The sequence below is a fragment of the Nocardia sp. 852002-20019_SCH5090214 genome, assembly GCF_001665865.1.
Taxonomy (GTDB): domain Bacteria; phylum Actinomycetota; class Actinomycetes; order Mycobacteriales; family Mycobacteriaceae; genus Nocardia; species Nocardia nova.
The window spans coordinates 1-42732 of record NZ_LZMK01000196.1 but is presented as its reverse complement, the minus strand read 5'-3'; the positions used below and the strand labels follow the sequence as shown (position 1 = coordinate 42732).

Genomic DNA, 42732 nt, shown 5'->3' with positions numbered 1-42732 from the left:
GGTTGGCTGGGCGGGTTGCACCCGCAACGGCTGCGCAGTGCGCGGGCGGTGTTGCCTGCTGCTGCGCGGGCGCCGGAGCCGGGGCGGGCGCGGACTGCGCGGCGGCGGGCGAACCGCTGCCGATCACGCCGAGCTGACCGCCGACCGACACCACGTCGTCCTCGTTCGCGCTGATCTCGAGCAGCGTGCCTGCCACCGGCGACGGGATTTCGGTGTCGACCTTGTCGGTGGAGACCTCGAGCAGCGGCTCGTCGACCTCGACCTGGTCACCGACCTGCTTGAGCCAGCGGGTGACGGTGCCCTCGGTGACGGATTCACCGAGTTCCGGCATCTTCACCGGGGTCCCGTCGGCGGCGCCGCCGGACTGTGCGGCGGGCGCGGGCTGCTGGGCGGGCGCCTCCTGCGCGGGGGCCTGCTGGGCGGGCGCTTCCTGCGCGGGCGCGGATTCCGCGGGTGCCCGCTGCGCAGGTGCTTCCTGGGCCGGGGCGGGCGCCGGCGCGGATTCCTCACCGGCATCGCCGATCACGCCCAGTTCGCCGCCGACCTCGACGACGTCGTCTTCCTGGGCCACGATCTTGGTGAGTACACCCGCTGCGGGGGACGGGATTTCGGTGTCGACCTTGTCGGTGGACACTTCGAGCAGGGGCTCGTCGACCTCGACCGTGTCTCCTTCCTGCTTCAGCCACCTGGTCACAGTGCCCTCGGTGACGCTCTCACCAAGAGCTGGCATCTGGACGGAGAAGGCCATGTCCGTTGACTCCTCTAACTGCTCGACGGGTTCACAACAGTTCGTCTCTCGGCGGGGGCGCGCCGCGGTCGCGGCGAGCACCCGACTGCCACCGAACATTCCTGTGGCACCGGAGATCCGTGCGGTTCTTGTTCCGGTTCTCCATCCTTGCACTCGCCGTTGCGATACGTACCACAGGGCGGGCGGTCGGCGGGCCCATGGCGACATCACAGCATCCGTGCCGCTGCGGAGAGCTGCCTCGATGACGATCGTCGGGCTCGGCGTGTCTGATTCGACACCCCGCGCGAAACCGCCGGGTCGGGACACGGTGTCCGCGGCGGACCTGGGCATCCGCCCGAAATGCCCGACAGCTGGCACTATCGATGGATCGGGAGCGCACGCACCCGACAGGCGAACAGGAGGTAGGCGGCCGTGGGGTTGCTCGATCGTTTCCGCGGCGGCCGCGCGGGTAGAGGCGCCGACGCCTCCGATATCCGGTATCTGGCCGACTGGGTGCGCACCCACGTGGGCGTCGAGGCGTATATCGAACCCAAGACGACAGTGACCGATGTCACAGCGATACTTATCGCCGCCGATGGGGAATGGACGCGCCGGGTCGTGGGCGAGCGCGGCGCACGCCAATTGTCGACCCGCCTGGGGATTCCCGTCTACGACGTGGGCCGCACCGGTTACCCGCAGCGCATGCGCGACTACGACGCCCGCAAACGCATCGAGCGCAAGCGCGCGCTGGAGGCCGATCTGCGGGATCTGTCCGCGGAGTAAGCGTCCGCGGCTCGATACCCGCGGCGATGGTCACGCACCGACCGAGACCCCGGACGGCCACGTCCGAGCGTGCCGCCGGGTTCTCGAATGCCGTTGTGCCGCTTATTCGCCCGCGATATCGGTCAATACGGCGACCAGCGTGCGCACGGGAACGCCGGTGCCGCCCTTGCCGATGTAGCCGAACGGCCCGCCGGTGTTGTAGGCCGGACCCGCCACATCCAGATGCGCCCACTGCACACCCTCGGGCACGAATTCCTTCAGATAGGTTCCGGCGACCAGCATGCCGCCCCAGCGGTGCGGGGACACGTTGGCCATATCGGCGACCTTCGAATTCAGGTCGGCGCGCAATTCGCTGGGCAGCGGCATCGGCCAGCCGTTCTCGCCGACCTCCTGCGACAGCCGCGCGACCCGGTCGCGGAACTCCTCGGTGCCCATCACGCCGGGGGTGCGGGTGCCGAGTGCGACCATCTGCGCGCCGGTCAGCGTCGCGACGTCGATCAGGTAGTCCGGGTTGTCCTCGCCCGCTCGCACGATCGCGTCGGCCAGGATCAGCCGGCCCTCGGCGTCGGTGTTGATGACCTCGATCGTGGTGCCGCCGTACTGGGTGAGCACATCACCGGGACGCTGCGCGGTTGCCGAGGGCATGTTCTCGGCCATCGGCACCGTCGCGGTGACCGTGATCGGGAGCCCCAGCCGCGCCGCCACCAGGGTGGTCGCGATGACCGCCGCGGCGCCACCCATATCGGAGGTCATATTCTCCATATTGGCCGCCGGCTTGATCGAGATGCCGCCGGTGTCGAAGGTGATGCCCTTACCGATCAGGGCGACCTTCGTGTCCCCGCCGGAGTAGGTGATGCGGATCAGCCGCGGCGGGCGCGAGGAGCCCTTGCCGACGCCGACGATCCCGCCGTAACCGGCCGCCTCCAACTGCTTCTCGTCGAGGATCTCCACCTCGAGTCCGGCCGCCCGTGCCAATTCGGCTGCGCGCTCGGCGAATTCGGCCGGAAAGAGCGCGTTCGGGGGAGTGTTGACGAAATCGCGGGCGGTCGCGACCGCCTCGGCGACGGCCTGGGCGCGGAACAGTTCCTCCTCGCCGGAATCGGCTGTGGGAACCAGGAATTCGACCCGCTGCAGCGGTTGTTCGGCCGGCTTGGGCGCGGACTTGTCGGACTTGAACGTGGTGAAGGTGTAGGCGCCGAGGTAGAAGCCCTCGGCGGCGGCGCCCAGATCCAGTCCGGACAGGGTGGTGACGGCCGTGGCGGTGCCGGCGAGCGAGCGGGCGGCCACACCGGCGGATTTGCGGATCTGCTCGGCATCCAGCGCGTCCTGTCCGCCGAGTCCGACCGCGAGCACACTGGTCGCGCCGAGCCCGTCGGGTGCCGGGATCCGGGTCAGCTCCTCGGCCTTGCCCTTCGCGCCGACGGCCAGCAGCGAGGCCAGCAACTGCTCCCGGGTGCCGGCATCGAGCACCCCGTCGAAAACGTCGGCCGCGGCGATCACGGGCCCGTCGTCGGTGGACAGAAGTCCGACCACGAGGACATCGGTGTCGGGGCCGATGTTCTCGGTACGTGCCAGTTCCGGGCCGAGTGAACGATCTGCAACAGCTGTCATGCGCCCAGGTTACTGGGTGGGCTCGGAGCGCCTTGGGGGGAGCGACGCGGTCGGAGACGGTGGTGCGCGTGACCACGGAGGCCGCCACCGAGCACGACGGGAGCCCGCCGGACGGAATTCGCTGGTGCCGGTTCGCGGTGGCATGCCATTGTGGTGATGAACTATGAACGATCGGGAACTGGTGCGCTTGTCGAAGCGCCTGTCGAAATGGCTGCGGCACGATCCGGAGGGAATCGGCCTGGAACCGGACGCGGCCGGCTGGGTGCCGGTGGAGGTCCTGCTGCGGCAGGCGAACGCTGCCGGAACGACGATCACTCGTGCCGACCTGGACGCGGTGGTCGCCCGAAACAACAAGCAGCGCTACGAATTCGACGAGAAGGGCACATCGATCCGCGCCCGGCAAGGACATTCCATTCCGGTCGAGCTCGGCTACACCGCGGTCGAACCGCCGCCGATCCTCTTCCACGGCACGGCCGAGCATCTGGTCGATGTGATCATGGCCGAGGGGCTGCGTCCGATGCGCCGGCATGCGGTCCACCTGTCGGCGGATCTGGAAACCGCACGCGCGGTGGGCGGTAGGCACGGGCGCCCGGTGGTCTTCGACGTCGCGGCCGAGCGGATGCATCGCGACGGGCAGTCGTTCTACCGCACCGGCAACGGAGTCTGGTTGGTGAATGCGGTTTTGCCGGCGTATCTCTCGCCGTGAACCTCCGCAGGCTGAGTAGGAAATCGCCGGGGACTGCCTCGAGTCTCACGCGCTCCTGCACAGGTGTGAGTTCGGCTCACTCCTCGTCGTTCTGCGCCGACAGCGGTACGCCGGTGTGGAAGAACCGGATCAGCCGCCCGATCCGCACGCAGTGTGCGGCGCAGCGCTCGAAATGGTGTGCCAGCAGGGCCGTTTCGACCGCCATCGCATTGCCGTGCTGCCAGCCGTCGTCGGCGACCGCCCGCAGCAGTTGCTGCTGAAGCTGCTCGATCGCCGGATCCGGCGGGATCAGCGTGGTGTCCGGTTCCACCTGCTGGGCCGAGATCACCGCGATGGCTGCCGCGGTGAGGTCGACCAGCGCCGCGGCCATCGCCGAGAGTTGATGCGTGATGTCCTCGGGCGCCACGGGTTCCGGGAACTTCCGCACCACACCGTCGGCCACCCGGCTGAGCCCGCCCGCGATGCCGGACAGATCCTCCGCGATCTGGATGGCGGTCACCACGTTGCGCAGATCCCGCGCGACCGGCGCCTCCAGGGCGAGCAGAATCACCGACCGGTCCTCGCATTTGGCGTGCTCGGCCTGGATTCTCTCCTCCAGCGCGAACACCTCGTAGGCAGCGGTCAGATCGGCGTTCTCGATCGCCACCGCGGCGCGTTCGGCCGCCTCGTGTGCCAACCGAGCCATATGAGCGAGCTCTTCGGTGAGCGCCGCGAGTTCGGAGGAGAATTTCGTTCGCACTCTGGTATCTTCGCCGCCCACCGCGCCGAACGTGCAATATCGCAGGAAAAGTCGTCGAATATCCGCCTCGCGGGCCGGTGTCGCGCAGTGCCGCAGCGCGTGTCGATCATTAAGGTGTAGCGCACCGTGCCGACGGTTGTGCGAATGGAGGCTCTCGGGCTGGTGGAGTTACGAAGCGAGACATTATCCGGACAGCGCACGGAATCGGTCGAGGTCGTGGGTCCGGTCGACGCTGCGCAGCCGGCGAACGCGGCGACGGGCGACGAGGACGGTTTCGATTGGCTGGGCCGTACCCGGGCCGGCCGGGTGCTGCGGCTGGAACGGCCGCAACGGATCTGGGAGGGCGAGCGCACGCCGGGCCGCTCGCGCCCGTACGTGGTGGCGACCTTCAACTTGAAGGGCGGGGTGGGCAAGACCACCACCACCGCCGCGCTGGCCGAAATTCTGTCCGCCGAATTCGACAAGCGAGTCCTGCTGATCGATCTGGATCCGCAGGCCAATCTCACCGCGATGATGGTCGGCGAAAACCGCTCGGTGGAACTGGATTCCGCCGGCCAGACCCTGGCCGCGATCTTCGCCGCCGCGCTGGCCGGGCGGCCCGCGCCCGATGTGCGCCCGCTGATCCAGCACGAGGTGTCGCCCATGCACGCCGTCACCACCGTCGATCTGCTGCCCGCCTCGCCGAAACTGATTGCGCTGCAGGACGAGATGCCCGCACTGCGCCACGGCGAGCCCACCACGGTGCTGGCCCGGGCGCTGTCGGGGGTGCTCGAGGACTACGACTACGTCCTCGTCGACTGCCCGCCGAATCTCGGCCCGATCACCCAGAACGGTCTGCGGCTGTCCGACGGGTACATGATCCCCACCATCCCGGACATCATGTCCACCTATGGAATTCCGCCGGTGCAGGCGCATCTGCGCCACCTCGCCGCGCGCTGGGGCGACCCGCTGGAGGAGCTCGGGGTCGTGGTCACCAAGTACCGGCGTTCCTCGGCGGTCCACCGCACCACCCTGGAGATCCTGCAGGCCAATCGCACGCTGCCGCGGCTGTTCCCGACCCGCATCCCCGACTCCAATCAGATCGCCGCCGCGGCCGCGTTCACCGACTTCGGCAGTCTGCGCAGGAAATACGGGACGGGCGGGCAGTTCCTGGCCCTGCGCGAACTGACCGCGGATTTTCTGGCGACGACGCGAATAACCCTCGCGTGGGGACGGTGAGCAGCGCAGGCAACGAGCTGGAACCCGCGAGTTCACGTCAATCACACATTGACAATCCTCTCTTTGTCAACTGTTGGTTGACGATCGCGACCGGCTGGTCCTAGCGTGGGCGCATGTCCTCCACCGAACCGCCCGCACCGGCGATCACGCCCGACCAGCGCCGGTCGACCGGCGAATCCTTCGGCATCGATCCGGCCCGCTACGACCGCACCCGCCCGCCCTATCCGCAAGCCATGATCGACCGTATCGTCGCCGCGAGCCCAGGCCGGAGCTACCTGAACGCCGGCTGCGGAACCGGCATCGAAGCGCGGCAGTTCCGGGCCGCGGGATGCACCGTGCTGGGTGTCGAACCCGATGCCCGGATGGCCGACTTCGCGCGCCGTGACGGTCTGGACGTGGAGGTGGCCCGGTTCGAGGAGTGGGATCCGGCCGGGCGCGTCTTCGACGCCGTGGTGTCCGGGACCGCGTGGCATTGGATCGATCCGATCGAGGGTGCGCGCACGGCGGCGCAGGCATTGCGTCCCGCCGGTCTGCTGGCGTTGTTCTGGCACGTCTTCGAGTTGCCGCCCGCCGTGGCCGAGGCCTTCGCCGAGGTCTACCGCCGGCTGCTCCCGGATTCGCCGTTCCGTCCGCCGGCCCACCCCGACCGGGCAGTGGATCCCTACGAGCCGATACTCGTCAACTCCGCCAACGGGATTCGCGATGCCGGCGGATTCGGCGAGGTGCAGCGATGGCGCTTCGATTGGGAGCGTCGCTACACCCGCGACGAGTGGCTGGACCAGATGCCCACCCAGGGCACGCTGACGCGAGCTCCGGCGGAGGTGGTGGATCAGGTGCTCGCCGGCGTCGGCGCGGCCATCGACGCGATGGGCGGCGGCTTCACGATGCCGTACGCCACCATGGTCCTCACCGCCGCCCGACTGTGAGCTGACTCACATCTCCGGTTCGGTGGAACCGTCGCGTCTCGGGAGCGTCCAAACCCATGACGGACAACACCTTTCGAGACAAGGAATCGGCATGATTCGCACTACTGCCGCACTTCTCGCCGCCGCCGCGATCGCGGGCTTCGGCCTGACGGCCGCGCAGGCGGCGGCTCCGCTCGCACCGGTACAGCATCAGGCCGTCGAACCGTCGGCCGCGCAGAACGGCTGCCCGCCGCCGCCGATCGGCCCGGACGGTCGCCCGCTGCCGCCGCCGCGGGGTGTGGACGGCAAGCCGCTGCCCCCGCCCACCGGCGCCGACGGTCAGCCGTGCCCGCCGCCGACCGGCCCCGACGGCCGTCCCTTGCCCCCGCCGCCCGGCGCCTGACGCGAACGGTCTCGGCGCGCGGTCGCGGCTAGCGGACGAGAGTGTAACGGGCGCAGGCGAATTCGCCGTTCTGGGCCAGTTCGGTGAGCTTCAGCTCGACTCGGCGGGGCAGCAGCGGCTGTCCCGCCCCGAGCGTGATCGGCGCGATCGATACACACACCTCGTCCAGCAAACCGTGGTCGGCGAACTGCCCCGCCAGCTCGCCGCCGCCGACGATCCAGATGCTCTTGCCCGCCGCGGCCTCGGTCATCTCCTTGTGCACGACGGTGACCGGCTGCTGGGTGTACCGCACGTCGGCCCCGTCGGTGCGCGGGTCGAAGTCGCGGTGGGTGAGGACCCACGCGGGCATCGCGTACGGCCATTCCATATCGGGATGATTGTCGAGGATCCACCGATAGGTGTTGGCGCCCATGGCGATGGCGCCGATATCGGCGATGAACGTGTCATAACCCATCGGTCCCTTGTTGTCGACCTGCCGGGTCACCAGCCAGTCCAGCCGATGGTCCGGTGTGGCGATGAATCCGTCCAGGGTGGTGGCGGTGTAGTAGACGGTGCGGGGCATGGTCATCCTCTCTTGCGCAACCACATGATCGGGTCGCCGTTGTCGTGTTCTGTCGTCTGATCAGGAAATTCGCTGTCGATCCATTGGCGCACCAGCAGTCGCCGGTAGGCCGAATAGGTGAGAACGTGGGCGATCACGGAGCCGAGGACGAAACTCTCCGGCGGCTCGCACAGGGCGTCGATCAGGGTGTCGTCCCAGCCGCCGCGGCGGTCGATGTCGCGGACGGTATCCAGCCATCGCGGCACCACCTGCTCGAATCGCCGCGTCAGCTCGGGGAGGTCGTCGCAGCCGCGGTCGGGTTGATCGGTGCCTTCGATCGAGGCCAGCCACACCTGTTTGGTCCACACCAGGGTCGCGAGGACGGTCGCGATGGATGCGTCCGGTCCGTCCCACGACAGCACCGCCGCCGTCGAACGCTGCCGCCGGTACCGATCGTCGTCCAGGCTCTTCGCCCTGTCGAGGAGTTCGCGCGTGTCCTCCACGTCGTGGTGCAGCAGCAGCGACGTCGGATCCATATCGTGTCTGCCTTTCGGTTCGCCCTCCACCCACAGCGACATCGGCGGGTGGAAATGGATCCCGTTCACCGCGGGAAGCCAACGGGTGCGGGATGCGGCCGGCGTAGCGCTGGGCGGATGTCCGTAGGCGCGGCTGTAGGCCCGGCTGAACCCCTCGACCGAGTCGTATCCGGCGGCGAAGGCCACGTCCGTCACCGCCGCCCCACCACTCAACTGCCAGGCGGCGCGTTCCAGCAGCACCCGCCGCCGCATCGCCACCGGCGACTCGCCGGTGCCGCGCGAGAATTGCCGGGAGAAGTGATAGGGCGAGACGAAGGCTCCCTGCGCCATCGCGCTGAGCGTGGTGTTGTTCTCGTCGAGAACGGAATCGAGCAGTTCCCGTAATCGGTCACGTCCGGTCGTCACACCGTTCAGTGTGGTCGGCGGGGGTTATCTCGCGCTTGACCGATCTTGCGCATGTCCGCGCGAACCGGCTCCGTGCGGTGCGTTCACACCCGGTAGTGCCGCCGGGGGCCGTATCCGGGCGGGCCGTATCCGCGGCGGTGGTGGATGAACAGGAAGAACAGCGCCGGGAAGACGAAGAACGGAATCATATGTGTGGTGGCGACGATCACCACCCCGACCACCACGGCGGCCAGCAGCAGGACCGGGAACATCGGTCGTGGCCGCCGCTGCTCGCGCTGCGGACGGGCCGGCGGGGCTGGTTGCGGACGCGGCAGGTCGGCGAACAGGACGATCAGGTCGGCGGCCGTTTTCGCGGCATAGGCGCGGCTCACGCGCTCGTCGTATTCGTCGAGCTCGAGGCGCCCGGCCGCGAAATGGTCGCCGAGCGCGGCCGCGGCCTGTTCACGTTCGGCCGTGCCGACGCGAACGCTCGGCGACCCGAACACCGCGGGGTCGAAATCGGTCATGGCAACCGCCTCACCGGGAGAACGAAATCACGATGCACCCAGCGTAGGACGGTTCGGGGAATCGTGCCTGCGCCCGCGGGCGTATCCACGGCTACGCCCCGCGACGGACCCGGCGCGTACCACCCGGCGCATGCGGTGCGTGTCAGCCTGGAGTGATCCCCGGAGGAGCGAGGAAAATACCCGGAAGCCTTGCGGTGAAACACTATTCACCGCGTCGGCGCAGGTCGCGAAAGTGTCGGATTTCGCACAGCTACGAGCGGCGGCGACCTCCGGTTTCGCTCGGTAGCGTGGCTGGAAACCCGAGAGACAGCAAGCCCGAGATACAGCCATCGCAAGGAGTTGGAAGCCTTGGAGGAGGTACTTCGACCGCTGGTGGTATTCGCCGCGACGCTCGCGGCCACCATCGCGCTCGGCGCGGTGGTCGACCGCCTGTTGAATCACGCCGCGCAGAAGCATCCCGCTAACCGACTGCCCGGTCTACTGCGTCGCGTCCACTTGCCGTTGCAGGTGTTTCTGGCGACGATCGCCCTGCATTTCACCTATCCGCTGGCAGAGATCCACCTGCGCCACGACGCCGTCGTGCTCAACATCCTCGCCGCGGTGGCGATCCTGTCCGCCGCCTGGGTGGTGATGCGCGCCGTCGACGCGGTCGCCGAGAACACGCTGGACAAGTACGCGCACCGCACCCTCGACATCGCCAAGGTGCGGCGGCTGCATACGCAGCTGACCCTGGTCCGGCGCATCATCACCACGGTGCTGGCGATTACCACCGCCGCGGTCGCGATCCTGCTGTTGTTCCCGAATCTGCGGACCCTCGGGACCTCGCTGCTGGCCTCGGCAGGCATCATCGGCGTGATCGCCGGTGTCGCCGCGCAGTCGACGCTGGGCAATCTCGTGGCGGGCCTGCAGATCGCGTTCGGTGATTCGGTGAAGATCGGCGACACCGTCGTGGTCGAGGGGGAGTGGGGCACGGTGGAGGAGATCACGCTGTCGTTCCTCACGGTCCGCATCTGGGACGACCGCCGCCTCACCATGCCGGTCTCGTACTTCAATTCGAAACCGTACGAGAACTGGTCCAAGGGCGGCCCGCAGATCACCGGCACCGTCTTCCTCTATCTGGACACCAGCACGCCGGTCGCCGAACTACGCGAACATCTGCGCGACTATCTGCGCACCCGTGACGATTGGGACGGCCGCAACTGGAATCTGCTGGTCACCGACAGCACCCCCTTCGGCATCCAGGTGCGCGCCTCCATGTCGGCCCGCAACGCCGACGACGTGTGGACGCTGCGCTGCGCGGTGCGCGAGGAACTGCTGGCCTGGCTGCGCACCGAGCATCCGAGCGCGCTGCCGAAGGTGCCGACCAGCGTGGTCGAACGCGACCATGCGATGGCCGAGTAGCCGTCTATAGAGTCGTGGGGTGCGCGAATTCCGCTTCGGAGTCAATTTCCTCAGCCCCGGGACCGCCGACGAGTGGGCCGCCAAATGCCGACGGGCCGAATCCCTCGGCTACGACGTGCTGCTGGTCCCCGATCACCTGGAACTTCCGGCGCCCTTCCCGTCGGTGCTCGCCGCCGCGCAGGCCGCCGAACGCCCGCGAGTGGGCACCTTCGTCCTGAACGCCGCGTTCTGGAACCCGGTCCTGCTGGCCCGCGACGTGGTGAGCACCGCCCAGCTCACCGGCGGCCGGCTCGAACTCGGTCTCGGAACCGGTTACGTGCGAGACGAGTTCGAGGAAGCCGGGATCGAATTCGGCACCCCCCGAACCCGGGTCGACCACCTCGAGAAGACCCTGACCGAACTCCATCGGCTGCTGCCCGAACCGCGGCCCACCATCCTGCTGGGCGGCAGCGGTAACCGCATGCTGCGGCTGGCCGCCCGCCACGCCGACATCATCGCCTTCACCGGCGGCGAACCCGTCCCCGGCGCCACCGACGGCTCGATGCGCCTGTCCAGTGCCGAGACGGTCGACGAACGCGTCGCCGCGGCACGGCGTTTCGTCACCGAGTACGACCGCGATCCGGAATTCAACATCCTCGTCCAGCAGGTCGTCGAAACGACCGACCGCAAGGCCGCCGCCACCGAGATCGCCGCGCAGATGGATCATTTGAGCGTCGACGAGGTCCTGGACGCGCCGACCCTGCTGATCGGCACGCCCGCCGAGATGGCCGATCAGATGCGCGAACGCCGGGAACGGTACGGCTTTTCCTATGTCACCGTGCTGGAGCCGGCGATGGAGGGGTTCGCGAAGGTGATGCGGGAAGTGCGTGGCTGAGCCGCTAGTGCACGACCGACAGGTGCGGGCCGATCTGCGCCTCGCCGAGGACTTCCGCGAGAAGCCATGAGTTCCACCGCAATTCGTCGGTGAGTTCGGTACGCCCGAACCCCGCGTTGTGCGCGCGCACCACGGCCTCCGCGAGCAGGCCGGGGCCCTCGCCGGGATATTCGGCGACCGGCTCGCGGTCGTGGTGCAGGGTCCGGGTCGCTTCGATGCTGCGCATCCGAGGCGTCCGGTCCCGCACGATCCGCCTGATCACCTCGGTCGGCACACCCCACTGGCGCGCGAGCGCCGCCGGGCTGGGGAAGTGAATCGGCGACGGACACAGCCGGTCCATCTCCTCGGCGGGAACGAGCAGTTCGGCGGCGAACCGGTCGGCCTCCAGCGCCTGAGTTCGATCTCCGGGCAGGGGGCAGGGGTGCAGCAGCAGATGACCGAGTGCGCGCGCACAGGCGAACCGGTAGCCGTACACGCATTGCGTATGCCGTGCGGCCACCACGATCAGCGAGCGGCCCCAGGTGTGCGTGGCGTAGGTGCCGACCCGGGCCATGGCCGCGCTCGTCGCCGGCGCCAGAGCCACCACGATGCCGCGCGACTCGAGGGTCGCGCCGAGATGCGCCAGCGGACCCGGAGCGATTCCCCAGTGGTCGCGAAGCAGGCGCGCGGTGTCGGCGGGTGATAGTCCCTGCTCGAGGGCGGGCAGGTCGAGCGCCGGAAACCGCATCCGGCAGCCCAGCGTGTACGCCAACTCCCAGATGTACTCCGCGAACACCACCGCCTTCGCGCGATCCGACGCCGACGCGGAACCGGGATCGTCGAAATGCACGTCCGCGGCGTCGATCCGGCACATCGGGCGCCCGGTGGCGAAGTACTCGACGGGGACCTTCAAGACCCGGGCCAGGTCGGCCGGGACGTCCGGATCGGGCTGCACGGCGCCGATCTCGTACTGTTCGACGACCGCGGCGGACAGACCTGCCGCGTCCGCGAGTTCGGCGACGGACAGTTCGGCCCAGCGACGCGCCTGGGTCAGCCGGATCGGCTCGAATGCCGACGCGACGAATCCGCCCGGCTCGGCGCTGCGGTCGGTGAGGAGTTTCAGCCCGCGTCGGTCCTGTCGACCGTCACTGTCCACCCGAATTGTTTACCGCATCGACGGGGGCTGCGGGGGATCCGACCCGAGGAAAAATTCGGTTTCCGGCGAAGCGGACAAACTCGGCCGCGGCGAATTGTCCGGCTTCTCAGGGCATTCCGCCGGGCGTGACCGGCAGCAGTTCCGGGCGTTTCGCCGGTCGGCCCGCACCGGTCGACACGCCGCGCAGCCGCCGCCAGACCCACGGACGCAATGTCGCTGCGACCCAGGCGAGTTCGCCGCCCGCGCCGGCCGCGCGGAACCGCTCGGAGCCGTCCGGCGGATGGGCCCAGCTGTGGTCGGCGCCGTCGAGGCCGAGTGCCTCCGCGGCGGCCAGTGCGAACCGTTCGTGGCCCAGTTCGGAGCCGTGCAGCCGGTCCGGGCTCCACATGCGCAGATCGACCATCGAGGCAGCCCCGAACAGATCCACCAGGCGCAGTCCGTATCGGCTCGCGCACAGGCGAATTCGATCGTTGATCAGGTCGACGCGGGGTCCGATGTAGCGGGCGGCCAGTGGCACGATCCGGCGCACGTCCGGGAAGGTCGTCGTCACAACCGTTGCGCCGCAGGCGGTCAGCTTCGCGTACAGCTCCTCCATCAGGTCCAGTGCGGCCACGAGATCGGTGCCGGGCGCCGTGACGTCGTTCATGCCCGCGCAGATGCCGACCAGATCCGGTTCCATCGCCAGAGCGGCGTCGAGCTGTTCGTCGCGGATCTCGGCGAGGCGGCGACCACGCACCGCCAGATTCGCGTACCGGATCTCCGGATTGTCCTGAACCAGGCGCTCGGCCAGCCGATCGGCCCAGCCGCGCAAGCCGCTGCCGTCGTCACCGTCCCACAGCCCCTCGGTCTGGCTGTCGCCCAACGCGACGAAGCGCTCGTAGCGGTTCGGCGATGCCGCCGGACCGTCCGGACGCGGCGAGGACAACGTCGTCATGGCAGACCTCCGAGACGTGAAGAGGGTGATGCGGGAAGCGGCGTGACGGGCCCGGGGCCGCCATCGCCACCGGCTGGACAGGCTACATCGGTGCGGTCCGGTCGAATCAGGGCGTCCGAAGCGTAGTGATCCGTGCCACCGGAACCGATCGGCCGGTCCGGATCCGGTCCCGATGGGCGGAACGGTGCCACCACCTCTGCGTGGTCCGCGCTATTACTCGATGCGAGTGGACCGGACCGCCGACGTCGCGGCGATGTCCGGCCGCCTGCCCATCGGAAGGATTTCGCCGTGACCGAATTGGCCGAACTGCACCGACGTCTCGCCCGCGTCGAGGACGAACGCGCGATCGAGCGGTTGATCGCCTCGTACGGCCCGCTGGTCGACGCGGGCAACGTCGCCGCCGCCGACCTGTGGTCCGCCGACGGCACCTACGACGTCGAGGACTGGCAGATGCGCGGTCGCGCCGATGTCGCCGCCATGGTCGCCTCCGAGGCTCATCAGGGCCTGATCGAGCGTGGCTGCCTGCATTTCCACGGCCCGGCGGTGGCCACCGTCGACGGTGACGACGCGGTCGCGGTCTGCGAATCGATCCTCGTGGTCCAGCACAACGGCCGCAATGTCGTGGCCCGCACCGGCGCCAACCACTTCACCCTGCGCCGGATCGACGGCCGCTGGCAGATCACCGCCCGCACCACCCGCACGGTCGACGGCGATCCCGCGGCCCGCGATCTGCTGACCGCCGGAATCGAAGGGGTGGCGCGATGAGCGGCCAACTCGCCGGCAAGGTCGCCCTGGTGACGGGTGCCGCCGCCGGCATCGGAGCGGGAATCGCCCGCCGCTTCGCCGACGAAGGCGCACGGGTGGTGATCACCGACCTCGACGAGATATCGGGTCGCGCGGTTGCCGACGAGATCGGCGGCCGGTTCGTCGCGGCCGACATCCGCGACCGCGCCGACGTCGAAAACGCGGTAGGGGCAGCGATTTCCGACTACGGATCCATCGACATCCTGGTCAACAACGCCTGGGGCGGCGGAACGATCGGCCGCGTCGAGAACAAGTCCGACGGACAACTCGCCCACGGCATCGCCCTCGGCTACTACGGGCCGTTCTGGGCGATGCGCGCCGCGTTTCCGTATATGCAGAGCCGTGGGTGGGGGCGAGTCGTCAACATGTGCAGCCTCAACGGCGTCAACGCTCATATGGGTTCGCTCGAATACAACGCCGCGAAAGAGGCATTGCGCGCCCTGACCCGCACCGCCGCCCGCGAATGGGCTCCCACCGGCGTCACGGTGAACGCGGTCTGCCCGGCCGCCAAGAGTCGCAGCTTCCAGCGCGTCCTGGGGGAACATCCCGAGATGGAAGCGATGGCGGATGCGGCGAACCCGATGGGACGCATCGGAGATCCGTACGACGACATCGCGCCCGTGGTGGTCTTCCTCGCCTCCGACGGATCGCGTTATCTCACCGGGAACACCTTGTTCGTCGACGGCGGCAGTCACATCAACGGCGTCGCGTGGGCGCCGGATCTCGATGCCGCCGAACGAGATCAGCCGGTGTGACCGCTCCCGCCGACATTCGCCGCACCATATCCTCTGCGCTCCCTTGTGCAATGTAATACCTTGATAGACAGAGGTTTTGGTAGCCAGGGGTGTGGCGGCTCCACCGAAGGACCCGCCCGGCTACGCCGGCAAGGGGGTCCGAGATGCCCGATATTCATTTCGAGCGGCGGCGTCAGCGCGTGGCGCAACAGCTCGGCGAACTGACCGTCCTCACGCCGGCCTGGCGGCGATTCCTGTCGGTGCCGCTGATGCGCAACGGCTGGCATGTGCTCGTGGAACGCGAGAACAGCCGTTCGGATCGCTTCGACGCCTACGCCGTCGGCCCGGGCGGTGTCTTCGCTCTGGTCCGCACCGACGTGGTGCCGGCCGCCGCGGAACTACGCCGGATCCGCTGGCGTGCGGAGGAGACGTTCGCGAATCTCACCGCCGGCCGCACCCGGTACGTGCCGCATATGATCGAGGTATTGCTGCTGATGGACGAGGCGGCCGACACGCCGGCCGAGGCCCGCTACGTCGCGGTCGACCCGACGACCATCGCCGCACGGCTGTTCGCCGAAGCGAGCCTGTCCAGCCGCAGTGCCCGGCAGATCGCGATGACTGTGGCCGAACGCAACACCTGGTTCGCGCTGCTGTCCGCCGACAGCGGCGCCGGGCCCGAAACCGCGCCCGCCGAAGGGCTTTTCGACGCGACGACGCTGCGGGAAGAAGAACGAGCACGGGCGTTGAAGCGACCGTTCAGCGAATGGATGACATTCCTCGATCCGGCCCAACTCGACCTCGTCTACCGCAACTACAACGGGCCCGCGAGATTCAGCGGTCCCGCCGGATCCGGAAAGACCGTCGTCGCCCTGCACCGCATGGCGCGGTTGTCCAAGGAAGGCGCCGGGCGGCAGCTCTTCACCAGTTTCGTGCGAACGCTGCCGACCTATCACGAATCGGGATTCCGGCGCCTCGCCCCGCACGCGGGTGAGCGGGTGGAATTCACCGGGCTCCACTCCTGGACCACTCATTTCCTCCGCAGTCGCGATATCGGCTGCCGCCTGGGTAGCGGCGACAACGCCTTCTATCACGCCTGGCGCAACGCCCGCCGCCACCTCGAACCCATAGAACCGAATCCGAGCTATTGGAAGGACGAACTGCATCGGGTCATCAAGGGCCAGGGCATCGACCGCGACCTGTACCTGAAAATCGACCGGGTGGGCCGAAACCGCTTGCGTCTGGACAAGACGCAACGCGAGCTCGTCTGGACGCACCTCTACCTGCCGTATCAGGCGGCGCTGCAGGACCTCGCGACGGTGGATTTCAACGATGTGATCGATCTGGCGATCGACGAACTGCGCGCGGCGCCGCTGGACGCGCCCTACGACCTGGTGGTGGTCGACGAGGTTCAGGACTTCACCCTGATGGAACTCAAACTCGTCCACCAGATCGCCGGCGGCACCTCGACCTCACCGCTGCTGCTGGTCGGCGACGGTCAGCAACAGGTCTATCCCGGCGGCTGGCGCCTCTCCGATGCCGGCATCCCGATCGTCGGCCGCGGCGCGGTGCTGCGCACCAACTACCGCAATCGCGCCGCCGTGCACGACTACGCCAAGCGGGTCGACGCGACGAATACGGTCGACGACCTGGACGGCGCCCCCGGATTCGTCCTGCGTGACAGCGAGGTCGTGTTGGCGGGTGGTACGGCCCGCGCGGAGACCTTCTCGCGGTCGCGGGCCGAGGAGACGGTGGTCGCCGCCCTGGCCGCTTCCGGATATCCACACTCCGACATCGCCGTGATCACCGACACCAACCGCCAGGCCGAGAGAATCCGAGCAGCACTGCGCCGCAAGAAGATCCCGTCCGTCTCCCTCGAACACTACGACGGCACCCAGCACGACGCGGTGAAGGTGGGAACCGTCCATCGCGCCAAGGGGATGGACTTCGCCGCGGTGTTCCACCTCACCGACGCGCCGACGACGCCCGTCGACCGGTTGCGCGGCAGCGAGCGCGACCGGGCGGAGCTGGCGGCACGACAGACCATGGTGGCGCTGACCCGCGCACGGGACCACATCTGGATCGGGCTGATGCGGGATTGAGGCCCACGAGTCGGTCTTTCTCAGCTGAATCGGTTACCTTCGGCATCCATGACCGACGCATCACCGGGTTCGGCCGAACCGCGCGCCCTGCCGGAATCGACGTCCACCGCACCCGCCCGAGATCGCCGGCCACGACGCCTGGGCAAGGTTCGCCAGGTGGTCGTCTCGGTGCTGCTGGCGGCGATGACCGCCATGGTTCCGCTGGCCTTCGCGCCCGCCATGCCCGCCTCGGCGGCGGTGGCGAAGCCGGGCGTGGAGAATCTGCCGGCTCGGGCCGCCGTGGCCGATCTGGTCGGCGACCACCCGTGGTCGGTGGCCCTGCCCACTGATTTCGCGGCCGAGGCGGGCTATCGGCCGGTGGTCGAGGACGGGATCCTGGTCGATCCCGACGGTGACTGCTCGTCGCCGATCCAGCTTCCCGCCGAGTTCACCGAGGCGTGCAAGGCGCACGACCTGGGCTACGACATGCTGCGCTACGCCGAACAGCGGCAGCAACCGCTGCAGCCGTGGGCACGCCAGGCCATCGACGCCACCCTGCAGCGCCGCATGCACGCCGCCTGCGATACGCGCACCGACGCCGCCGCCCGCGCCCGCTGCGACGTCCTGGCCACGGTCGCCACCACGGGGGTCGACCTGAATTCCCGGCGGCAGAATTACGCGACGCCGGATCCGGAGTTCCTGTTCGGCACGCAGCTGTCGGGCGAACGGCTCAGCGATCAGCTGCTCCATGTCGGTGGTCCCGCCGCAGTGGGAGCGGTTTCGGCGGCGATCGTCGGCATCGTGGCGTGGCGGCGCCTGCGGCCGGCTCGGCTCCCGGCCACCGCTGCCGTCGCGGAAGCCGGTGCCGCCGGGTAACCGCCGTGACGATGCAGAGCACAACCCCGCGCGCGAACGCGACGATGAAGCCCCGCCGGCACCGGTCTCTCCACGTGCGTCCGCGCATCGATACGGTCGTCGCCGTCACCTTCGCCGTCGTGATGTCGCTGCTGCCGGCCGTGCTGCCACGTACCTCCGTATCCCAGGCCATCCTGACCGGCGTGCCGGTGGCGCTCGCCATCGGAGTGTCCGGCCTGCTGCGCTGGACGCTGAGCCGTTGGCGAATCGACATCGACGAACGCTTCGGCCGCCACCGCGTACCGATCCTGCTGATCTGCGGCTTCGTGGTGACGGCGGTCGTCGTGCGCGCCGCCGCGTGGCAGAACGGCCTGCACGCGGCCATGGGGGAGGCCCCGGTCGGCGCCGCGTACTGGCTGCGCTGCGCCTTCGGTTCGGCTGTGGTCGCAGTCTTCCTGGTGGCGCTGGGACGCGGAATGCGGTGGGGGATGAGGAAACTCCTGCGCGTCTGAATTACAGCGCGGCCGCGACCTTCCATGCCGAGTGGATCGCGCCCTCGATGTAATCGACGGAACCGGCATCACCCACGACATGCACTTCGGGAACCACCCCGGCCAGCGCATCGGCCAGGGGTGCTTGCGCCGAGACCCCGGAGGCCACCACGACCATGTCCGCCGGCGCGGTCGATATCTGCTCGCCGACGCGAAACTCGACGTGCTGCTCGGTGATTCGCAGTACGGTCGCGTGCCGGTGAATGGTGACGCCCGCCTCGCCCGCATGCCGAACGGCCGTCCACCGCCGCGGCATCGCCATCGGCACACCGAGCTGTCGGCCTTCCTCGAGGAGCGTCACGGCGCGCCCGCGTTCGGCCAGGAACTCCGAAAGTTCCAGTCCGACAAGCGAACCCCCGATCACCACCACATTCTTGCCCATCGGCAGGAAGTGGCGCGTCACCGACCGGATCGCGGCGGGACTCTTCGTCACCCCGGAAATCTTGCCCAGCTTCGCGACGGTACGCAGCAACGGTGGCACCCGCGAAACATCGCCCACACCGGTCATCAAGGCGCGCAACGTGTCACCGGTGTGCACGTGCGGCAGATCGCTGCCGGGAACTGCCGGGCGATCCCGCACCGCCCCGGTGGCCACCACGACCACGTCGGGATTCAGCGCCGTGATCGACGGCACGGTCGCCTCGGTCTTCAGACGGATGTCGATGCCGAGTCGCTGGACCTGAACCTTCAGCCAGTTCAGCAGCCGTTCGTTGTCGGGCGTGGTGAGGCTGGAGAACCAGAGGGTGCCGCCGAGGCGATCGGCCTTGTCCAGCACCGTGACTCGGTGGCCGCGTTCGGCGGCGAGGCGGGCGGTCTCGAGCCCGCCGGGACCGGCTCCGACCACGACGACATGTTTCGCGGTCGTGCTGCGAACCAGCGGAAGGAGTTTCTCGTTGCCGAGTGCGGGGTTCACCGCACACAACGGGGTGTCGTCCCAGAAGTTCTCCTGCACGCACACATAGCAATTGATGCACGGCCGGACGTTCTGCGGTGTCCCGGCGCGCAGCTTGTTCACCAGGTCCGGATCGGCGAGCAATTGCCGCCCCATCGCCGCGAAATCCGCCTTCCCCTCGGCGATGACCTTGTCGCCGATCTCCGGCAGCACCCGGCCGACCGCGATCACCGGAATGGAGACGGCCTTCTTCACCTCGCCCGCCAGTTCCGTATAGGCGCCCACGTGGTCCGGTAGCGGCCCATCGGTGAAATTGGAGAACGGGTTACGTCCCCAGCCCGTGACATGAATCGCGTCGGCACCGGCCGCCTCGAACAGCGCCGAAGCCTGCTTCGCCTCCTCGGTGGTCAGCGCGTCGTCCTCACCGAATTCACGGCCCGCGATCCGCACCAGAATCGCCAGCGAATCGCCGACCTCGGCCTTGACCGCGCGAATCACCTCGACCGCCAGGCGCGCCCGGTTCGCCAGCGAGCCACCGTATTCATCGGTCCGCTTGTTGTCCGCCCGGCTCAGGAAGCCGCCGAGTATGTACCCGTGTGCGCAATGAATTTCGACCGCGTCACCGCCGGCCGCCCGCACCCGTCGCGCGGCCTCCGCGAAACAACGCACCACCCAATCGATATCGTCCTGCGTGGCCTCGCGATAGGTGGCCTGCTTACCGCCCGTGACGGCGGCCAGCTTCTGCAGTTCTTCCGGAGTGTTGTCGGCCAGCGCCGACAGATCCGCGGAGCCGCTCGGCGCCGACGGAACCAGCAGCGGGCGCCCCTGCACGGTATCGATCCGGGCGATCTTGCCGTGGTGGGTCATCTGCACACACAACTTGCTGCCCGCGGCGTGGACGGCGTCCGCGAGCGCCCGGAGCCCGGGAATGAACCGGTCCTCGGACAGCCCGGGTTCCTTGGTGCTCGCACAGCCCACCGGGTAGGCGACCGCACAGCACCCGGTGATGATCAGCCCCGTCCCACCGGCCGCCCGAGCGACGAAATGATCGATATCGCCCTGCTCGATCTCCCCGTCTTCGCAGAGGTTCATATCCATCGCGGGCAGAACGACGCGGTTGGGGACGGTCATCGGCCCGATGGTTCCGGGAGCGAGCAGATGCGGAAAGGTCTGGTTGCGCGGCACGGGTCGAAGCTAGAACTCCCGGCAGCGGGCCAGGGCAAACCTCCCGATCACCGAGACATCGACCGCACCAGCGCGGCGGCCTCGTCCGCGAGAACCTCCGGAGTCCGATCGGTGTGAAGCACGGCTCCGCGTTCGTCGGCGTCCAGCGGCTCGAGCGTGCGCAATTGCGAATCGACAAGGGACACAGGCATGTAATGGCCCCGGCGGCGAGACATTCGAGCCACCAATTCGTCGCGATCGGCGATCAAATGCAAGAAGATCACCTCGGTCGCGGCGGCCCGCACGATATCGCGATACCGCCGCCGCAGCGCCGAGCACGCGATCACACCGCCGGTCTGCTCGGCCATCCGCTCGCGCAACCACCCCCCGACCGCGGCGAGCCAGGGCGCGCGATCCTCATCCGTCAGCGGAATCCCGGCGGACATCTTCGCGATATTGGCGGCCGAGTGGAGATCGTCCGCATCCGCGAACGGAATACCGAGCCGGTCGGCCAGGAGACGACCGACCGTCGATTTCCCGGTGCCGGAAACTCCCATCACGACCACACCGAGCGGGCGCATGCGGGCGTTCACCCTGGCACGGTAACCGACACCGTCGCCACGCCCGCAACCGATCACGGGCGGATATTCGTCAGGTCCTCCAGCAGGCCGGGGTGCGTCGGCTCCCAGCCGAGCACCTCACGGGTGTGCGTGCTGGACGAGGGCTGGTCGGCCGCGAAGATCGGGCCGAGCGGGCCGTAGGTATCCGCGGGAACGGACTCGACGGGCAGGTTCAGCTGCCGCCCGATGACCTCCGCGATGTCTCGCACTCGGTCGCCCTCGTCGGCGACGGCGTGCCAGGCGGTACCGGGTTCCGCCCGTTCCAGGGCGAGGCGGAACAGGAGTGCCGCGTCGAGTGCGTGGACGGCCGGCCAGCGCTGGGTGCCGTCGCCCGGGTAGCCGGAGACCCCGGTCCGGCGGGCGATGTTGGTCAGCAGGCCGGCGAATCCGCCGGTGCCCTGGTTGTGCACCGTGCGCGGCATCCGCACGGCCGTGCTCCGGACCCCGCGCGCGGCTAAATCCAGAACGGCCGTGACCGCCCGCCCGCGGCCACCCACGGGCCCGTCGGTCGATACGGGATCGGTCTCGGTGGATGCCCGGCCCGCCACGCTGGGCGTCCCGGAGACCGTGACGAAGGGGCGGTCGCTGCCGACGAGTTCCTCGCCCATCGTCGCCAGGGCCGCACTTTCCTCGGCGACGGTGGCGGCGAGGGCATCGGCGCTGCTGAAGTCGTTGCCGAACGCCAGGTGGATCACTCCGTCGGCCTGAGCGGCACCGGCCCGCAGGACGTCGAGGTCGGCGAGGCCGCCGCGCAGTGCTTCGGCGCCGGCGGCCTCGGCGGCGGCAGCGGACGCGTCGGAGCGGGCGAGTGCGAGCACGGTGTGGCCGTTGCCGAGCAGTTCGGCGACCACCGCGGAACCGATCAGTCCGGTGCCGCCGGTGACGAAGACGCGCATGGATAACTCCTCCAGTGATGGGACCTTTGTCCCGTCACGCTACCACGGTGACGGGACTCTTGTCCCATCACTTATGATGAACCCATGGGTCGATGGGAACCGGGCGCACGAGAACGCCTTGTCGTCGCCGCGGTCGACCTGTTCACCGAGCAGGGATACGACGCGACGACGGTCGCGCAGATCGCCGAACGCGCCGGTGTCACGAAAAGCACCTTCTTCCGGCACTTCCCGGACAAGCGTGAACTGCTCGTGGCCGGCCAGGAGACGCTGAGCCGGCTACTGGCCGAGGGCATCGCCGAAGCGCCCGAACGTGCCACACCCCTCGAGGCGGTCGCCGCCGGCCTCGAACGCGCCTCGGCGGCAATGGGTCCCATGAACCGCGAGCTCGCACCCCGTCTGAAGGCGGCCGTCGCCGCCAGCGCCGAACTACAGGAGCGCGACGCCCTCAAGAGCGTCGGGCTGGCCGCCGCGATGACCGAGGCGCTCATCGCGCGCGGTGTACCGGATCCGACCGCGGCCCTCGCCAGTGAGCTGGGAGTTCTCGCCTTCAAACGCGGGTTCGCCGAATGGACCGACGGGGAGCGGGACGCCTCGGACGAACTGGCGCGGCATGTTCTCTCGGCGTTGGACGAATTGCGGGCGGCGAGCGCAGCGCTGGGCTGAGTCCGCCCGAGCGACACCCCGGTCCGATCAACCCTGCCGGGCGAAGGGTTCCGCGGTCGGCTCGGGCGCGATGGCATCGGAATCCGCTCGAACCCGCGGACTTCGGAGATGGGCCCGGTAGAACTCCATGTGCGCGAGAGCCGCTGTCTCCCAATCATATCGGTGTGCGAGTGCCCTGCCACGGTCGATGCGCGCCGTGTCGCGCCGCAGGTTCTGTGCCATCGTCGCCGCCATTCCGGTCGGATCGGTGGCGTAGGAGATCGCGTCGCCGAAGACCTCCCGAAGCACCGGAAGCTCGCGAGCGACCACCGGAACCCCTGCGGCCAAGGCCTCCATGGCCGCCAGTCCGAACCCCTCCTTGGTGGAGAAGAACGGAACCAGCGCGGCTCCGGCGACGAGTGCGGGCAGCGCGTCGTGGGCGACCGTGCCGAGGATGACGGGCCGGATGCCCAGTTCGGTTGCGCGCGCGTCGAATCGAGCCCGGTACTCGCGGTAGTCGAAGAGGGTTTCACCGCCCGCGAAGACGAGGCGCAGCTGGGCGTGGTCGCGGCGGAGCAGCGCGAAAGCCTCCAGCAGATCGATACTGCCCTTGCGAGGTTCGATGCCACCCAGCGCCAGAATGTAGGGACCGAGGCATCGCTGCCAGCTGCGACGGGCGGTCGATGCGGTGACCGAATCGCTTGCGGCGGAGTCGAATCGGTCGTACTCGACGCCGTTGGGGATCACGACGGGGCGCAGATTCCAGCCGGCGTGAACCTCCGCGGCGACCGCGGCGGAGACGCAGATATGCGCATAGGGGTCGGTGATGGCACGGTCGTGGCAGCGGGCCAGTTCGGGTGTGGTGAAGGTATCGAGGTGATGGATGGTGCGAACGCATCGGCCGACTGCGTTGGCGCTGATGCAGTCCTGGGCATGGACGATGTCGTAGTCCACGGGAGTGAACGCGGCGCGTAAAACACTGATGGAACGCAGAATTCGCGTCCCGACCGCTTCGCCGTCGATGGCTTCGAAGGGCACCACACGTACCGTCACAGTTGGATCCACCGGGCGGAAGAATCCCGCGTCGCCGCCCCGGCCCAACGTCCACACCGTGACCTCCGCACCGAGACGCGCGAGCGCCTCGGCGAGATTCAGTGTGTGGACCACCCCGCCTCGCGGCTTGGTCGAGTAGGTGAGCAGTGCGATGCGCATCAGTAACCGCCTTTACCGGTCATCAGATTGTGGTAGGCGTCGACGCGGCGTTCCGCGAGATGCCGCAGCACCCGGCGCGCCCGCTCCACCTCCGCGTCGACGTCGATATCGGCCACCGCGAGGCCGCCCTTGGACCAGGTCTTGGCCAGGATGTCGCCACCCGGGCCCACCACCTTGGCCTGGCCGAGGAACCGCAGCGATCCGGTGATGCCGGTCTGATTGGAGGACGCGAGCACGACCTGATTCTCGGCCGCGCGAGCCTGGTCGTAGAGATCGAACAGACGCGATTGGCGGTCGTTGGGCATCCGGGAGGCGCGGTCGGTGACACTGGCCGGCCACGCGGACAGCGCCGCGATCGTGCGCGCACCGTCGAGGGCCAGGGTGCGCGCGGATTCGGGGAAGGTCTTGTCGTAGTCGATCAGCATGCCGAGGCGGCCGACCGGGGTGTCGAAGGCGCAGAAGCGATCCCCGGCGGAATAGGCCAGGTGTTCACCGGCGGGCTGGTGGACCTTGCGATGGCGGCCGAGTACGCCGTCGCCGGTCAGACAGACCGCCGCGTTGTAGCGCGTGCCGTCACAGTGTTCGGCATAGCCGACGCAGATGGTCATGGCCCCGGCCAGCCGGCACAGCAGGCGGATCTCCGGACCCTCGGGATCGATGGCCTCCGGCCCGGTGGCGGGATCCGGGTTGCGGAGGTCGCCGATATAGCCGCCGAGCGTCGCGTCGGGCAGCACGAGCAGGTCGACGCCGTCGGCGGCGAGCCGGTCGACGATGCCGGTGATCTTGTCGAGGGCGCGGGCGATGCCGGTGCCGAAATGAGCGGCGACGGCGGCGATCCGGGTGACGGCCATGAGAATCCGGTTCAGGCGGCGGCGGTCGCGCGGGCGGTGACAGTGATCCGATCCGCGAGATATTCGGCATCGCGGGCGACGGCGGCGAACCGGCCCGATCCCCACGTGTGCAGCCAGGGCAGGCCGAGGAAGTACAGGCCCTCGACGGAGGTGACACCGCGATTGTGGCAGGGATGGCCCTCGCCGTCGAATACCCCGACGCGCAGCCACCGGTAGTCGGTCCGGAAACCGACCGACCACACCACCGACGTGATTCCGCTTGCGGTCAGGTCGATTTCGGTCACTTCGTGCTCGGGACGCCACACCGGCCGGTAGCGCGGTTCGGTGGGCGCGTCGATACCCGCACGATCGATGTAGTCGTCGATGGAATCCTTGATGCTCTCGGCAACGGCATCCGCGGCGTCGAGCGAGGATTCCAGCGACGGGTCGAAACGCGCTGTGCCGCTAGAGATATCGGTCATCCGCCCGTAGAGCTGCATCCCCTCGAGGGCGAAGCGGCGCAGGTCGATATCGCGCCCGCCGTCGCGGCCGGTCACGTAGTGGTTGGTGTTCTCGCGCTTGCCCAGCCCGCCGGGCTGATCTTCGATGGGAATGTCGTAGTGGCCCATATCCTGCAGCCATGCCACACAGTCGCGTCCACGGTAGAAGCGGGCCACTCTAGGCGCGCTGCCCACCGCCAGATGGACTTCGCGACCGGCCAGGTGCAGGTCCTCCGCGATCTGGGCACCGGACTGTCCGGTGCCGACGACGAGAACGGCTCCCTCGGGAAGATCTGCGGCACTGTGGTATTCGGCGGAGTGCACCTGCCGGATCGAGCCGGGCAGCCGTTCGGCGAAGCGCGGCACGGTCGGGATGTGATATCCGCCGACGGCGACCACGACCTGATCGGAATGCACCGGCCCACCGGTCGTTTCGATATCGAACCCGCCGCCCGCGGCCACGGTCACCGCGGTGACGGCCACCTCTTCGCGCACCGGCGGATCGAAGGTGTCGGCGTAACCGCGCACCCAGGCATAGACCTCGTCACGGGTCATGAAACCGTGCGGCTGCGGGCCGGTGTAACCGTATCCGGGCAGCACGCACTGCCAATTGGGAGTGACGAGCGTGAAATTGTCCCAGCGGTTGTCGCGCCATTCGTGCGCGATGGTGTCGCGTTCGAGCACGAGATGATCGATCCCGCGCCCGGTCAGATACCAGCTGATGGACAGCCCAGCCTGCCCGGCGCCGATCACCACCACCTCGTGGTGTTCGATCGAAAAGGGTTGCGGAGTCACGGTTTTCCTCCGGGAGTCGCGGCGGGTGCGGACGGCGGGGTCATCTCAGGCATGTGCGGCCGCCAATTCCTCCGGCAGCGACGGCTGTCCGACGACGCCGTGGCGCGCGACCACGCTGTCGTAGACTTCCGGCCGCCGGTCCCGCAGGTTGTACATGCCGCCGCCGCGGGCCAGCCCGAGTACCCGGCCGACATCGACCGTGGCGGTCGCCAGTCCCGGCGCGGTGCCGGTGGTGGCGAGTATGTCGCCGCCCGGCCCGACGATCTTGGCGCTGCACACGAACCGCAGCGAGCCGAAGGTGCCGGCCTGGTTGGAAGCGATCCACACCACCTGGTTCTCGACGGCCCGGGCGCGGTCGAAGATGTCGAAGCGCTGGGTCCAGCGGTCGTCCTCGAGGCGTTCGGCGGTGGCGGTGCGGGCGGTCGGCCACGCCGAGAGCGAGGTGATTATCTCCGCGCCGTCCAACGCCAGGGCGCGCGCGGCCTCGGGGAAGGCCTTGTCGTAGCAGATCTGCATCCCCATCCGCCCGATCGGCGTGTCGAAGGCGTGATACTCCGAACCGGCGGCGTAACAGAGGTTTTCGCCCAGCGGCTGATGCACTTTGCGGTAGGAGCCGAGGATGCCGTCGCCGGACAGCGTCACCGCGGCGTTGTAGCGCAGCTCGCCGTCGGCCTCGCAGAAGCCGAGGGTGACGACGAGATCCCCCGCCATGGCGGCGATCCGCGCCAACTCGGGCCCGTCCAGGGCGAGGGCGGGCGGCAGGCTGCGCAACCGGCGTTGCCGGGCCTCGTCGTTCTCGGCGCCGCCGCCCAGACTGGGCAGATAGCCGCCGAGACATGCCTCGGGCAGGACCAGCAGCCGGCTACCGCGAGCACGAGCCTGCCCGATCAGTGCCGAGATGGTGTCGTAGCAGGCCTCCATATCGCGGCCGAATTCGGCGGCGGCCACGGAGATGGTCAATTCGGTCATGAGATACCCAATCCGGTCACGGTGCCGGGCACCGCTGTGGTGGTGGTTCCGTCCGGCCAGCGCAAACGCACGCCGGGTTCGGAGGTGAGGACGCCGCATACCGCGGAGGTGGCGGGTCCGGTGGGGCCGGTCGCGGATCCGGGGCGGTCGGCGGTGAGCATGGCGAAGCCGGGGAAGCAGGTGATCCATTCGGCCGGCGCGGTATTCGCCGGACGCGGCATCCGGGCCACGTCGAGCACCGCGCCGACACCCGATGCTTCGGCCAGCATGCCCGCCGTACCGGCGATCCCGGCCATGCTGACATCCTTCGCGGCCGCCGGCGCGGTGTCGGCGACGAACCGGCCCAGCGCCCGCAGCTCGTCTCCGGTGCGGTAGGAAGACGAATCCCATTGCTGCCCCGTATATCCGGCGCGCCAGCGGCCACCGAGATCCGCGGTGAGCCGAAGTTCGTGGCCTGCCCGGCCCCCGCCACCGGGAACGGGCCGGGCGGTGCGACCCAATGCGGTCACTGCCAGTGCGGCCGGGCCGATCTGGGTATGCCCGCCCAATACGGGCACACCCCAAGTGTCGGCGGCCCGCGCCAGGCCGCGCAGGATGCGGGTGAGCAGCGAACGGGTGGGTGCCGCGACCGCGTCGAGCAACCCCACGGGTTCGGCGCCCATCGCGGACAGATCGTTGAGATTCACCAGGGCCGCGCACCAGCCCGCCCATTCCGGATCGCGTTCGACCATCGAGGCGATGATGGCGTCACATGCGGCGACGAGATCGCTGCCCGGCACCGGCGCACCGTCATCGCCGCGAAAGTGTCTGCCGCCCAGGGTAGATGGATCATTCCCGAGGGTGGTCAGCAGCGGGCCCAGCATCGCCTTGGTCGAGCGCGTGAGCCGGTCGATGCGGTCGATGGGCCAGCGCACGCGAACGTGCGGTGCGCCGCCGAACGTGGTGTCTCCCAGCGGAATCCAGCCGAGGTGGGTGAACAGCGCGGCGTATCGGTGCTGCACCGTCGCCTCGAAGCGCAGCACGTTGTTGCTCTCCGCGTAGGCGCAGGCCGCGCGTACGAGGGCATTGCCCACCCCGCGCGTGCGGCGGCCACAGTCCACGACCAGCCGGCTGCCGGCCCACCAGCCGAGATCCTCGGCGGTGGCGGGCGCCAGGCGCACACCACCCAGCACAGTGCCGTCCGACGCCAGTGCGACCAGCACGACGGTGCGCGGATGATCGTCGATATCGTCGGCATCGCTACCCTGGAACAGGCCCTGTTCGACCACGAAGCTCTCGCGCCGCAGCGTTCGATAGGCGGCCAGCTGCCGGGAATCCGCCGGGCGAATCAGGAAGCCGCCGGGCGGTTCCTTCGGGTTCGGATGCCCGGACAGCACACAGTAATCGGGAGACGGCCTGCCGGATGCCACAGATCCGTCGAGCCACCAGCGCGGCGTGTCGATCGTCGTCATCTCAGCCTCCCGCGGTGCGCAGCACACTGCACGCGCCGCATGCCGCGCACCCGGCCGCCTGATCGGCGCCGCGCATCCCAGCGCGCCGCAGTTCGGTTGCGACCCTTCGCGTTACGTCCTCGAGCAGCGCCGGTGAGGGTGCGCTCGCGTTGTCGACGTCGACGGCGAGGGTTCCGGCGAGCGGCCGGAAGGGAACGATGAAGGGGTACACACCCATCGCGATCAATTCCCGTGCCCCACCGACCAGTTCGTCGGGATCCTCGCCGAGCCCTACCAGGAGATAGGTCGACACCTGGTTGCGCCCGAACACCCGCACCGCCTCGGTCCACGCCGCCCGGTAATCCGCGAGCGGCACCGTCGATTTGCCCGGCATCCAGCGCGCACGGACCCGATCGTCGAGCGATTCGACATGAATGCCGATGGATTCCGCTCCCGCCGCCCGCAGCTCCGCGAGGACCGACAGATCCCCGGGCGGCTCACACTGCACCTGAATCGGCAGCTGCGGCACGGCCCGCTTCACCGCCCGCACACAGCGCGCGAGATGCCGTGCGCCACGGTCCTTTCCGGCGGTGGTGCCGGTGGTCATCACCATCTGCCGCACCCCGTCGAGCCGGACCGCGGCGGCCGCTACCTCGGCAAGTTGCTCGGGCCGCTTGACCGCGACGGTCGTGCCCGCCGCCAGCGACGCCTCGATCGCGCAGAATCGGCAACGTTGGTCCTCGCCGTATCGGATGCACGTCTGCACCACCGTCGTCGCGAGCACATCCGTGCCGTGCAGCCTCGCGATCTGCTCGTAGTCGATGCCCTCGGCGGTGCGCAGGTCGTAGAACCTGGGCCGCCGCACCGGCTCGACGGTGACGCCGAGATCGGTGCCGTCGCGCAGCAGACGATCCCCGCTCAGCGTGTAGGGGCTGTCGGATCGGATGGGAATGGCAGCGCCGGCACCCCCGAACGACACATGACCGTCGTCGCTGGGCCCGGCTCCGGACCGGCGCTGCACCGGCAGGTCGACGCGAATACCGAGTAGCGCCAGGTCTACTCGCGTGGATACCTCGGTCATGCCGGCCGCCTACACCTGATAGGTGGAGTTGATGATCGCGCCCTTGCGTGCGTAGTAGATCAGCGCATCCTGCACATCCAGCGGATGCGCGGGAATGACCCCCTCGATCAGGTCCTCCTCGCGGGCCCCGTGCAGAGCCAGACCGAAGCGGCAGGCGAATACCTTGCCGCCCTCCTTGATGAAGGTCGACAGCGCGTCGTTGATGTTCTGCTCACCCGGAAAACCGCTGTCCCCGGTGGTCGGGAATCCGCGGTTGGCGATGCAGTTGATCGCACCCGGCCCATAGAAGTAGATCGCCGACTCGAACCCCTTGCGCAGCGCCCGAGTCGCCTGCAGGACGGCCACGAAACTCACCGACGACTCGTGCGCGATCCCGTGCACCAGGGTGAAGTATGTTTCCCCGGCCTCGGCCTGATAGTCGGGAAAGATTTTGGTGGCGCCATAGATATTGGTGCCTTTCGGCAGCGCCGGATGCGGAATCTCGGACAGCGATTTCGCGATGTTCTCCTCGATCGCCTTGTCGATCTCGGAGGTGGTTTCGGTGGGTGCGGACATGCTTGTCTCCTGGGGATGTGACGAGGACCGGTGAGGAATCGAGGTGATTCACCGATGGGTTCAGTTCACGCCCCAGGTGTTTCGTGATGGTCACATCCGGAGTAATACGACGTTGCCGGGTCTTCACCGTCTACGATCGTGATTCAGCGCTGATAATCTGTTGTGCGGCAACATGTCTCGACGCACCCGGCATCCGAATACGTGGAATTTCGGAAGGCGGATGCCCTGCCGCGTAATCAACGTGCTGGGATTTCTCTCCCGCCGTTAACATTCGGCTGCCGTGGCAAGAGCCGATTTGTAACAGGAGCGTCATCGACGCGGCTGCCGGCCGGGCTCGGGCAGATGGTTGTCGCCCGGAATACGATGCCGATGCGGTCAGGCTTCGGGAATTCGATCGCCGATCTCGCCCGTGCGTGCGGTGCCAGGTTCCCATCCGGGCGGCCCGAACAAATATCCGGCCCATTCGCGAATTCGCTTGGTGGAGCGCAGATCCCGCCACAAGGCGCCGAATTCGTAGTACTGGAGCGTGAGGACGTTCGAGCTGTCGATGTTCTTCGTGAGTCCGTAGGTGGGGCGGAAGGTCTCCGCGCGGAAGGTGCCGAACATGCGGTCCCACAGAATCAGGATGCCACCGTAATTACGGTCCAGATACTCCCGATCGCTGGCATGGTGCACGCGGTGATGGGAGGGGGTGTTGAAGACGAATTCGAACGAGCGAGGGAGTTTTCCGATGGTCTCGGTGTGCACCCAGAACTGGTAGACGAGGTTGAACGACCAGGCCGTGAAGATCATCCACGGCGGCACACCCAGGAGCGGCAGCGGAACCCAGGCCAACAGTTCGAACCACGGATTCCACTTCTGGCGCAGTGCGGTCGCGTAGTTGAAGTACCGGCTGTTGTGGTGCACCTGATGCGCCGCCCAGACCACCCGGACTCGATGCGCGAGGCGGTGATAGGCGTACCAGAGCAGATCCACCGCGAGCATGACTGCCACCCACGACAGCGGGTTGCGCGGGTCGACGTGCCAGGGGGCGTGCACGTACAGCACGGCATAGCCGATGAGTGCGGCGAATTTCGCGGCACCGCTGACGAAGAGTGAGACGAAGCCCATGGTCAGGCTGGTCCGCGCGTCGATCACGTCGTAGCCGGCGCGGTCCTCGGCGTGACCGCGCAGGGCGGCGATCTCCAGGACCATCGCGAGCACGAAGAACGGAACCGCGTAGGTCACCGGCTGGTTGATCTGTTCCCACAGGGTCATCGCAGGCACTCTCCGGAACGATTATATGACCCTACGGTCACTTCATTGAAAGTGACCGTAGGGTAAGTTCGGGCGCATGTCAACGGCCGCCGGACTCGGAACCAAGGGCATGCCCGCGCAGGACCGTCGCGAGGAGATCCTGATCGCCGCCATGCGGGAGTTCGCCGAACGCGGATTCGCCGCGGTGTCGATGGTGTCCATCGCCGGGCGCGCGGGCATCTCCAAGGCCCTGGTCTACCAGCACTTCACCTCGAAGGAACAGCTCTACGCGGAGTGCCTGACCGCGCTGGCCGACCCGCTCCTGGAGCGCCTCGACGACGAAATGGACCCCGCCACAGCACCTTTCGCGATGCCAGGCAACGCCTTGCGCGGCCTCTTCGACACCCTCGGCCCAGACCGCACCGCCTGGCGGATCATCCACGACCCGACCGCACCGCCGACCGGTGCGGTGGCGGACCTGGTACACGGCTACCGCCACCGGATCGCCGCACACGCCGACTCGGGCGTACGCCGGTTCCTCGACGCCCTGGGCGACACCGACGAACGCGATATCGAAGCCCTCGCCGGCATCTGGACCGCCGCAGTCGACGCGGTAATGGCCTGGGCGCGAGCACATCCCGAAGAATCGGCCGCCGACCTGACCGCCCGCTTCACCCGTTTGATCGAGATCGTCTTCTCGATCGGAGCAACCCGCTGAAACGGCTCGTGTAGAACCATCGAACTCGGCGCGCCGAGCACGCGCATCCTGGTCGAAGTAGGGGACCGAAACAGGGAGGATCGGATGACGGCAAGGGGTCCGGACCCGACGAGTGCGGCTCCGGGAGACCGCTCGGCCGGGATCCCGCCGCAGTATCGCCTGCGCGACCTCTGGATCATCCGTCACGGCGAAAGCCGAGCCAATGCCGCGTTCAGCGCCGGCGCCGACGAGCCCTTCCCCGGCAGCGACTGCGATGTCGAGCTCTCGCCCACGGGGTACGAGCAAGCCGCCGGGCTGGGGCGGTGGCTGGCCGGGCTGGACCCGGAGCGAGCGCCGCAGCTGGTGGTGTGCTCACCGTATCTGCGCGCGCAACAGACCTGGGCGGCGATGGCGCGCACTGCCGAAGGCGCCGGCGCCTTACCCATGGTGACCGACGAACGCTGCCGTGACCGCGAGATGGGAATCTTCGAACTCTTTCCGCCGCAAGCCATTCGACGCCGAGCGCCGCAGGAGTTCGAGCGCCGCGCCCGCCTCGGCGAATGGTTCTATCGGCCGCCGGGTGGGGAATCGCCGGCAGATGTCGCGCTGCGGATGCGCGATCTGCTCACCGAACTCGACCGAACCACCGCCGAGCGGATTCTGATCGTCGCCCACGACGCGATCGTCGTCACCGCAGCACACGTCCTGGCCGGTGTGGGTGCGACGTCACCGGCTGATATGCCGCCGGTGCCGAACGCCTCGATCACGCACTGGCACAACGGCGAGCACCATCTGCGGCTCGCCGCATGGGGCATTACGACATCCGCGCGCGACAAGACGATGCCGGGGACCATCGACGAGTGAGCGGGGCGCGACCCACTCGCCCGTTCAGGTGAACAGCGCGGCACGCGCGGCCGTCAGAGCCACCTTCGCGGCGGCGTCCGCGGTGCCGTCGTCCACCCGCTCTCCGGTGATCAGAACGCGGAAGTAGATCGGCGCCACCAGCGTTTTGATCATCTCCGCCGGATCGGTGCCTTCGGGTAGCTCCCCACGAGCGATCGCGCGCGTCACCACCGGCAGCGTTTGCCGAATCCGATCGCGGAAGACATGGCGTGCCGAGTTCGGGGGTGCGGGCAGGCCCGCGGCGGTGGACACCAGCACGGCCAGAATGGCTCGCCCGGAGGCGCTGTCGGCCCAGGCGACGAGGCTGCGCGCCAGCGCGCGGAGATCCTCGTCGACCGAACCGGTATCGGGAATGGGAATTTCCGCCGCGACACTCTCGGCCAGCGCCTCGGCGATCAGGCTGTCGCGGTCGGGCCATCGCCGGTAGACGGTGGTCTTGTGCACTCCGGTGCGCTGGGCGACGTTGTCGATCGTGAACGCGGCGTATCCGCGTTCGCTCAGCTCGTCGACGGTGGCGGCGAGCACGGCGGCGCGGACCTTCGGTCCACGTCCCAGAGGCGCGGACGAACTCATTGCAACTCCTAGTTGCGATATCGCGGACGGGCGGGCATCCTGACGATATCGCAACTCGATGTTGCGATATTCAGATGGGAGTCTCGATGCTGTCGAAATCCGTCCGGGGAGCCGCACTCCTGTTCCCCGGTCTGCTGGCCGGAGCGTTCGGCTACGGCGCCGTCAATGTGCTGTACGCGTTTCGTGAAGTGCCCCTTGATGTTCGGTTCACGTTCCATGTCGCGCTCATGCGAGTCAACGGCCCGGCTATGCAATCGCTGATGGCGCTGGCGGTGCTCGGTACCTTGGTGCTCGCGGTGCGATCGCGGGGAGGGCAGCGTCGGATCGCCGCGAGCGCGACGGTGCTGGTGTTGCTCTCCTTCCTGGTGACGCGATACGGGAACGTGCCGATCAATCAGGAGATCAAACGGTGGGCGGTAGGCACCCCGCCGGCGAATTACGCCGATATCCTGCGACGCTGGGAACTGTTCCATTTCACCCGAACCGGTTGCGCCATAGCCGCATTCGTTCTGGTGATCGTCGCGGTGGTCGGATTCACCGCGACCGACGAGAGCATCGGCCGGAAGGACAATCCGCATCGGTCGCCCTCGCGACGCGACTTCCGCAATCGCATCGTCGTCACCGCCCATCGCATCGGCCTGCCGTTCGGCCCCATCCACCTGCTCACCGTTGCGGGTCGTTCGACGGGAATTCCCCGGACCACGCCCGTCGCCCCGATACAGCTCGACGGCGACCGGTACCTCGTGCAGGCCTATCCGAACGCCGAATGGGTCGAGAATGCCCGCGCGGCAGGACGCGGTGTGCTCGCTCGCGGCCGGAAATCCCGGGTCGTGAATCTGATCGAAGTGCCCGAACCGCAGCGCCAACCGGTGCTGCGTGCGTTTCCTGTGCAAAATCCCAGGGGTGCACAAGCTTTCGTCAGGAATGGTCTGGTCGAATCCGGCTCGCCCGACAGCTTCGCGGGCGCGGCGAGCCGCTGCGCCGTCTTTCGCATCGAGCCGGTCTCCTGAGGCCGAATGTCGTCGCCGGTGCTGTATTCGGAGAGGAACCAATGATCCGCACGTCGTTTACGCCCGTCACCGGGCATGCCCTGGGAGTCGTTGCCGACGGCACCGTCAAAATAGTGCTCGCCGCCGTCTACATCATCGGCGCCGAATCGCTGAGTCATCGACTCGGTGTCGCCACCTGGCTCATGATCGCCTGCGCCGCAGCCCTGCTCATCGCAGGCGCCGGTGAATTCGCATACCTGCGCAGCCGCCCGATGAGCACAATTATGCGGCTCATGATCGGCTACGACACCGGCTGGACGGTTGTCACCCTCATCGCGCTGCTGCTGGCATGGCAGGGGAACAGGGCGGCCGGCGAACTCTGGATCGGTTATCAGACACTCGCGCCCCTCCTCTTCGCAACTCTGCTCGGGGTGGCAGGCGACCGGAAATCCGAATCCGATCAGGTCGGCGCCGGCAACTCCGGCTCCGCATGATCGCTTCCTGGCGTGCGCTCCGTCGCGGGAGAGGAGCCGCATCTCAAACCCGACTCGTCCGTATGTACTGATGAGTAATGACGGCTTCGGTAATTCATTGTCTTACAACGCTTTCGACTGATGTAAGGTACTGTGCCTCTGGCGCCGCGATCGGTGGAGGCGTCGGATCGCTCGGATAATCGTTGTCTTACAGTGGAATCGAGATACGTGCGTGAATCACAAGCTCTGGTTGCTCGGTCGTTCTGTCACCGTCGGAACCCGGATGCTGGGCGAGAAGATTCACGGACCCAGATTGCGCTCCCTCGCCGACGTGCCGATCTCCGGTGACAAGATCACCCCCGAATGGCTGACCGCGGTGCTGTGCCGCGATGTTCCCGGGGCCGAGGTGTCGGGCTTCGAGACGTCCAACGGCAGCAGCGGCACCTCGACGAGGGTGGCGATCACGGTCGAATACAACGATGTGGGGACCCGGGCGCAGTTGCCGACCCGCTTGTTCGCCAAGACCACCACCAGTTTCAGCCAGCGGATCCTGCTGGGCGGCGGAAAGATGATCGACGGGGAAACCCGGTTCTTCCGCGACTTCCGCCCCGCCGTCGACATCGAGGCGCCGATCGGATACTGGGGCGCGTCCGACCCGGCCTCGTGGCGGTCGATCGCCCTGATGGAGGACATCGCCGCGACTCGCGGCGCCGTCTTCAGCGAACCCACCGCCTCGATCACCCGCGAGCAAGCCGAGGATCTGGTCCGCAATCTCGCCCGCCTGCACGGCACCTTCTGGGAATCCGAGGCGATCGACGTCCTCAACACCCCGGCGTACATGCTCGACGTGTATCTGTCCGCGATCGATATGAAGAAGCGGTGCGAAGTGGGCCTGCGCCGCGCGGAGGAGGTTGTTCCGCCCGCCCTGCACGGCAGCAGCGAACGGCTGTGGGCCGGCGTCGAGCGGGCGGTCACCATCGCGACCGAAGAGGTTCCGCCGACACTGCTGCACGGCGATCCCCACATCGGGCAGACCTACCGCACGAGCGCCGGCCGCATGGGTTTCGTGGACTGGCAGGTCGTGATGCGGGGCGGATGGGCACACGATTTCGCGTACACCGTCAATTCCGGATGCGAGCCGGAAGACCGCCGACTATGGGACAGGGACCTGCTGGCGGCCTACCTGGACGAACTGGGAGAGGCCGGCGGCAAGCCCCCGGCCTTCGAGGACGCCTGGTTGCTCTACCGGCAGCAGTCGCTGTTCGCCTACGCCGCATGGGCTTTCACCATCGGGCGTGCGAGTTATCAGCCCAAGATGCAGTCGAACGAAACCTGCCTGACCCTGTTACGGCGCATCACCACGGCCATCGACGACAACGATTCGCTGGGCGCCCTCGGCGTCTGACGCACCAACGCTTTACCACGAATGATCATCGTGCTGCCGATGGTCGTCCCGGCCAGGGTCGTCCGGTGCGACTACCGCAGCCTTCGACGCGCGCGACATCGCGTCATGCAGTTCGACGCAGCGTGCGATACGACAACTGGAGTGGTTGATGACTACGTCACAGTTCCCGACCCGCCCGACGATGTGTCCCGTTGCCCACGGCTCTCCGACGAGTTCCGACGGCCCGCGAGTCCCGCTGTTCACCCCGGATTTCTCCGACGACCCGCACCGCGTCTACCGCGAAATGCGCAGCCGATACGGCTCGCTCGCGCCCGTCGAACTGGCGCCGGGCGTGCCCGCGACGCTGGTGATCGGCTACCGCACCGCGGTGCGAATTCTCAACGACCCCGAACACTTTCCCGCAGACCCGCGCGTGTGGCAGCAGACCGTGCCCTCGGATTGCCCGATCCTTCCGCTGCTGGAATGGCGCCCGATGGCCAGCAGAAGTTCCGGTGCCGATTTCCACCGCTACCGTGAGGCCATTACCGCCGGTATCGACGCCGTCGACCTGCACTCGTTGCGCGCGGCGGTCGAGAAGGCCACGCTTCCCCTGATCAACAGCTTCTGCCAGGACGGCAAGGCGGAACTGATCACCCAGTACATCTACCCCCTCGCATTCGAACTCGTGAACGTGATGCTCGGTTGCCCGCCGGAGATCGGCGCGCAGGTCGCGGCCGGAACGGCCAAACTGCTCGAAGGCGTCGACGCCGAACAGGGCAACCGCATCCTCGGCGAGGCGCTGATGAGTCTGGTGCGCCTCAAACGAGCCACCCCGAGCAACGACATCACCTCGGTACTGCAACAACACCCGGCCGCCCTCGACGACACCGAGGTCTCCCACCACGTCTCCCAGATCTACGGCACCGGAATCGAATTCGAGCTGAACCTCATCGCCAACACGTTGCTGCTGGTCCTCACCGACAACCGATTCGGCGGCAGTGTGCTCGGCGGCAATCTCTCCTCCCGCGACGCGGTCGACGAGGTGTTGTTCAACGACCCGCCGCTGGCGAACCTCCTGATCACCTACCCCCGCCAGCCCATGCTGATCGACGACGTCTGGCTACCCGCCAATCAGCCGGTTGTCATCAGCATGGCCGCCTGCAACAACGACCCCGTGATTCGCAGCGACGATATGACGGGCAATCGATCCCACCTGGCCTGGGGCATCGGCCCGCACGCCTGCCCCGCGCAGTCGATCGCGTATCTGATCGCCCAGGAAGCGATCGACCAACTCCTCGACGCCCTCCCCGAAATCGAGCTCGCGACGGATGCGCCGAGCTGGCGACCAGGACCGTTCCACCGGGCCTTGACCGCTTTGCCGGTGACATTCCCGCGGACCGAGCCGCTGAATTTGAACAACAAGCCGGCAATGCCGGGGTGAGAGCCGAGCGGGCCGAGGATCGCGCGACCACTGCTATTCGGACATGGAGTCCACGGCCTTCCCGATTCGAACGAGGCTGGTCGCATACCGTTCGTCGACGCTGGTTCGCGCGCTGACGACCTCGACGATCTTCTTTCCGATGCTCTCGAGTTCCGCCAGGCTGGATAGGATGTCCTGTTTCCGCGCCGACGCGAAATCGACGAGCGCCGGTCCGCTCTGCCAGCCTTCGTTCGCTTGCCGCGCCGGTTCGATCTCATCGAATTGTTGCTCGAGCCGGGTTCGGGATTCATTGCTGTTGGTGGAGATGTCCACCCCGGCCTGTTGCGCGGTGGCCGGGTCGATACAAACGTCTGTCATGATGAAGCCCTGTCAGAAGAACGCTTCGCACGGATGGTAGCGAGGCGAGATCGGCTCGTCGGTATTCGATTGCAGCAGCGCGGATCCCACGACCAACGCGTAACCGACGCTGATGATCACCGCCGACGCCGCGACGACGATCGCGAGGACCTTCCTCGAGGTCGAGGAGAATCGCGCGGCGGCGACGATGAACACCACTGCCGCTGCGGCAGCACAGATCAAGAGGGCTGTCGCGGCCCAGCTGGAGGCGGTGGCGGCCGTCGGAACGGGAATGCTTCGCGCACAATGCGATTCGAGAAGAACGTCCGTCCGCTCCGCGAGTTTGTGATCGGCCACCACCAGTAGGAGAACGGCAGATGCGAAGCAGGCGAGGAAGATCGCGGCGGCCACGATCGCGGGGCGTTTCAACTACCAGGTCTCCTTCGGCCGAATGATCCGCACGTTCTGTGTGCCGCCGTCCTGATTCGAGAATCCGATCCGGTCGGTCAGGCTGAAGTCCTTCCCGTTGGTGGTGTGCTGGGAGTAGAGGATGTCGCCGTTGGGAAGCACCGCGGTGACCACTGCCGTGTGGTGCGCTTCGCCCGGCTTGTAGTCGCCGACGTTCTGCGTGTGCTCCCAGTAGACGAGATCACCGGGTTTCGCGCCGCCGGTCCCGACCTCCTCCGCCCCATTGTTCAGGAAGAAGTTCTTCTGCTTCTCGGCATTGAACCAGGTATCGCTGTGGCTCAGTCCCTGCAGGGAACCGGGCCCCGGCGGGTCGAAGTTGATTCCCGCGGCCCGGCTGCGGTTCCAGCCGTCCGAATCGGTGGTCAGGGTGCCTTTGTAGTCGAGGCCGGCCGACGCGAGGGTGGTGGAAACGAAGTTCGCGCAGTTGTTCTGGAATTTGTCGATCGAGGTATCGTTCGCGTGGTCGCGAGCGAACTGCACCGCCTTCACAGCGTTGTAGCCGTTGGAACCCTCGAGCTCCTTCTTCACGCTGTCGGGGATTCCGTTGAGGTCGTGAAGTTCGACCGGCACCGCCAACATGAGTTGTTTGCGCAGATCGACGGCCAGCGAGTCCCACCACGCCTTCACCACATCGGGGGGCTGGCCCTGCGGCAGGGTCTCGCGAATGGCGTCGAGTGCGTCGGCCACTGCCGCGGACTGCTGTTTCAGCGCATCGTCGAGCGAGCTGGTGTCGACGTTGATATTCAGATTGCGCAGCGCGCCGGCGACTTCCTGGTCGGCCCGATCCGCCGCATCGATCGCATCCTTGATCAGCGCGTTGTACCGCCGGCAGTCATCCGCCGCGGTCTCCGGCTCGTGATGCCCGGCAGGTACGACCAGAACGTCGCCCTCGAGTTCCAGGCCCGCGACCGTCCCCGCCGTGATCGCCGAACCGGCCTGTGCCTGCGCGATCCGAGCCGCATCTTCCAACGTGTCCAGCGCGGTGACGGCACCTCGCAGCAGGACGCCGATCTCCTCCAACTTTCCCGTGACATCGGAGATCCGCCCGCGCACGAGCTCACCCAGATAGTCGGTCCAGGATTCCTCGAGCCGCCGCGATCCATTGGCATGGATCTCGGCGACGGCCTCCTCGCAGTCCTTGGCCGCCGCCAGCAGATCATCGGCCGCGGCCTGCCAGCTGCCCGGATCGGCGTACCTGAGTTGATGCAGATCCATGACCGTCCCCCCGTGCTTTGATGGTGGCCTGAGGGTAGTCAAAGCGCCAAAAACGGGCAAATGGAACAAATTTGGTGGCGCGGCCATCTCGGCCGGACGAACCGCACGCCGCCGGGCTATTTGCGGTGTCGGCCGGTATACCCCTCGGTCGACGGAGAATCCTGAGTATTCTCGCGACTGCCGGCCTCGCCGCCGGAGCCATCGGCCGCACCTTTGCCGATCCGGCGCGGTTTGGCGATCCGCCGGATGCCGGCGGCTGGGGCAGCTTCACCAGCTCGTTTCCGTCGCAGTTCGTCCAAGTCGACGACGCTCGCGTCCTGATCGCCGGGGCAGGCGTCATCCGCCGCAGGGCTCGAATCGCCCACCGCGGGGCCGTGCCACGCCGCAGCAGGGTTCACCGGCCATGCCCCGGTCTCCCGCTGCAATTCCGATCGCATGACGGGTCTGGTCGGCGGCGGATCGTTGACGCGGCTGCCCTCCGAACGCCACGTCTTACGGGCAGGCTGGGCAGCGTCCTGCGCCACCCGCCGGGGACGCCGGGGCAGCTGGACAACCTTCGGCGCGCCCGCTCCGGTGTCCTTCGGTGCGGATCGCGATCCCGGTACTTCCTGGTCAGACATCGAATTACCGGGCGACGAGCGCCGCTGTCCCAGTCGCGGCGCCGGTCAGGTCGCCGAGTCGATGTCCACTTTTGTGGCTGATGGTGGTGCTCACGTCCCTATTGTCTCAGAGTGTCGCGGGTGGAAGCGAGGTCGGTGCGGTCGGGCGCGTGATGCTGTCGAACCGGCGTCGATCGGCGGGTGGACGGCGTATCGCTGATGTGGTTCCGCGGGCCGGGATCGAGGTCGTGATGAGCCGTCGATCCGAATCATCGGAATCCGGAATCAAAGGCAGTGCGCGGGCGGAGCCGGGCTCCAGCTGCCGATGCAGCCTGCACCGATGTACGCGAGCAGATCGATCACGGTCGAGCCGGTTTGCAGGACGACAGGTGAGTTCGCGGTGATCTGGTCAGTGTTGCTGTACTCCAGGGGGATTCCGTTTTCTGCGCCGGCGATGCCCGCGGGAGCGATACCGAAGGCGGCGACTGCGACGACGAGGACGGCAAGCCGTTTCATGGTGTTCCTCTCGAACAACTGCGTCAGGTTTCAGCGTTCGAGCCAGCATAGTGTGAAGTGATCATGTTTCGGAGTGATCGGGGGACTTTGCGCAGATAGGCGGACCGGCTGCTTACGAGGGTGAAGAGCTGTGGGGGAGCCGCGACCCAGCGGGCTGCTGTACGCCCTGATAACCGCCGGTGCATCAGTACCAGAAGAGGTCAGTTGCCCGCGGCGGTCGCGGAGTCAGCGCGCTCGCAACGCGTGAGCCAGCGCTATCGGATCGGCCCTTTAGACGTCGGCGCCGTGGTGTAGCAGTCGGTCGCTGGCCCGAAATGTTCACAGCCCTGGAAGGTCGGAAATTCTGACACATCGAGGGCGAGGCTCGGGAGCTGTCACAAATGCTGTCGAACCTGAGCGAGCCCACCCTGCCGGGCGATAGATTTGAATGGAAGTATTTCAATTTTCCTGTGGGGTGGGAGGATTCGTTGCATCGCACACGCATGTCCGGACCGGTATGCCGGGCTGTAACAGTCATGTCTGCCATATTCGCGCTCGCGATGTCGAGCGCGACCGCCGCGGCCGAGTCGGCTCCAGGGGAGTCGGACCCTGCGCCCGCGGCCTGCTCCCTGGCTGCCGCCTCGGTGACTCGCACCGTCAACGGTCAGCCCTACCTGCTGCGCGTTCCCAGCGGCCTGACCGGCGCCGCGCCACTGCTGGTCGCGCTCCACGGCGGCGGAAGCAACCCCAGCAGGCACGAAACCCAATCGGGCTGGACACCTTTCGCCGCACAGCAGAAATTCATCGTCGCCTACCCGCAAGGCGGCAAAGACGACGTCACCGACCCCAACCGCCCCGACGACCGCAGCTGGTACTTCGAAAACGGCAACCGGCACGACGTCGACTTCCTGCAACAGGTCATCGCCGACATCGAGAGCCACTGGTGCGTCGACACCAAGCGTGTCTATATGTCCGGCCACTCCAACGGCGGCCAAATGACCTCCCGCATGGCCTGCGCCGCATCAGCACAACTGGGCGCGGTAGCGATGTATGCCGGCGGCTCGCACGGCGGCTGCGAAGACGGCGTCCCGATCCGCAAACTGTCCTTCGGATTCTTCACCGCCGACAACGACTTCACCCAGGTCCCGGTCTATGCGGCACACCTCCAGTGGCGCGGCACCATCGGCTGCAGCAACGACGCCGCCACCGAATCCGGCCCCGAAGTAGCGGAAGGCTACCGGTATTCCTGCGAGCAGGGCGCCAACGTCGTCTGGCGCAAATACAAAGCAGGCAGCCATGATTGGCCGAGCGGCGACCGCGGCGCCGATGTGCGCAACCGCATGTGGCAACTGTTCCAGAACCACCCACTTCCGTGACAGCTCAGGCGCGCGACGGGACCCGTTGCGCGCCAACAAATCAGGCTGATCAACCTGACGGGGGTTCGCCGGAGATTCCTGATGATTAATCGTTGATATCGTCCGAATCGGAGTTGTCTTTCAGGTGCTCCGGCCGTCCTGGCCAATGAGGTGGATTGACAGGCTGTCCCGTCCACGCATCCAGTGGCTGAATTTCGCAGATGGAGCGGTCCGCGATTCCCGCGGTATTCCACACGTTTCGACCTCCGAACTGGACCTCAGGAGCGAAATCCTGCCGGTCGGCGTCGACGAACAGTATCCACCCATTCTTGAACCCCAGGCGAACCGCTCCAGTCTTGAAGAACACGGCCGAAACCATCCTCGCCCCCAGGAATTCCTCAACCTCAGCGCGGTGCCAATGATCGATTCGATGTCTGTCGGGGGAGCCCTTGGCGAGGGACCTAGTGTTCTGCGCCTGAAATCCGTTGGATATATCGAGCGAGGGAGTCGAGGATTTCCTCGGCGGTCTTGCGCCA

At 67.7% G+C, this 42732-nt stretch carries 45 protein-coding genes; 20 read left to right on the top strand and 25 right to left on the bottom strand.

Annotated elements, in window-relative coordinates; all coding sequences use genetic code 11:
- Positions 1-748, bottom strand: a 748-nt coding sequence (locus tag A5780_RS16310) for a biotin/lipoyl-containing protein (protein ID WP_304528420.1), incomplete at its 3' end; no start/stop codon positions are given.
- Between the two features lie 411 nt (positions 749-1159).
- On the opposite strand from A5780_RS16310, the gene A5780_RS16305 reads away from it, so the two are divergent.
- Entirely contained in the window at positions 1160-1510 is a 351-nt protein-coding gene (locus A5780_RS16305; RefSeq protein ID WP_063019567.1) for a hypothetical protein, read from the top strand.
- A 102-nt stretch (positions 1511-1612) separates the two neighbouring features.
- On the opposite strand, the gene A5780_RS16300 is transcribed toward A5780_RS16305, so the two are convergent.
- A complete protein-coding gene (locus tag A5780_RS16300; protein ID WP_063019565.1) occupies positions 1613-3121 on the bottom strand; it encodes a leucyl aminopeptidase in 1509 nt (502 codons plus the stop codon).
- 163 nt (positions 3122-3284) lie between these two features.
- Between A5780_RS16300 and A5780_RS16295 the strand changes: the two genes are divergently transcribed.
- Complete coding sequence (locus A5780_RS16295) at positions 3285-3827, top strand: RNA 2'-phosphotransferase (RefSeq protein WP_064908858.1); 543 nt, start codon at positions 3285-3287, stop codon at positions 3825-3827.
- Between the two features lie 76 nt (positions 3828-3903).
- Here A5780_RS16295 and A5780_RS16290 read toward each other — a convergent pair whose 3' ends face one another.
- The gene (locus A5780_RS16290; protein ID WP_063019569.1) at positions 3904-4566 is read right to left on the bottom strand and encodes a phosphate uptake regulator PhoU; all 663 of its coding nucleotides are present in this window, start codon (positions 4564-4566) and stop codon (positions 3904-3906) included.
- A gap of 375 nt (positions 4567-4941) precedes the next feature.
- On the opposite strand from A5780_RS16290, the gene A5780_RS16285 reads away from it, so the two are divergent.
- The 3 genes from A5780_RS16285 (at position 4942) to A5780_RS16275 (ending at position 7092) form a co-directional block, all read left to right on the top strand.
- Positions 4942-5784 carry a ParA family protein gene (locus tag A5780_RS16285; protein ID WP_063019568.1) on the top strand — a complete coding sequence of 281 codons (843 nt, stop codon included), beginning with the start codon at positions 4942-4944 and terminating at the stop codon, positions 5782-5784.
- 113 nt (positions 5785-5897) lie between these two features.
- Positions 5898-6710, top strand: coding sequence for a bifunctional 2-polyprenyl-6-hydroxyphenol methylase/3-demethylubiquinol 3-O-methyltransferase UbiG (locus A5780_RS16280; protein ID WP_064908857.1), 813 nt, complete (start codon positions 5898-5900; stop codon positions 6708-6710).
- Positions 6711-6801: 91 nt separating this feature from the next.
- Complete coding sequence (locus A5780_RS16275; RefSeq protein ID WP_064903124.1) at positions 6802-7092, top strand: hypothetical protein; 291 nt, start codon at positions 6802-6804, stop codon at positions 7090-7092.
- A 28-nt stretch (positions 7093-7120) separates the two neighbouring features.
- Here A5780_RS16275 and A5780_RS16270 read toward each other — a convergent pair whose 3' ends face one another.
- From A5780_RS16270 to A5780_RS16260, 3 genes are all read right to left on the bottom strand, one after another.
- The gene (locus A5780_RS16270) at positions 7121-7654 is read right to left on the bottom strand and encodes a dihydrofolate reductase family protein (RefSeq protein WP_063017830.1); all 534 of its coding nucleotides are present in this window, start codon (positions 7652-7654) and stop codon (positions 7121-7123) included.
- Positions 7655-7656: 2 nt separating this feature from the next.
- On the bottom strand, positions 7657-8574 hold the full coding sequence (locus A5780_RS16265; RefSeq protein WP_197516726.1) for a helix-turn-helix domain-containing protein: 918 nt from the start codon (positions 8572-8574) through the stop codon (positions 7657-7659).
- A gap of 83 nt (positions 8575-8657) precedes the next feature.
- The gene (locus A5780_RS16260) at positions 8658-9080 is read right to left on the bottom strand and encodes a DUF1707 domain-containing protein (protein ID WP_051755959.1); all 423 of its coding nucleotides are present in this window, start codon (positions 9078-9080) and stop codon (positions 8658-8660) included.
- 348 nt (positions 9081-9428) lie between these two features.
- On the opposite strand from A5780_RS16260, the gene A5780_RS16255 reads away from it, so the two are divergent.
- The gene (locus A5780_RS16255) at positions 9429-10481 is read left to right on the top strand and encodes a mechanosensitive ion channel family protein (RefSeq protein WP_064903120.1); all 1053 of its coding nucleotides are present in this window, start codon (positions 9429-9431) and stop codon (positions 10479-10481) included.
- 19 nt (positions 10482-10500) lie between these two features.
- On the top strand, positions 10501-11355 hold the full coding sequence (locus A5780_RS16250) for a TIGR03621 family F420-dependent LLM class oxidoreductase (protein ID WP_064903118.1): 855 nt from the start codon (positions 10501-10503) through the stop codon (positions 11353-11355).
- A 4-nt stretch (positions 11356-11359) separates the two neighbouring features.
- On the opposite strand, the gene A5780_RS16245 is transcribed toward A5780_RS16250, so the two are convergent.
- A complete protein-coding gene (locus A5780_RS16245; RefSeq protein ID WP_064908856.1) occupies positions 11360-12490 on the bottom strand; it encodes a helix-turn-helix domain-containing protein in 1131 nt (376 codons plus the stop codon).
- A gap of 106 nt (positions 12491-12596) precedes the next feature.
- A complete protein-coding gene (locus A5780_RS16240) occupies positions 12597-13424 on the bottom strand; it encodes an SGNH/GDSL hydrolase family protein (RefSeq protein WP_064903116.1) in 828 nt (275 codons plus the stop codon).
- A 288-nt stretch (positions 13425-13712) separates the two neighbouring features.
- Between A5780_RS16240 and A5780_RS16235 the strand changes: the two genes are divergently transcribed.
- From A5780_RS16235 to A5780_RS16215, 5 genes are all read left to right on the top strand, one after another.
- On the top strand, positions 13713-14189 hold the full coding sequence (locus A5780_RS16235) for a nuclear transport factor 2 family protein (protein ID WP_064903114.1): 477 nt from the start codon (positions 13713-13715) through the stop codon (positions 14187-14189).
- Positions 14186-14983: an SDR family NAD(P)-dependent oxidoreductase gene (locus A5780_RS16230; RefSeq protein WP_064908855.1), complete on the top strand. Its 798-nt coding sequence runs from the start codon at positions 14186-14188 to the stop codon at positions 14981-14983. Before A5780_RS16235 ends, A5780_RS16230 begins: the two co-directional genes overlap by 4 nt.
- 143 nt (positions 14984-15126) lie before the next feature.
- On the top strand, positions 15127-17061 hold the full coding sequence (locus A5780_RS16225) for a UvrD-helicase domain-containing protein (protein WP_064908854.1): 1935 nt from the start codon (positions 15127-15129) through the stop codon (positions 17059-17061).
- 48 nt (positions 17062-17109) lie between these two features.
- On the top strand, positions 17110-17916 hold the full coding sequence (locus tag A5780_RS16220) for a hypothetical protein (protein WP_063017789.1): 807 nt from the start codon (positions 17110-17112) through the stop codon (positions 17914-17916).
- An 11-nt stretch (positions 17917-17927) separates the two neighbouring features.
- Positions 17928-18407 (top strand): alpha/beta-hydrolase N-terminal domain-containing protein, encoded by a 480-nt coding sequence (locus A5780_RS16215; protein ID WP_082976508.1) that lies wholly within the window; start codon positions 17928-17930, stop codon positions 18405-18407.
- A gap of 1 nt (position 18408) precedes the next feature.
- Here the strand turns inward: A5780_RS16215 and A5780_RS16210 are convergent, their stop codons facing one another.
- Genes A5780_RS16210 through A5780_RS16200 form a run of 3 tightly spaced genes read right to left on the bottom strand, consistent with a single transcriptional unit; the run spans position 18409 to position 22018 of the window.
- Positions 18409-20523, bottom strand: a complete 2115-nt coding sequence (locus A5780_RS16210; RefSeq protein ID WP_104362921.1) for an FAD-dependent oxidoreductase — start codon at positions 20521-20523, stop codon at positions 18409-18411.
- A 47-nt stretch (positions 20524-20570) separates the two neighbouring features.
- Positions 20571-21083 carry a gluconokinase gene (locus A5780_RS16205; RefSeq protein WP_064908852.1) on the bottom strand — a complete coding sequence of 171 codons (513 nt, stop codon included), beginning with the start codon at positions 21081-21083 and terminating at the stop codon, positions 20571-20573.
- Positions 21084-21136: 53 nt separating this feature from the next.
- Positions 21137-22018, bottom strand: a complete 882-nt coding sequence (locus tag A5780_RS16200) for an SDR family oxidoreductase (protein ID WP_063017793.1) — start codon at positions 22016-22018, stop codon at positions 21137-21139.
- Positions 22019-22102: 84 nt separating this feature from the next.
- Here A5780_RS16200 and A5780_RS16195 point away from each other — a divergent pair, with 84 nt between their 5' ends.
- Positions 22103-22681, top strand: coding sequence for a TetR/AcrR family transcriptional regulator (locus A5780_RS16195; protein WP_063017795.1), 579 nt, complete (start codon positions 22103-22105; stop codon positions 22679-22681).
- Between the two features lie 27 nt (positions 22682-22708).
- On the opposite strand, the gene A5780_RS16190 is transcribed toward A5780_RS16195, so the two are convergent.
- The 8 genes from A5780_RS16190 to A5780_RS16155 form a co-directional block, all read right to left on the bottom strand.
- Positions 22709-23872 carry an MSMEG_0565 family glycosyltransferase gene (locus tag A5780_RS16190; protein WP_082976507.1) on the bottom strand — a complete coding sequence of 388 codons (1164 nt, stop codon included), beginning with the start codon at positions 23870-23872 and terminating at the stop codon, positions 22709-22711.
- Positions 23872-24723: a carbon-nitrogen hydrolase family protein gene (locus tag A5780_RS16185; RefSeq protein WP_063017797.1), complete on the bottom strand. Its 852-nt coding sequence runs from the start codon at positions 24721-24723 to the stop codon at positions 23872-23874. The genes A5780_RS16190 and A5780_RS16185 overlap by 1 nt, the downstream gene beginning before the upstream one ends.
- An 11-nt stretch (positions 24724-24734) precedes the next feature.
- A complete protein-coding gene (locus A5780_RS16180; protein WP_231982977.1) occupies positions 24735-25997 on the bottom strand; it encodes an MSMEG_0569 family flavin-dependent oxidoreductase in 1263 nt (420 codons plus the stop codon).
- A gap of 45 nt (positions 25998-26042) precedes the next feature.
- Positions 26043-26966 (bottom strand): carbon-nitrogen hydrolase family protein, encoded by a 924-nt coding sequence (locus tag A5780_RS16175; protein ID WP_064908851.1) that lies wholly within the window; start codon positions 26964-26966, stop codon positions 26043-26045.
- Positions 26963-28417 carry an MSMEG_0567/sll0787 family protein gene (locus A5780_RS16170; RefSeq protein ID WP_064908850.1) on the bottom strand — a complete coding sequence of 485 codons (1455 nt, stop codon included), beginning with the start codon at positions 28415-28417 and terminating at the stop codon, positions 26963-26965. The genes A5780_RS16175 and A5780_RS16170 overlap by 4 nt, the downstream gene beginning before the upstream one ends.
- Position 28418: 1 nt before the next feature.
- Positions 28419-29477: an MSMEG_0568 family radical SAM protein gene (locus A5780_RS16165; protein ID WP_064908849.1), complete on the bottom strand. Its 1059-nt coding sequence runs from the start codon at positions 29475-29477 to the stop codon at positions 28419-28421.
- Positions 29478-29486: 9 nt separating this feature from the next.
- Positions 29487-30032, bottom strand: coding sequence for an MSMEG_0572/Sll0783 family nitrogen starvation response protein (locus tag A5780_RS16160; protein WP_030515292.1), 546 nt, complete (start codon positions 30030-30032; stop codon positions 29487-29489).
- A 375-nt stretch (positions 30033-30407) separates the two neighbouring features.
- Entirely contained in the window at positions 30408-31289 is an 882-nt protein-coding gene (locus A5780_RS16155; RefSeq protein WP_063017806.1) for a sterol desaturase family protein, read from the bottom strand.
- A 76-nt stretch (positions 31290-31365) separates the two neighbouring features.
- Here A5780_RS16155 and A5780_RS16150 point away from each other — a divergent pair, with 76 nt between their 5' ends.
- Complete coding sequence (locus A5780_RS16150) at positions 31366-31986, top strand: TetR/AcrR family transcriptional regulator (RefSeq protein WP_063017808.1); 621 nt, start codon at positions 31366-31368, stop codon at positions 31984-31986.
- Between the two features lie 84 nt (positions 31987-32070).
- Entirely contained in the window at positions 32071-32829 is a 759-nt protein-coding gene (locus A5780_RS16145) for a histidine phosphatase family protein (protein ID WP_197521765.1), read from the top strand.
- Between the two features lie 24 nt (positions 32830-32853).
- On the opposite strand, the gene A5780_RS16140 is transcribed toward A5780_RS16145, so the two are convergent.
- Entirely contained in the window at positions 32854-33441 is a 588-nt protein-coding gene (locus A5780_RS16140) for a TetR/AcrR family transcriptional regulator (protein ID WP_063017810.1), read from the bottom strand.
- Positions 33442-33527: 86 nt separating this feature from the next.
- Between A5780_RS16140 and A5780_RS41890 the strand changes: the two genes are divergently transcribed.
- The 4 genes from A5780_RS41890 (at position 33528) to A5780_RS16120 (ending at position 37728) form a co-directional block, all read left to right on the top strand.
- Positions 33528-34451, top strand: coding sequence for a nitroreductase/quinone reductase family protein (locus A5780_RS41890; protein ID WP_231982976.1), 924 nt, complete (start codon positions 33528-33530; stop codon positions 34449-34451).
- A gap of 41 nt (positions 34452-34492) precedes the next feature.
- On the top strand, positions 34493-34924 hold the full coding sequence (locus A5780_RS16130; protein ID WP_064908848.1) for a hypothetical protein: 432 nt from the start codon (positions 34493-34495) through the stop codon (positions 34922-34924).
- A 211-nt stretch (positions 34925-35135) separates the two neighbouring features.
- Positions 35136-36308 (top strand): aminoglycoside phosphotransferase family protein, encoded by a 1173-nt coding sequence (locus tag A5780_RS16125; RefSeq protein WP_063017814.1) that lies wholly within the window; start codon positions 35136-35138, stop codon positions 36306-36308.
- A 148-nt stretch (positions 36309-36456) separates the two neighbouring features.
- Complete coding sequence (locus A5780_RS16120) at positions 36457-37728, top strand: cytochrome P450 (RefSeq protein ID WP_063017816.1); 1272 nt, start codon at positions 36457-36459, stop codon at positions 37726-37728.
- A 33-nt stretch (positions 37729-37761) separates the two neighbouring features.
- Here A5780_RS16120 and A5780_RS16115 read toward each other — a convergent pair whose 3' ends face one another.
- From A5780_RS16115 to A5780_RS16095, 4 genes are all read right to left on the bottom strand, one after another.
- Complete coding sequence (locus tag A5780_RS16115; protein WP_030515283.1) at positions 37762-38040, bottom strand: hypothetical protein; 279 nt, start codon at positions 38038-38040, stop codon at positions 37762-37764.
- Between the two features lie 57 nt (positions 38041-38097).
- Positions 38098-38493 carry a hypothetical protein gene (locus tag A5780_RS16110; protein ID WP_064908847.1) on the bottom strand — a complete coding sequence of 132 codons (396 nt, stop codon included), beginning with the start codon at positions 38491-38493 and terminating at the stop codon, positions 38098-38100.
- A complete protein-coding gene (locus tag A5780_RS16105) occupies positions 38494-39747 on the bottom strand; it encodes an amidase domain-containing protein (protein WP_064908846.1) in 1254 nt (417 codons plus the stop codon).
- A gap of 884 nt (positions 39748-40631) precedes the next feature.
- Positions 40632-40862: a hypothetical protein gene (locus tag A5780_RS16095; protein WP_064908845.1), complete on the bottom strand. Its 231-nt coding sequence runs from the start codon at positions 40860-40862 to the stop codon at positions 40632-40634.
- A 380-nt stretch (positions 40863-41242) separates the two neighbouring features.
- Between A5780_RS16095 and A5780_RS16090 the strand changes: the two genes are divergently transcribed.
- Entirely contained in the window at positions 41243-42217 is a 975-nt protein-coding gene (locus A5780_RS16090; RefSeq protein WP_082976505.1) for a PHB depolymerase family esterase, read from the top strand.
- A gap of 85 nt (positions 42218-42302) precedes the next feature.
- On the opposite strand, the gene A5780_RS41885 is transcribed toward A5780_RS16090, so the two are convergent.
- The coding region (locus tag A5780_RS41885) for a hypothetical protein (RefSeq protein WP_231982975.1) at positions 42303-42732 on the bottom strand (430 nt) is incomplete at its 5' end.

Coding starts and splice junctions, on each gene's coding strand:
- A5780_RS16195 (WP_063017795.1), top strand. CDS start 22,103: ATGGGTCGATGGGAACCGGGCGCACGAGAACGCCTTGTCGTCGCCGCG.
- A5780_RS16260 (WP_051755959.1), bottom strand. CDS start 9,080: ATGACCGATTTCGACCCCGCGGTGTTCGGGTCGCCGAGCGTTCGCGTC.
- A5780_RS16165 (WP_064908849.1), bottom strand. CDS start 29,477: ATGACCGAGGTATCCACGCGAGTAGACCTGGCGCTACTCGGTATTCGC.
- A5780_RS16280 (WP_064908857.1), top strand. CDS start 5,898: ATGTCCTCCACCGAACCGCCCGCACCGGCGATCACGCCCGACCAGCGC.
- A5780_RS16300 (WP_063019565.1), bottom strand. CDS start 3,121: ATGACAGCTGTTGCAGATCGTTCACTCGGCCCGGAACTGGCACGTACC.
- A5780_RS16190 (WP_082976507.1), bottom strand. CDS start 23,872: ATGCGCATCGCACTGCTCACCTACTCGACCAAGCCGCGAGGCGGGGTG.
- A5780_RS16185 (WP_063017797.1), bottom strand. CDS start 24,723: ATGGCCGTCACCCGGATCGCCGCCGTCGCCGCTCATTTCGGCACCGGC.
- A5780_RS16175 (WP_064908851.1), bottom strand. CDS start 26,966: ATGACCGAATTGACCATCTCCGTGGCCGCCGCCGAATTCGGCCGCGAT.
- A5780_RS16275 (WP_064903124.1), top strand. CDS start 6,802: ATGATTCGCACTACTGCCGCACTTCTCGCCGCCGCCGCGATCGCGGGC.
- A5780_RS16240 (WP_064903116.1), bottom strand. CDS start 13,424: ATGACGACGTTGTCCTCGCCGCGTCCGGACGGTCCGGCGGCATCGCCG.
- A5780_RS16230 (WP_064908855.1), top strand. CDS start 14,186: ATGAGCGGCCAACTCGCCGGCAAGGTCGCCCTGGTGACGGGTGCCGCC.
- A5780_RS16105 (WP_064908846.1), bottom strand. CDS start 39,747: ATGGATCTGCATCAACTCAGGTACGCCGATCCGGGCAGCTGGCAGGCC.
- A5780_RS16130 (WP_064908848.1), top strand. CDS start 34,493: ATGATCCGCACGTCGTTTACGCCCGTCACCGGGCATGCCCTGGGAGTC.
- A5780_RS16170 (WP_064908850.1), bottom strand. CDS start 28,417: ATGACGACGATCGACACGCCGCGCTGGTGGCTCGACGGATCTGTGGCA.
- A5780_RS16155 (WP_063017806.1), bottom strand. CDS start 31,289: ATGACCCTGTGGGAACAGATCAACCAGCCGGTGACCTACGCGGTTCCG.
- A5780_RS16220 (WP_063017789.1), top strand. CDS start 17,110: ATGACCGACGCATCACCGGGTTCGGCCGAACCGCGCGCCCTGCCGGAA.
- A5780_RS16150 (WP_063017808.1), top strand. CDS start 31,366: ATGTCAACGGCCGCCGGACTCGGAACCAAGGGCATGCCCGCGCAGGAC.
- A5780_RS16200 (WP_063017793.1), bottom strand. CDS start 22,018: ATGCGCGTCTTCGTCACCGGCGGCACCGGACTGATCGGTTCCGCGGTG.
- A5780_RS16090 (WP_082976505.1), top strand. CDS start 41,243: ATGCTGTCGAACCTGAGCGAGCCCACCCTGCCGGGCGATAGATTTGAA.
- A5780_RS16225 (WP_064908854.1), top strand. CDS start 15,127: ATGCCCGATATTCATTTCGAGCGGCGGCGTCAGCGCGTGGCGCAACAG.
- A5780_RS16205 (WP_064908852.1), bottom strand. CDS start 21,083: ATGCGCCCGCTCGGTGTGGTCGTGATGGGAGTTTCCGGCACCGGGAAA.
- A5780_RS16145 (WP_197521765.1), top strand. CDS start 32,071: ATGACGGCAAGGGGTCCGGACCCGACGAGTGCGGCTCCGGGAGACCGC.
- A5780_RS16295 (WP_064908858.1), top strand. CDS start 3,285: ATGAACGATCGGGAACTGGTGCGCTTGTCGAAGCGCCTGTCGAAATGG.
- A5780_RS16120 (WP_063017816.1), top strand. CDS start 36,457: ATGACTACGTCACAGTTCCCGACCCGCCCGACGATGTGTCCCGTTGCC.
- A5780_RS16270 (WP_063017830.1), bottom strand. CDS start 7,654: ATGCCCCGCACCGTCTACTACACCGCCACCACCCTGGACGGATTCATC.
- A5780_RS41890 (WP_231982976.1), top strand. CDS start 33,528: ATGCTGTCGAAATCCGTCCGGGGAGCCGCACTCCTGTTCCCCGGTCTG.
- A5780_RS16140 (WP_063017810.1), bottom strand. CDS start 33,441: ATGAGTTCGTCCGCGCCTCTGGGACGTGGACCGAAGGTCCGCGCCGCC.
- A5780_RS16095 (WP_064908845.1), bottom strand. CDS start 40,862: ATGAAACGGCTTGCCGTCCTCGTCGTCGCAGTCGCCGCCTTCGGTATC.
- A5780_RS16215 (WP_082976508.1), top strand. CDS start 17,928: ATGCAGAGCACAACCCCGCGCGCGAACGCGACGATGAAGCCCCGCCGG.
- A5780_RS16160 (WP_030515292.1), bottom strand. CDS start 30,032: ATGTCCGCACCCACCGAAACCACCTCCGAGATCGACAAGGCGATCGAG.